Source organism: Saccharibacillus alkalitolerans (genome assembly GCF_011090185.1).
Taxonomy (GTDB): domain Bacteria; phylum Bacillota; class Bacilli; order Paenibacillales; family Paenibacillaceae; genus Saccharibacillus; species Saccharibacillus alkalitolerans.
In genome coordinates this window covers 1-53,739 of sequence record NZ_JAAFGS010000010.1, presented here as the reverse complement: position 1 = coordinate 53,739, position 53,739 = coordinate 1, and the positions used below count along the sequence as shown (strand labels likewise).

Sequence of the window (53,739 nt, the reverse complement as noted above, 5' to 3'; positions counted from 1 at the left end):
TTTTCATAAAACAATCGTTGAGCTGTCTAAATGGAACATGCTGAAATAAACCTACCTTAGAAGGTAGATGAAAAATGGATTCCATATCCAACTTCAGTGCTTAATGAGCTTGAAAGGCCGTTCCGGAGTTCCACATGCCAAAAATAATGCGTAAAAGCTTATGTGAAGCGGCCACAATGGCGACTTTTGCCGGTTTGCCTTCGTCCCGTTTTTGCTGATAAAATTGAAAGAGAGTCGAATTTCTCGGACCGTGAATCTGCTTGGAAATGCCGGCTACGGTCGCTTGATAAAGCGCTGTTCGCAGGTACGAAGAGCCCCGTTTCGATATTCGATTCTTCTTGGATTTGAAGGTTCCCGATTCGTGAACAGCTGAGTCTAGCCCTGCAAAAGCTGTTAGCTGCTTCACGGAAGGGAACCTTTTTATGTCTCCAATTTCAGCAACAAGCATGGCTGCTGTCAAGGGTCCTACCCCTGGAATGGTACGAAGCAGCGCGTAAGTTTCAATCGATTCGGCGAGGGTTTGCATCGATCGTAAAAGGTCATCCATGCAATCCTGATACGTTTGAAGAAGGTGGATATATGACCTGAGGACTGCCTTTTGAGCCTCGATGCCATGAAGATCTGGCAGGCTGTGTCTGGCTATTTCAAGCAGCTGCTGCCGCTTGGTTTCGTTCCAAGCTCGACCTCGGCGGTTGCTTAGCAGGAGGTTCAAAACCTCTTCCGGATCTGCAGCTAGAAGCTCGGCAGGAGTCGGGAAACGAGAGAGCAGCTCCAAAGAAGTGCGGTTGCAGACCTTTTGAAAAGCTTGATCGTAACCCGGAAAAAGGAGATCCAAAACGGCGCGAAAATGAAGCTGCGTCTGGCCGTATAAGGCTGTCCAATGCTGATATTGTCGGCAGAACACACGGAGCTGCTGAACGGTCTCGTCCAACGGTACATGAGGCTGAGGATCTTGCAAGTAAAAAACGTGAGCAATCCGCATCGCATCGATAGGATCGGTTTTCACCTTGCGTACTGCCTTTTGCTTTAGTTGGTGGGTTAATAACGGATTGAGAAGCACGACCGAATATCCGTGAGCAGCAAAGAAGGAAGCCAGAGGTTTCGAATAGTTCCCCGTCGCTTCAAGAACGACTTTAGGCTCTTGACCGGAAACGGATTTCAACTCCTCCAGAACAGCTAGAACCCTTTGAAAATCTTCTTGGGAATGATGAAATGTAAACGGTTTATACAGACAATTGTGGTAGGAAAGAAAAGCAGCCGCCACGCTTTTACCTTTGGCGACGTCAATGCTGAGAACAGGTTGATTCATGAGGACCTCCTTCATGTTCACTGGGGCCAGCACTTTCGTTCTCCACAGGTTGGCACGGTGATGCGGGCTCTGGGCCCAACCAGCTGAATCGGGGTATGAACAAAAGGCGAGGGCTTATAACACTTTACAAAACGGGATCGGTGTCCCAACAAAATATGCGTTATTCTGCCCAGTGTTTTCTCCAGTATAAAGAAAAAATTCATCCTCGAACGAGTCGGGGATGAACTGAGAATACCAACGTAATATTCACGCTGCGGACATTCGTCCTTGGTCCGACATACGTCGAGTCGTGAATACAGGAACGTTATCGGAAATAATTTCTAGAAAAGAAAGGAAATACAAAACATGAGTGATCTTTTCAATCTGCTGCCAAGAGATAAAAATGACTTTGAGAGAGTAAATGATTTAAAAGATCTGGATAAACAAGACCTGATAAAATTAATACCAGAATTATTAGAGTGGTTACAAGATATAAATTGGCCAATTGCTAGAGAAATATCGAAGTTACTATTAACAGTCCCTGAAGAAACAATTCCGTTTGTAATCATTGTTCTAGCAGGTGAAGATGATGTTTGGAAAGAATGGTGTTTGAGATATTTTGTAAAGAAGCTGCCTGCTCAATTAATTAAAAACTTAAAAGAAGAGCTTGAAAGAATTGCATACAGACCAACTAAAGGAGAAGAACTTGAAGAAGTACATGTAACTGCTCAAGAAATATTAATAATGTAGAGTATCTTCATGAAGTGAACTCTAATAATGATAGATACGGCTTTTGCTTTGACTTCGTGTGTTCAAAAGAAGTACCTAAGAAAAATAACAAGTAGGAGGGAATATTATGGGCTTTGAAGATGTCGAAATAAATGTTTCTGAAGAAACCATTAACGGGAATGACATCGATGCAATAATTGAACCGTTATGGTGGAATGTTAATATTTATGATGGAGAAAAGGAATACAAGGATGACTTAAAGAAGTTCACCCTCCCTCAAATATATACATTTGCAATAGAATGGTATCTCGCGGAAGTGAACAATGGCGGACATGATCAATTCTTCTCTAATTCTACAGGCATAGTATGGGAGGAGGCGTTAAACGGTTTTAAGGCTATAGGAATTGAAGATTATTATACGATATTGCTAGAAGCAGTAAATCGGTTAGGCGGAAAACCAAACATGGACAGAGAAAAGAGGCAGGACCAACTAGTGGAGTATAATGCTGATTTTGAAGATTTGGATCATAGAATTTATCAGTCGGAAAGCCATATTGAAGAAAAAATATTAAGCTATATAAGAGAAAATCAAAAGGAGTTTTTATTTAAGGGCATCGTTCATAAGCCTAAATAAGATAAAGAACGATTTGAGTACGCTGCATTAGGGAAGAGGGTTCTTGAATACAGGAACGTTAGCCGAAAGAAGTTTTTGTTTTAGGAGGAGTCTATATGATATTGGAAAAAGTTATAGATCGAGTTGTCATACAAAGTGAATATAAAGATTTTGTTAATAAGTATATCGATCATCTACTTGCCGAATTTAAAGATAAGATTCACAGCATTTATATGTGCGGCTCGATTCCGAAAGGAACGGCTAAACCTTTTCAGTCAGATGCAGACTTTACTATTGTATGCGTAAATCCTAACGATATTGATTACGAAAAATTGTCAGCTATTAAAGATAGGCTGTTGGAAGAATACCCAGTAGTAACTAAGATTGATACGGTCATTTGCTCGATTGACGATGTATTGAATAAACCGAATGAGTGGGGCTTTTGGGTTAAGATCATCTGTGTTTGCGTATACGGTGATGACGTTGGGGAAAAAGTGCCTCCGATCATGATTTCTCCAGATTTCATTTTAGACTTGAATACAGAGACTAAGGAGGAAGTAGATCGTATCATACATCGTTTACTTTCGCATGCTAATGACCGCACAATGACAACTAGACTTATTAAAGGCTATTCGAAGAGATTACTTCGTGCATTATATTCTTTGGTTTTGGAAAATACAGGGGTATGGGAAGATGACATGATCACGATGAAGAATGCCATACTAAAATATTGCGAGATTGACTCCGCTTTAGTGGAATATTTATATGCTTGTTACTTGGATAGCCATGTGCCTGTTGAAGAGTTTCTGGCAATTGCAGACGAAGGATATCGCTGTTTTGAGAACGCCTTAAATAGAATGGCTGCTTCCAGAACTTCTTTCAATTAACGCCATATTGACGCTCCGGATCGCTCTGAGAAACGCGTGACCATAGTCAGCTTCTTGAGCCCGTTGAGGCGTCACTGTATTAGATGGGCTGCAAGCTTCACAATTATAAGCAGTGAGTCCAAAAGGCCAGTACGTCGTCAATACAAGCGGGAGGGTTTCATATGCAATGGATAATCCTGATCGGTGATGAAACATTCAACATCAATTCCATACATAGAATTAAACACTTTGGTGAAAATACGGTTTCAAGCATAGAGAATAATAGATTTGTAGTTGATTACGGGAAAGAACATATCTTTTATGAGTTTTCTGAAAGCCTTATAAATGATTACGAGTTTGAAGAATTACAGAAGATTCCTTTTCAAAGCCCTAATTTCATCATGATGATCTATAAATCTAAAGAGCTAATGAAGAAAGTATTGAGTCAGGATAACTTTATCAAGGGCATTTATATTGATGATGACCACGGTCTGATAATGCCTATAGAAGAATATATTGAAACTTTTTCAAGCGAAAGATAGTCAAAGTTGCTGAGGGCAATAGAGATAACGAGAACCATTCTAGTGTTTTGCGATATTCATTAATCTTAGGTTAGGTGAACCGAAGAAGGGACAAAATCATGAAACTTATTTTAGACAAATGGAACTCCCAAAGGCTTATGATGTCGAATTTAAAAGAAGATGAGATTTCATTGGTACAAGATCTTTATGAAACAAGTAAGTATATGAATCAGTGGGATGGCCAAAGCTGCAATCCCGAGCATATCAAAGATTGTTTCTTTAAAGGCAACCTACCTCCGAGCGGTAAATTGGAAAATTACAGAATTTAAACCATTCGAAATAAAGAAGACCAAAATATAATAGGAATATTGAGTGTATATCACGGTTACCCGTCTACCGATTCTGTATATCTTGAATTTTTGTATATAGACAAGAGGATTCAAAAACAAGGCTTCGGACAAGAAGTCATCAATCAATTTATAGAACTAATAGCATCTTTGGGGTATAAAGAAATTCGGATCAACGTAGCGGTGAAAAATTGGCCGGCTTTAAAATTTTGGATTAAATCCGGGTTCAATCATGCAAGCGGAATTTATGGAGATCATGAATGTTCGGAAACGACTTATGCAAATTTAGAATTAATAAAAATATTGTAAGTGATTCAGGATGGTAGATTTCCTCAGATACCATCTTATTCATGCTGTTGACAGCCTGTCGATCTTCACAACGAATCGAGCCGCTATCAGAGGAGATCATTGATTTTGATAGGAATACCGCTGTTGAAATGGTGAAGAAGAAAGAAAAAATGGTTATTGATCTAGCTTTGAAAGAAAAAGTAACGAAATTGGAGTATGAAGCGCTGGAAAAAACTCTTGCCAAAGAGTTCGGAGATCAGGCCAGCGTTATTTTGTCTATCTTCTTCATTGAAGACTTGGATACCGATCCCGATTCGGAAATGGTGGAACATTGGATTCAGAGGGAATTGTAAATGATACTGAAATACAAAGATATTGGATACGGTGAGTCGTGTGAACGATTTTTGGAATGTGAGCGTCTAAATAAAGGAAGGAACGAGGAGGCAGACCTTTCATGGGAGGAACGAATGTATGGGATGCGGAGTGGGAGGTTAACGAAGAGCAGGCGCGGACGCTGATCGGCAGACAATTCCCTCAGCTGTCATCGAAGCAGGTGAAGCGATTAGGTTGGGGCTGGGACAATACGGTTTTCCTCGTCGGCGACGAGTACGTGTTCCGGTTTCCGAGAAGAACGATTGCAGTCGGCTTCATTCGTATGGAAGGGAAGCTGCTGCCGAAGCTGGAGAGCTATATAACCATCCCTTATCCGAAACCGTTGTTTTATGGCGAAGCAAGTGACGAATACCCGGCGCCGTTTCTTGGTTATGCCTACGTGCCGGGAGATTTCCCCATCGGTTTGACGGAAGAACGCCGGGCTTTATCGGCAGAACCGCTGGCGAAATTTTTGCGGAGATTGCATGAGTTTCCGGTGCAGGCGGCGCTGAAGTGCGGAGTTCAGCAGGATCATCGAAACTTGACGGATATCTTATCGCGCAAAGCGAAATTGGAAAGTTTTCTGTCGAAGGTGGCTGCACACTTGTCGCCGAAGGAGTCCGGTGTAATCGAAGCGTATATGAGCGGGCTGCAAACGGACCGCGTCGAAGAGGTGAATGTGCTGCTGCATGGCGATCTTCATTTCAAAAATATGCTGGTGAATGAGAACGGGATCGTTTCCGGCATCATTGATTGGGGCGATCTGAGCTTAGGGCATCCGGCCTGCGATTTAAGCGCTGCTTACAGCTTTTTACCGGCTTACGCTCGCGGCGTATTTTTCGAAACTTACGGAGGCGCGGACGAGGAAACGAAGCTGCTGGCGCGGCTGATGGCGGTATACATCCCTGTATTGATCTTGATGCAGGCGGTCGATGACGGGAATGAAGCGATTGCGGCAGAGGCGAAATCCAACATCATGCGAGCGCTGTCGGATTAGGCTCATGATTTTGTTGCGGCTTTGGGGGGATCTATGGGCAGGTCGTTTCGTGAATACAGGAACGTGATATGAAAGGGGCGAAGATCGCGAATGCAATTCTAGTTAATTCAAAGGAAGTTGAATACTATACGTTTCTTGGTCCTATTTTTAAAGCGATTAAAAATAAACAACGTGAATACAACTGGCTGATTACAGAACCCGAGTTGAAATGGATGCCTGATCGTTTTCTTGATTATGTGGATCGATACCAACTCAGCAAGAGTTCAGGGGATGGGGGAGATCGATATTGGTTAACCGGGGAATTCAGTTCAACATCCCAAGGCAGAAATAGAAATCATATGTTGGGACTCCACGTTAACTCTTTTAATTAGCAAAGATCAAACCGTAATTAAAGACTTCATGCATTTTTTTAAGGCTGCCCAAGATCTGGATCAATATAATTCAAAAAACTGATTCTTAGTCACGCTAGCTAAAATTCCCGGGAATCTGTTTCTGTGAGGTGTTTCAAGATGAAGGAACGATCTGGAATCATTCACGATTCTTCTAAAGACATTTATACAAAATTAGATGAACGAGTAAATGATTTTTGGGAATGGTCGAAAACTCAAAAACCTGAATATGAATGGGAAACCGAATACGAGAGTTGGGCAATAGTGAATTTCCTATTTTCTGAACTGGTAGAAACTACGGAACACTCGTATTGGTCTCGAAAAACGATCAATAATTTACTATACATGATCGCACGGGATCATGAATGTGGAATTCTAATTAATAAGTTATGCGAACGGCCCAAAAGTCTTCTATTTTTAGCACAGGAGGGGTTATTCCATCCGGACCCCGAGGTGAGATGGCAGTTAGCGCATTACCTCACAAAAATATCTGCGCAGTATTCGGAAGCTGAAGAAATCATCCGTGAATTTTCCGAGGATCATGATGAGTATGTCCGAAGAAGGGCAATATTAGCTCTTGGATACATCAAATCTAAGTATGCCGAAGAAAGAGCCGTGATGGCATGGAATACGAATCTGGAATATCAAAGAATTGCAGCTCTGGAAGTGCTGTACCAAATGAAGTCGAAAGAACTTGAACAATATTTAAAGTTAGCACGGAATAGTGAATTCGAGTATGTGAGATCCAATGCGGAAAGAATAACAAAGCAGCTGGGATAGAAGACCGAAGAAGCCATGAACATCATCTAACTTGGTATTCACGCTGCGGGCACTGCCTATCGGGCGGGAGAACTTTTTGAAGAGCGGATAGAAAACGGAAAAACCATACAAACGTTTGTCAGCTAGTTCAAGAAGACATGCTGCATCCGATAACAAAATAGAAGAAAAATTCTGGCCAAAGAGAGTATAGTTATGGATAAACCGAAAGTCAAAAGGATGGTGCGGATTTGAATTTATTTCCTGTTGCATACTCACTCTTGTCCAAGCAAGCATTAACGTCGCATATTGCAGACAATTATGAATTTCAAGAACCTATTCGTTTAAATTACTTCCTTAGAGGCATGAACGATACCTATATTTTAGAGACGGGGTCAGGTAAATATATCTTTAGAGTTTATCGTGCGGATCGAAGAAATAAATCGGAGATTGCTTTTGAACTGGATTTATTGAATGATTTGCATGGGAATGATGTAAGCGTATCAATACCGATTGCCAAAAAAGACGGGACCTTCATAAACGAGTTTTTTGTCGCTGAGGGTGTAAGATATGGAGTTATGTTTAGTTTTGCGGAAGGTAATGAAAAGCCGATCCATACCGTAGAAGATAGCTATTTGTTTGGGGAATCCGTTGCTGAAATCCATAAAGTTACCGAAAATTTCAGAAGCGAACACGTAAGAGGGGATCTTGATTTGGAATTTCTGATCGAGAAACCGCTTAATCTAATCGAATTACATATGGAACATCGTCCGGAAGATTATCGTTTTATTCGCGAAAAAATCTTAGGATTAAAGGAACGGTTAGCGATGAAGATCGAAAAAGGCTTGGATTGGGGTGTTTGTCATGGGGACTTGCACGGCAACACAAACGCAGCCTTCACGGACGACGGGAAATTAACGCATTATGATTTCGATATTTCCGGTTATGGGTGGAGAGCTTATGATATTGCGGAGTTTAGATTAGCGAGAGAAATTCACAGCGGCCATAACAAGGATGAAGTGGAAAGGCTTTGGGAAGCGTTCCTGAACGGATACAGACACGTAAGAGATCTCGGCGAAAACGATGTCGAAGCGGTTTCTATATTCGTTGTACTCAGGCAGCTGTGGCTCTTTGGCTTATGTTTTAGGGAATCCGAGCTGATAGGGGGAGCTGACTTCGATGACGGATTTATTGATAGCAAGATGGAGTATTTCAGGAACGTGAGGGTTTGATCTTTTGCATCGTTTTTTTTTTTTTTTTCGCGGATCTATTTAAGAATGGAGGACTTCAATGAGCAGCTTGTTACTAACCTGTTGCGGCTTTTATACGGAAGATATTAAAAATCAGTTTCTGAATTTTATCGATAGAGATATCTCTCGACTGAGAGTCGCTATTATTACAACAGGATCCCCTATGAAAGAAAATAATAGATATGCACAAAGGGCGATGCAAGAATTCAAGGACATGGGGTTTCGGCATATCGATTTTGTAGATATAGAATTTGATGACCCGCAAATTCTTATACATAGAGATGTTATATATATCAACGGCGGAAATCCATTTACATTATTGTATTACGCTAAGAAAAGCGGTGCTGATGAAACGATTAAAAAACTGGCCGCACAGAATGTGATTATAGTCGGAGTAAGTGCGGGAGCGTTATTGCTGGGGCCGAACATTAACATTGTCGATTTCTTCACTCCACAGATGAACGCCGTGAATCTAACGGATTTTAAGGCATTAGGCGTAACCGACAAGCTTATTTTTCCTCACTATGATCGAGAAGATATTTTTAAAGATCATACCAATAAAACGATCGAAGAGAGAATAGTAGAATTTGAATCTCATGAGAACTGTAAGGTGACAAGGCTTAAAGATGAAGAATATATTTCAATCTTAATGAATTAAACACATTGGAAGTCGTGAATTCAAGTTCGTTTTTATTCTAAGTGCACGTTAAAGCTTGATGACTCGATTGAAGTTAATCTGTTTTTATCCTGCTCAATTAAAGCGATAGTTATTTTTATCGAATCTTGATCACTTAAATCTATAGCAATTGATCTTCGTTGGAATTCATCGAATACCCCTGTAGTTTTGATGACCGTATCCTGTTCAAACCATTGTCCCTCTTGATTTAAAACAGAAACTTGAAAAACCCGGTCCGGAATTTTTTTGGACGGATCGGATTGATATTCTCTTTTGCTGTACCATAATCCAAACTGAAGTTTTTTCGATTCCGGTAGATAGTAAAGAGGCGTTAAGTATACATGCGGAGTCGATAATGTCTGGGTTCGCGTTGTAAGTCGGATTGGTTCTTCTTGTGTCGAATAAGGCGGAAGCAATCCCTCTTTTTTTCATATAAACCCTCCTCGCTTCCTTTTATCCGTTTATTACACATAAACAAAGAAGGAGTAAGGGAATCGCAGAGACGTACCGGAACCAAGAAGAAATAAAATCGAATAATGGGAGGTTGCAAAGTGGGATTTCCAACACATATCGTATCAGCGGGTGGAATTGTGGAGGACGGGAAGGGAAACATCCTTTTGGTAAAAGCGCATGATGATGGATGGGTATACCCTGGCGGAATTACTGAAGTTGGGGAAAATCTGATTGACGGCGTGATTCGTGAAATCAAGGAAGAAAGCGGAATAGATGCGAGCGTAGGCCACTTGATTAACATTGTATCAAGCACAGGAATACATAAGTGGTATGACGGCGTAACCGATGTTCCAACGAAGGTTATGTTTGATTTTGTATGCAAAGCGGAAGGAGGAGAATTAAGCACCTCGGATGAAACGAGTGACTGCCGTTGGGTTCCAAAGGATAGGGTCTTGGATTTCATTACTCTGCCCGCCATTAGGATTCGTTACGAAGCTTATTTAAATTACTGCGGCTCGGTGAACTATATCGAGTATACGACTCCGACAACGTCAGAATGTAAGGTGAAGATTCAAAGGCATGTATAAGATTCATGAATACACGCAAGGTCAATTTCAGCATTTTAAAAAGAGCGCGCAATTACGGAGAGAATCTATGAACAATATAAATCATGAAAAGATTTTAAAAGCTTTATTTGAAGCGTGGTCGATAGAGTCCAGTTCCAAGTGGACCGTCAGCAACCCGGCCAGCGGGCAGTGCGGAGTAACGGCGATTGTTATTCAGGAGATTTTCGGCGGAGAAATAGTAAGAACGAAGATCTCGGATGGAGCGTGGCATTATTATAACGAAATACATCATAGAAGGTATGACTTCACCGAATCGCAATTTGATGTAGCGCCTCAATACGAAGATATACGATCCACTAGAGAGGAAGCATTTAGCGATACAAATCTGGACCAATATACTTATTTAATAAAAAGCTTTAAAAATGCATTGGGTATGGTGTGAAATACATAAACCGGTAATTATAAAACTCCTTGAGGTGAATTTTATGGGATCCAGAATCATGCATCTGATTATCGGAAATCAGATTGCGGAGAGATTGAATATCGCGGATAAAACTTCGTTTTTGCTGGGCAGTGTTGCTCCGGATGCCGTAGGGACAAAAGACGAATCCCATTTCTATCGAGGAGAGCATCGGGATTTCACAAGACATATCGACTATAAGGAATTTTTGGAAAAATACAAATCGCATTCGGATAACCTATACGTGCTTGGGTACTTTGCGCACTTGATTGCAGACGAGCAGTGGATGAAGGGGTTCTACATGCCTTGGCTAAGGAATCGAATGGTGGCAGACCCGGAAGTGACCCGCCTTTATCATAACGATTTCAGATTGCTGAACGGAAAGCTGCTGGAGCATTACGATATGACGAACGACATGAAGAAAGCCATCAAGGGAAAATCGAATGAAGTCATTGACCTGGAGGAAGTGAAATCCAGTGACGTTTTTGAGTTTGTCCCTCATGTGCTGGGCGATATGGACTATGAGGAACAGGTCGTTGATGAGCCCTTAAATGTCTTTAGCTTTATACAGATTCAGGGGTATATTGAAACGTCGGTGGATGTCGGAATAATGAATTTACAGTCGACGATGGCAAAGAATGTTCATCTGGAGGCAAAAGGTTGAACGAGTGCAAGCGGAATCAAGAAGCACGAAGCTTTATGTCATACAATATTCACGCTGCGGACATTCGTTTTTGGCCCGGCAGCCGCCGGACGCTCAGGATCGGCTGCTACAGCTATCAACGGTTGTACGTTGATCCAACCAAACGATATTGACGTGATTTTGAAGAAACCGGTAGATGTAGAGACGGTCGTATTGATGTTCGAACAATTCTTACCGGAGTCGCAAGCCATGGAAAGCGCGGATATGTCCGATTGGCTCTCTACAAGATTACAGCCCGTTATTCACTTCGAGGATTCTTTTCATCCTATGTGGACTTTTGCTCGATTTCTGATCGAAGACGTTAAGGTAGAAATAGGAAACATTAATCCAGGGTATGATTTTAAGTATGTTCCGGAAACAGGGATATGGGAGAGCGGTCCGGCGATTTGGCCATATATCAAGGAAGTCACGGTTAAGGATACGAGCATGCCCGTGTTATCATTGGAAATCCAATTGGAAACGAATATGAATAGAGAACTAGAACATAGAATTGCAAACATAATCGATGTCTTTAAAAGAGAAGGGTATAATTCTGAGCTGCTGAAGTTCTCGCTCAGCGAAGAGAATTATTTGAGCATAAGAGACAAGCCGTTGAAAAATATCTCGCCTGAAGAAGCCGAATTTTGAAAGAATGGCAAAGGCTTTTTATTGGTATTTGGAGTAGAATAAAAAGGAATGCGAGCGGGTGTCGGGTATAGATCGCTGCTTTATTTCAGCTGTACATTAAAACTCGATGACTTGATTGGGGTTATGAGGGTCCCGTCTTGTTCAATCAAAGAAATCGTTATTTCTATGGAGTCTTGATCACTTAAATCTATGGCAATCGACCTGCGTTGAAATTCATCGAACACTCCCGATGTTTCGATTACGTTATCGTTGTCAAAAATTCGGCCGTTTTTGCCTCGAACGCTAACCTGGAAAATTCGATCGGGAATTTTAGGAGAGAGAGCAGGGTGGTATTTTCTTTTGCTGTACCATAATCCAAACTGAAGTTTTTTTGACTCCGGCAAGTAATAGAGAGGCGTGATCTTTACAGTTGGAGCCGAAAAGCCTTGGTTATGTTGGGTAAGTCGAATCGCTTCCTCTTTTCTGTAGGGATTATCCCACTGCAAAGGTAAAGTCATGCCCGTTTTAAGCGCTATTACAGACCTGTCTGCATATAAGTAAAGCCCGGCCAAAGCAAAAATTGCGATCAGAATCGAAGTGACAGCCTTTCTTTTCATAAAACACCTCCCAATTGCCTTTTGATTCGTTAATTATACATAATGAAAGAATTTAACAACATGTATTAAAAATTATTGAAACTATAAATGTCTAGAGAAATCCCCTTTTTTAAGTCAAAGAAATTCTAGAGGCACCGGTATTGGCTCATGTCGCTCAGAAGGAGAAATACAATGAAAAAGATGATCGTCCTTATATCTCTGCTCGTACTCATCGGCTGTACAAGCAACTACACAAAAAGCGATTTTTCATCAGAAAAGCCTGAACCTGCGTCGGCTCCGGCCGTAGAAATCAGCGAACAGCCGGAGGCGCAATCGGGATTAAGCGAAAACGAAGCGCTTGAATGGGTGAAATCCAAACTAAGCCGGGAAGAGTTAAGAGTGTCGACGCTGTTTCCGGAAGGGATAGACGAGCAGGGGAACTATAAAATCAGACAGTCGAGTAAAGCAACAACCGAGGTCATGGAACGGTATGCTGTGAATCCGGCGACGAAAGAAATCGTTTGCGACTTATTAGGCGGGAACTGCCTGGACGACGGAGACGATTCGGCGGAACCGGAAGACCCGTCTTCGGATTCGGCTCCCGAACAAGAACAAGCTTTGGCGATGGCCAAGAAGTATGCGGCGGAAAACTTGGGCGAATATGGATGCAGTGAAGAATTTACATAGGTTTCTTTTGATCGCATGGAAGAGGGGAAATATGTTTTCCAGATCTATAATCCCGGTTCGGGAGGGACAAATACGTTAGATTGGTTGGCTGTGGATATGAAGCGGAAAACGGTGAGCTCGCTGTTTGACGGACAGGAATGACGCCAGCGCCGAACGGTCGGTTGGTAAAAGAAACGGGGATCGCGTACCTATGGCAAAAAAGAGAAAAACGTTACCGAAAAATTTCGACGAAATCATCAAAGCGGGCGACCCGGCGGCGTTTCAAGACGTATTCGCAAAGTGCGAATGGGACGCGCGCGGCGGTTACGGCAAGTCGACGGCCTTAAGCTTTTACGATATTCCGCCTGAATGGATCCGCTGGCTCGCAGAACAGGGAGCCGATGTGAACGCCGCCGATCAGTACGGCAGAACGGCGCTGCACGCGCATGCAGGCAGACCGGGCGGTCAGGTGCGGCTGCTGCTTGACTTGGGAGCGGACATCGAGGCGGCCGATTATCAAGGGGATACGCCGCTCTTTGCCGCCGCCGCTTTTTTTAAGCCCGATGCCGTTCGTACGCTGGTGGCCGGAGGCGCCGATATTCACGCGAAGAATCGAAGCAGGCAGACCCCGTTGGAAAAGGCGCTGGCCGCATGCCGAAATATCCATATCTTCGACATGGCGGAAGTAGGCGGAATTCTGCTTGACGCCGGAACGCCCGTCACGCCGAAAATGCAGGAATCCGTGAACAAGATCGGAGTCGAGTTCGAGTTCCGCCGAGAAGGATTCAACCCGGATATGCTCCCGCAGATCGACGCAGGTCTCTCTCGACTGTACGAGCTGTTCGGAGTTTCTCCGGTCCCGAGGCGGCAGAGGCATGACGGGACTTCCGAGATTGCCGTAAAGGCGAAGGATTGGCAGACTCAGCACGAAGAACTGTGGAGCCTGCTCGTTCCTGCGAGCGGCCCTGCTCCGACCGCCCAGGGCGAAGCGATTCGGATTACCGGCAAAGTGTCGCATGAAATCCTGGGCAACGGCGGAGGCAACTGGGACCGTGACTTCCGCGAGATGCTCGATCAATTGATCCGCTTTTTCGGGACGGGAACGCCGCTTGCTCCCGAGCTGCTGCAGGAAGCGGCGTCGCTCGCCAAGCGGGTTCGCGGAGGAGACGGAGACGACGAGCCGGCGAGACTGTGCGAATTGGCGGTGCGGTGGGTACTCGATAATCCGGCTCCGATCGCGTGGGAACAGCCGGGGTATAAGCGATAATCCGGTCCGGAGCCGCAGCTTTTTTCTAAAATAAAGGCCGACTTCCGTGATGCACGGTGTCGGCCAAATTCGGCGGTAGAGGATCTCTCCTGTCCGCCCGTTAATTTTCTTCTTTTGCTTCCGTTTCTGCTGCGGCATCTTCGTGTTCCGCGGCATCTTCGTATTCTTCCATGAACCACAACACGTCGTCGCAATCCTCTTCGCCGTTATAATTGATCAGAATCTCTTCGCCGGCTTTGATGTCGGTGTAGGCATAAAAGTCGAAGGTGTGCTTGTCGAAGCGAATCTCGTAAGTGGCGTTCGGCGTATAGGAATGGTTGAGCAGGCTGCCGTAGCCGAGCAGGATCGCCGTATGGTTGGCGCCGTATTGGAACACGTAGTCGGCCAGAATCGTCTTCTCGATATGTTCGTGCTCTTCGTTCTCGTAGGCGACGACCGGCGCTTCGTGGATCAGCTCGCCTTTCTTGATATCGCGTGTCGCGAATACGCCTCGCGTGAATTCTCCGCCGCTGAGCGTGGAATGTTTGATTTCGATCATGGAATCACCTTCGCAGTTCTTGGATTGGGATACATGGGGTTCGGGCATAAAGATCATTGTAGACCAACCGGGAGAGAACGGCAAGGAAGACGGGCACGGAAGACCTGATTCAAGGCAGGAATTCAAAAGGCAGAGGAGGGAAGAAAATGAAATATTCCGCGGCGTATCTGGACCGGTATTTCGATTCGATCGAAGAATACGGCTCAAAGGTGGAACTGCTGACGCTGGCCAATACGGGGATGAAGACGGCGGGAGAACACGGATGGATCTCGGGTCTGAACGAGCTTATGAGCTGGCAGGCGATGTCCGAGCGTTCCGGCGTGTGGACCTATTACGAAGCGGTCGACCCGCAGGACGCCGAAGCGGCTTCGGACTGGCTGCGGGAGCAGGCGGACGGCGAAGTCTTCGCGGTCTATTCGAAGGGATCGGGACATTGCGCGGACGAGCAGCTGATGAACGGGATCGACGAATGGATCGAGCGGAACGGGGAGTCAATCGATCGGCTGATCGAACGGACGCTTCGCGCGCATAAAGCCTGGTTTTATGAAAAGCTGGACGTATAGGAAGATAGGAATCGAGGCAAGGCGGTACGGCAGAAGGACGCGGGCGGCGTGCCGCACAGCGAAAAAGGAGTGCTTAACCATGATCGTATGGATCAACGGGGCGTTCGGCTCCGGCAAAACGACGGCTGCGGAGGAGCTGCATCGGCGCCTTCCGGGGTCGTTTCTCTATGATCCGGAAGAAGCGGGCTATTTTATTCGCAAAAATATTCCGGAACATCTGCATAAGAGCGACTTTCAGGATCATCTCCAGTGGAGGGAGATCAATTTGTCGATGCTGAGCCTTCTTGCGAAGGAGCATTCCGGACCGATTATCGTTCCCATGACGCTCGTCAATCCGGCATATTTCGAAGAGCTGATCGGCGGGCTGCGGCAAAAAGGAATTACGGTGAAACATTTTGCGCTGCTGGCCGAACGGAAGACGCTGCTGGAGCGTTTAGCTTGTAGAGGAGAGAACGAGGATTCCTGGCCCGCGCGGCAGATCGAGCGCTGCCTGACGGCTTTGTCGCGGGAGGAATTCGGAATGCATATTCGAACCGACGGAATGCCCGGCGATCGGGTCGCGGCTTCCATCGCCGAAGCCTGCGGTCTGTCGCTTAAGCCTGCCGGTCCCTAGAGTGGGGAAAAATTGGCTCGACGCCGGAAACTTTCGCGAAAGGAAGAACAATCGATGAATGTACGGTACGAAGAAAAGCAGGGACTTCCGAAAGTGCTGATTCCTCTTGTGGCGGTACCCACGCTGCTCATCTGGGGAATATCTCTGCTGCAGCTGCTGTCGGGCAAGCCGCTCGGCAACCATCCGCTGTCCGATTCGGAGATGCGCGTGATGCTGCTCGTTTTCGGGGTGCTCCTGCCGCTGCTTATATTGATCGTACGGGGAAAGATCGCGGTAACCGAAGAGCGGCTGACGCTGCAGCTCCTTCCTTTTTTTCGAAAAAGCGTACGGTTGGACGAAATCGTGCGGGTCGCGCCGCTGAAGATCGATCCGTTGGAAGATTTCGCAAGCTGGGGAGTCAAATATCGCCGGGGAACCTTGAGGTTCGTGCTGCAGGGCCGGGAAGGGCTTCGAATCGAACTGGCGGACGGACGCAGCATGGTCATAACCTGTCCGAGAAGGGACGAATTGATCGAGGCGCTCGGGAAGGAGCCGGAATGAAAGCCGACAAAATTTTTATCGTAGGCATCGTGGCCAGCGGCAAGACGACGCTCGCGCGCAGGCTTTCGGAAGGAACCGGCATTGCCTGGCACGAGCTGGACGATATTGTGCACCGCCGCCTGCCGACGGACGCGGCCGGCTCCAAGCGGACGCCGGAGGAGCAGCGGGAAGCGATCGGGAGAATCGACCGGGAAGGGTCCTGGATTTTCGAGGGGACGGACCGTGCTTCCTATTCCTATCTCTACGGGATGGCCGACCTCGTCATTTTCCTCGATCCGCCGCTCTGGAAGCGCCGGATCCGGATCATGACGAGATTCCTCAAGCAGAAGACGGGACGCGAAGCAAGCCGCTACACGCCCGACCTGGCCATGCTGAGAAGCATGTTCCGCTGGACGAACGAATTCGAGCGGAATCGACCGAAGTTCGAGGCCGAATTGGAACGATACGGAAACAAAGTGCTGCGCGTAACGGAAAGCCGGGATGCGGAAAAAATGCTTGGCGTTTGAGCGTGAGTCACCAACTTTTTGGAGCGGAGGATGTCGAAGGATGCGTAAAGACGAGAACGTGCTGAAAATGATCGAAGAAAGCGGCCTCGACCGGATTGCCGGCGAACTGAAAGAACTGACTCGGCTCTCGAACCGGATACGGACGGAAGCGGGAGATGATGATAAGCCGGCCCTAGGTCGTTCCAAGATCGGCGGCAGGCCCGACCTGCCCGGCGGAACGGAATGGCCGCTGCAGGGCGGCAGGCCGCTGACGTTTATCGCCCAGATCCGTCTCGAGGACGTGCCGTGGAAAACGGACCTGCTGCCGCAAAAAGGATTATTGAGCTTTTTCTACGATGCCGCCGATCAGCCCTGGGGTTACGATCCGCAGCACGCGGGAGGGTGGAAGGTGCTGTACGCCGCGGACGCCGATCTGCTGCAGCGCCGGTCGGCGCCGGAAGGAACGGAGCATGACGGAGACTTCGAACCGCTGAACGTCGAGTTCTCCGTGCAGACGACGCTGCCCCATTGGAATACGCTTGCCGTTCGGCGGATGGAGCTGACCGGCGACGAAATCGATCTGTACATAAAATTGATGGAGCAAATCACGGACCATAACGCGCCGGGCTTCCCGATCCACCGGTTAATGGGTTGGCCCGATCAGGTGCAGGGCGAGATGCAGCTGGAGTGCCAGCTGGTCACGCACGGCATCTACTGCGGCAATCCGATCGGATACCGGGATCCGAGACGCCAAGAGCTGGAGCCGGGAGCGGAAGGCTGGAAGCTGCTGCTTCAGATCGATTCCGAAGACGACATCGGCATGACCTGGGGCGATTTCGGGATGATTTACTTCTGGATTCGCGAAGACGATTTGGCGAAGGGCGACTTCGATAAAGTCTGGGTCGTGCTGCAATGCGGATAGACGGCGGATCGGACACCGGAGGCCGACGTATGGATCGGAATCCCGGAGATAAAAGAAATAACGCTGCTTTAAGCGTGCTGCTGTTCATGCTTCCGTCGTTCCTGCTGCTGTTTGTGCTGTTCGACTTTTTTCCGAATACCGGGCTGGGACGGATCTTGTCGACACCGGCCACGCTTTTGGTCAATCTGCTGATCACAATGGCGCTGGTACTCCTTCCGTACCGAAAGTTGTGGTTTCGAATCGTAAGGGGCGTGGTCGTGATTGTCTGCACCTGTTGGATCACGATCGCTTTTTACCCGCAGGAATTCAGTCCGCCTATCGAAGAACAAGCGGCGGAGGCCGTCCGGGCCATTCGCGACATCGATACCGTTACCCGGAACGATCTCGTCGACAGGGCACGCTTCGAAGATCCCCGGTACGTGGTCGCCCTGCACAAATATCTGGACGAGATTCCGTTCGACGGTTCGTATCAGCTGTACAGGCATCCCAATACGCATACCGACAATTATACGATCTCCAAGCGGAGCGATATCGTTCGCAAGCTGAAAGGTCATCATAAAGCGATGTGGTGGTACATGAATGTGTTTCACAGATAGCGTAGAGAACAAGGAGAAGTTCTGGATGCCAGGCGGTAACAAATAGCTGCCGCGGCGGAGAATCCGGTTTCCAAGCCGCCGGTCGGCAGTGAGCCTAAGTACGATCAAACGGGAGGTGACATCGATGCGAAAAGTGATATTTCCGCTGCTTCTGACCCTGATTGCATTAAGCGGCTGTTCGGACAGGAATACAGAAGAATCGCAAGCGGAACGCGTTCGGTTGGAATGCTCGAATGCAATCGTCGATTCCTCCTGCAGTGCTTACGATTCGGACGATCCGAAGGTTGTGGCCGCATTCGAAGAGGCTGTCGCGAACGCGAAAAAAATCCGCGGAGTGCTGGATTACGCCGCGGAGTATTCGTTGAACATGACGAGCGGTTCGGTCGTCCGAAGCTATTCGCTGGGATTGGGCTCGGATCGGGACATGCAGGGACTGCTGGTTAAGTCGTCCGACAGCTCGACGGGGTATGCGATTACGGTGGAGGACGCCAATCGGTTGAGGGATATTTTGCATAAGTGACCGGGCGAAGCGCAAATGCGGAAATCAGCGGAGAGTAAGGAGGAGACAACTTGGCAATCATCATCGGCATTATTCTATTGATCGCGAACATTCCGGTATACCGATTCCTGTTCAAAAAATGGTTCCGCGATGAACAAGATTTCGATAAATCCGTTAAGTACTCGTTCACGCCCAATTTAATTTCGTTATTTAGAGGAAAATATATCGAGGATCGGATCGCGTCGGCCAAACTTTCTTTTTATATATTCATGTGTTTCGCGGTTGTGGGGATCGAGTTTTTCATTCTTTACGGGCTGATCAATTGGATTGCCGGATAACGGGTGCGAGCAGCTTCGCGAGAATGCTCGAGCAGCGCGCTTACCGGAGAGGAGAGTGAAACTACCGATGCGAGCGCAGGGGAAAACGATGCAAAAAGTTGCCGTAATCGGTTCGCCGGGTTCCGGGAAATCCGTGCTGTCCCGCAAGCTTGGCGAATCGCTGGGACTTCCGGTCATTCATCTGGACAGCCATTACTGGCAGGCCGGATGGACGCCCACGCCGAGCGAGCAGTGGGACGAATTTCTCAAAGAAACGGTAAACGGGGAAGCTTGGATCGTCGACGGCAACTATACCCGGACGCTGGATGTTCGGATGAGGGCGGCGGACACGATCGTATTTTTGGATATGCCCAGGCTGCTGTGCATGTACCGAATCGTCAAGCGGCGGCTGATGTACCGGGGCAGAAGCCGGCCGGATCTGAACGCGGAGTGCGAAGAGAAGCTGGATGCCGCTTTTGCCCTATGGGTCTGGAACTACAGGAAAAAGGTTCGTCCCAAAGTGCTGGAAGCGATCGATCTGCACGGAGAAGGCAAACGGACGGTCGTATTGACTTCCAGGAAAGAAGTGCGGGATTTTTTGAAAGAGGGAGAATAGGATGGACAAAAAGCTCGAACAGAAGCTGGCGGGACAGATCGGAAGTAAGCTGGCAAAAGCGCTTGGGGAAACGGAATTCGTAAAAACCAAACCTGCCTTCTACACCCGCGTCCGATCGGACCGAATCGAATTCATCCATCTGAACAAGCTGGCTTCGGGTCCTTATTTCCGGGTCCATGTCGGCATCCGCTTCCTATGCGATCCTTTTCCGGCGGTGGCGCTGGAAGGGATCAGCTCGGACGAGGAGCGGGACTGCCGGAGACGGATGTCCTATACCCGAGAAGAAGATTCGCTGGACGCCTGCGCGGAAGCGATATCGGACTACGTGCGCGACCGGGGAGTGCCCTGGCTGGCAAGCTGGTCCGACCGGGATCGACTGCTTCGCGAGGAAGATTCGCCCGCGGCAAGATTCAGGGAAGCGTATAGGAAATACACGGAAAGCGGGAGCGCGGGCTTCGAACAGTCGGCGGCTTTAAGCCGCAGGCTGCTGGGGATCAAAGGGGATTGAAGACACGACCGGTTCGCGTGCCGGATGCATAAGGAGGAAATTCAATGTCTTCGCATAAACAAATCTACCGCAATCAAGCGGACGCCTACGAGTACATGATCGGCAGGCAGCCCGAAGTTCTGCCTTGGATCGAAGAAATCCGGCCCGTCGAAGGGCTGGACATACTGGATCTGGGAGCGGGTTCGGGACGTATAGCCGGCGTCGTCGCCGACCGGGCGAAGTCGCTGGTCTGCACGGACGCTTCCGCCCAAATGCTGGAGCTGCTGAACCGCAAGCTGACCGCAAAAGGAACTGCGCGTACTTGGCGGACGATCGAAGCCGATCACCGGAAGCTTCCTATTCCCGACCGCTCCGTCGATCTAGCCGTGTCCGGCTGGAGCATCTGCTACTTAGCGGATTCGGATCTCGAGGAATGGGAACGCAATCTGAAGACCGTCATGGCGGAACTCGAACGCGTCTTAAGACCGGGCGGCACGATCATCGTATTCGAAACGATGGGCACCGGCACGGAAACGCCCGATCCGCCCGGTTTTTTGACTTCCTATTACGAAGCGCTGGAACGGGATTACGGCTTCGGGCATCGCACGGTTCGCATGGACTACGATTTTGCGGACGTCGAAGAAGCGAAGGCATGCACGGGCTTCTTTTTCGGGGAAGAATTGACGGAGAAGATCGAGCGGAATGGGTGGGCGACGGTGCCGGAATGCGCGGGGATCTGGTGGAAGACGATAGGAGAAGCTTAAAAAGCCCGCGGAAAAAAGGCTGCCGGAAGGAGAAGCGAAGAATGACGATCGAAAACAAGCTGCGGAGGCTGGGCGCTGCGCTGCCGGAACGGGCCGCCGACGCTTTGGAACGCCATGCGCGGCTGCAGCGGGAAAAGGAATTCGCGCTGCGCTTGATGGGGGAAGAAGAAATCCGGGAGATGCTGGACGCGATCGGAGGGATCGACGTTTTCCGTTATCTGCTTCCGCTCTGGACGGACGACAATTCCAACTACGCGGCCGTGTACTTCGGAGGACCGCTTGAAGGCCGGGTCTGCTATTTGAACCACGGAGAAACGGACAATTCGCCGGCCTTCCGGTCGGTGGAATCGTTCGTCGCCCGGCTGGAACAAGACGAGCGGCAGGACTGGGACGATCTGCAAAAAGAATACCCGTACCCCGCAGACGTGCCGCAGTCGGAAGCGGACGCACGGAGCGTGCGGGAGCTTTTTGACCTGCTGGAGCAGGCTGATCTTGACGAAGACGTTCGCACGCAGCAGGCATTCGGCTTGATGGCGCTGACGTCCCGCGATAAGCTGCCGGTTCTGCTTCCTTTCCTGGAAGACGAAGACCCGTACGTGCGGGAGCGGGCGGCGGAGATATTCAAGCATCACGGAGTCAGTCCGGGGAAATTGAAACGGGATCTGACGCTGAACGCGAACGAAAACGAAAATCATAAGGAATGAACGGCAGGAGTGGGACAGAAGATGATGAACAGAAAGAAAACGGAAAAGACGTCAGGAGGGACGCGGCGGCGCGCAGGCGCCAAGCGGCGGCGCGCAGGCGCCAAGCGGGGAGGCCCGCTGCTCCTGCTTGCCGTCATGCTGACGGCCTGCCAATCGGGCGCCGGTTCGGCGCAGGCCGAGAATCCGGCGGGAGCGCCGGATCAGCATCGGGAGACGCAGCAGGAAGCCGGGCAGGGCAGCGGGACGCAGACTTTATCCGCGAACGAAAAAGCCGATAAGCGCAGCGGTTCCGGAACGGACGCGGCTTCGGCCGCTCTTGGCAAAGAGGCATCCCCGCAGAAAGAACGCAAAGCGCAGGAAGCGAAGACCCGGGCCGCGGGGAAAAGCGAAGCGGCGCTGATCCCGGCCGGCTGGCATGCGCTGAAGCAGCCGAACGGCGGGATTGCCCGCGCCGAAGGCGATCTGAACAAAGACGGAATTCCGGACCTTGCGCTCGTGATCCAGCAGGACGGCGAAGAAGGCGAGGCGATGCCGCGCAGGCTGCTGCTGGCTTTCGGCGAGAAGGGAGGCGGATACCGTCTGTCCGCAATCGCCGACCATGTCGTGCTGAGCGCGGACGAAGGCGGCGTATGGGGCGATCCTTTTCACGGGGTGACCGTCGAACAGGGAGCGGTCGTTATCCGGCATGAAGGAGGCAGCAACGATCGCTGGTACAACACGTACCGCTTCCGCTATCAGGGCGGAGACTGGAAGCTGATCGGCGCGACGGTCGGGTCGTACTTCACGGGAGCGCAGACCGCGGAATCGGCCGACGAGGACGATTGCAACCTGGCGACGGGAGATTATGTAAGCCGGCGAACGGACGAGCAGGGCCGTGTGCGGGTGAAGAAAGGCAATCGGGGCAAGCATCCACTGACGACGATCGGAGAGTTCGATATCAATAGGGAGATGGAGAAAGGGCTGAAACCTTAACGATGGAAAACCGGTTAGCGTTCCCATGCCGAGCCTGCGGCAGTCCGGCGGAGATGAAGACGGACGACAGCCGGGAGTTCGAAATCGTCGGCAAAATGGATATCGTGCAGTGGTCGGACTTTGTCCGCGCGGACGAACTGCCGGAGCCCGGAGCCGGCATATGGGCGCGTTCCGTCGTTATGCCGCGAACGGGAGAAATTCGCTTCGTCCAAGCCTCTTATCCGTTCAATCAGCAGATCGGAGACCGGTTTTGGACGCTGTTCATGCCCGCTTTGTCGGCGCTCAACGGCTGGGACGACCATCCGGAAGAAGTCGACGGATCCGGCATGGCGGAATGCAGCTTTCTGGAGGTGGTCAACCGGGGCGAGGATCAAGCATGGATCGCCGTCCGGGTGGAATCTATGATTCCTCTGAGCGAAGCCGCCCGTATCTTCGAGCCGCGGCGGGCCGCGAGGCTGCGAAAAAACTTTGAGCCGTTCGCGCCGCTGAACGCGGAGCGTTTCGGAAAATGGATCTGCATAACGGGAAGTCTGCAGGGGAATATCGGAGTCTGGGCGCTGATCGAGCGGACCGTACAGGGCGGCAGAATGATCCTGTACGGAGAATGGGAAATGCACGCCGATCTGGTATTCTGCGGGCATCTCGAGCTGTCGGATGACGAACTGGCCGAACTGCTGGAACTGGCGGAAACAAACACGGAGGAGGCGTAAGATCATGTCGATGTTGACCGAATTCAGATTGATCCCGATTGCCAGATTGGGCGAGTTGGAGCGCAGAGCCGATCCCGGACGGGAAGACGGAGAGTTTTATGCTTTTCTCGAACGAAATTCCAAAGAATTGACCGAATACAACGGCTCGGGCTACATCTACTCCGCGCTGCTGGAATACTTGATCGAGCGGGAGATCGACCTCGAGGAATCCGAATACGACGGATTGGCCGTGAAGCTGTCGCTGACGAAGTATGCGTTCTGCACGGCGCTGACCGTCTCGCATAAGAGAGCATATCTCGACAAGCTGCTTCCTTCGAACTTCGAGGCGGAAGAGCTGGGGGCATACTACAACGAGTTCAACGGAACGACGGACGACGAAGCCGAAGCGGGCGCGGATATGCTGGAAGCGATTCGCGTGCTGCACGCCAACTTGCAGCACGCGGACGGGGAGTCGGTCGTCCTGCTGCTCGGCGTGTAAGAGGGTTAGGCTGTTAGGACGGCGCGTGGAGTTTATCGATCCATGAACACCCTACATCATCGCATAAAGGAGGCAAACCGTATCAAAAGACTGCTGACCTGCCTGACGGTTGCGGCGATTTTTCTGTCGGGAACCGCTTGTTCAAGCTCCGGAGAACCGGATGGCCCTCCATCGTTGAGCGTCAGCGCTGAGGGGGAAGGCTCAAGCGAGAACATACCCGCCAAGCTCGCCACTTACAATTGGAACGGCGTCATGACTTACGGAGGGCCGTACGAAGCCGCGCGGAAGACCAAAGCGATGAAGGCGGAGCCGAAGTCGGTCATCCGGCTTGCTTTCGATAAGGCCCCCGAAGAGGTGAACGTGCGTCGCCATACAAGCTCTTCCGAGTTCGTCGAAGTGGAATCGGAAGCGGAAGCGGAAGACCATTCCTTCACGCTGCCCGAGCGTCCGGGGGAGTACGTGTACGGAATCGAAGGCGATTGGCCGGAAGGCGCGGCGATCTACGGCATCAAGATCAAAGTGGAATAAGCGGGTCGGGAAGGCACATGGTGTCTTCTCGGCCTTTTTTTGCCTGGGCCGATCTTGCATGAAGCAAAGAAGCCTTGTCATTTCGCTCTTATACGTCTATTATAGATATATAATATCTTTGATAGTCTTGATAAGAATAAGCGAAATCAAGAAAGGGCAGGGTGAACGATAACGATGAAACCTTTTTTCGACCCGTCAGTCTGGGAGCAGGAATGGAAAGCGTACGGAGAGGGCGCGGCAGCTCGGATGCGGAGATCGGGGATCGATCCGGCGACCGCATTCAACGCCAAAGCGGAGCAGTTCAACGAGCAGTCCTTTAACGAAGAAGGCCGCAGACGCAGTGCGAGAATCGTCGGCTGGCTGGAAAGCCGCGGGGTAAAATTCGAAGGAGCGACGGTGCTGGATGTCGGAGCCGCTTCGGGCGTGTTCACGGTGCCTTTCGCCGAACGGGGCGCCCGGGTTACCGCGTTCGAATCTTCGCCGCCGCAGGTCGAACTGCTGCAGCGCAATACGGCGCGTTTTACGGAAAATCCGGTCGAGATCGTGTCGGGCCAGTTCGAGGAAATCGATATCCGGGAAAAAGGCTGGAATCAAGCATTCGATCTGGTATTCGTCTCGATGTGTCCGGTCGTGCACGATTGGGACAGCGTGGAACGGATCTTAAGCTGCGCCCGCAAATTCGCGTATATCAGCATGCCGGTCAGTTCCTCGGAAAACAGCCTGGTGAACGAAGTGACGCCGCTGATCACGGGGAGGCCGTTCGAGCCGAAAGTGACGGAGATGGGCTATCTGCTGCATCTGCTCTGTCTCAAAGGTTATGCCTACGAGATTTTGGTCACGCGCGAGCTGAAAACGACCGAGCATACGCGCGAAGAAGCGTTGGAGGAAGCGATGATGTGGCTGCGCCATCATAACCTGCCCGCGGACGAGGGAAGCCGGAGCAGGGTCGCGGAGCATTTGAAGCAGGCCTATCCGGAAGAAAAAGTCCGGGTGCAGCAGGGCGGCCGCTTCGGTAAAGTGCTGATCCGGCTGCAGGATCAGAACATGTACGCGCAAGAGTAACCGAACGACAACCGCATAGAACAAATGCAAGCCGGCCGAGCGTCCTCCTATAGGACGTGCGGCCGGCTTGTGACTTTTCGTTTGGCCGCAGACTTCGGCGAGGCGTATACTGGAGAAGATGGAAGAGGCTGAGGGGGAGGAATCATGAAGGACAAGAAAATCGCGGATATCCGGCTTTTCGAACAGGAAACGGGTTCCGGCAGGCTGCCCGACAATATCGGAAAATTGTATGCAACCCGCAATCGAGTTAACGACCTTAGCGCGCGCATGGCCCGAATTTTGCGGACAAAAGGATTCCTTACCGGAGACTTCGATCACCTCTACGTCGTGCTGACGCCGGAGCTTCCGCAGGGAGAGGTTCGGGGACCCAAGCCGAGTCCGATGAAACGAATCCGGTTTTACGAGGCGGGACTTCCGCCGGAGCCGTTCAACGGGCGCTCTCGGGAAGAGCAGGAGACCGAACTGCTCGGGCTGCTCGCGGCGGTGCTGAAACGGATCGCGGGCGGCGCCGAGCAGCTTCGAATCGTCGAGGAGACTTATCGGCTGCTGCGTGAACGGGGAAGCGAAGCCGAAATTGATCATTTGAACAAGGAAACGCGGCAGTATCGGGTAAGCGTATCCTATCAAATTCGTCCTCTCGGCCGAAAATCGACGGCGATTATCGAATACATAGACCGGTTGAACGGCGTAACCCGGCGGAACGTTTTTCAAGAGCTGAACAGGTATGAGGATATTTATTTTCTGGCAGGCTCAATGACCGTCAAAAATGGCTTGATCGTCATCAGTCCGAGAACGTCGGATACGGCAAAGTTTCATATCCGTTCTTACCGCACGCCGATCGAGATTGCGCTAAACGACATTCCGATCGCGGATTGAAAATCCCCTTATTTTTCCTCTTGAAGTCCGGGCTGCAGCTGGTAAACTTTCGGAGAAGGCGCTAAAGGGGACAGGAGGCATTTCATGATTATTAAGGCTGCAAGAAGCCGGGCCGCGCTTGAAGAAGTGCAGGCCGTTTTTCTGGATCGGGACGGAACGCTCGGCGGAAACGACCAAATGATTCTCCCCGGAGAATTCGAATGCTTTCCGTCGGTGCCGGAATCGATCGATGCGTTAAAAGCCGCGGGCAAACGTATTTTTTCCTTCACCAATCAACCCGTGATCGCCCGCGGGCAGGCAAAACTCGAAGAGTTCGAGCGCGAGTTGACGGCATTCGGTTTCGACGGCGTATATGTGTGTCCGCACGAACACGGGGAAGGCTGCGCCTGCCGCAAACCCGCTGTAGGCATGCTGGAGCAGGCGGCGGACGAACACGACTTGGATCTGCGGAAATGCGCGGTCGTCGGCGATCGCTGGACGGATATGGTCGCGGCGAAAAAAGCGGGGTGTCTGGGCATATTGGTATTGACCGGAGCCGGACGCGGCGAACTTGAGCGTTATCGCGGCGGAGATTTTTCGGAAGAATGGAGAGCGGCCTATCCGGAGCATACGGCGGAAAATTTGAATGAAGCGATACGCTGGCTGTTGAATGCGAAAGGAGCGCTGACATGACCGACGAACGGCAGAGCGACTGGCCGGTCTGGGCGACGGAAGCGGTAGAAATCAAGGCGGCCGATCCGGCATGGGAAAGACAAGGAGAAGAGGAAGCCGAACGCTTGGGCAAGCTTCTTGCTCCGTACGGCGTTCGCGAGGTCGAGCATATCGGAAGTACTTCCGTACCCGGCCTGCCGGCCAAGCCGATTCTCGATCTGATGGCGAAAATTCCGTCCTACGACGAACTGAATGCCGTGATCGAGCGTTTAAGACAGGAAGACTGGCATTACGTTCCGGCCGAACTGGACGGTCACGGATGGAGGCGCTTCTTCGTCAAGGTGGAGCGCGATCGACGCAAATGCCACTTGCATCTGATGCAAGAACATGAAGAACGCTGGGACGTCCAGCTTCGTTTCCGGGATCTTATGCGGCGTCGGCCAAACGCGGTCGAGCGCTACGGAAAGCTGAAGCGGGAATTGGCGGAACGGTATAACAACGACCGGGAAGCCTATACGCGGGCGAAAAGCGAGTTTATCGAAAGCGTGCTGGCGGACGTCGATTCTTGAATGCCGCGCAGGAGTAAGAGAGGAGGGGTTCGGCGTGCGCTTTTTTGAAAAATGGAACCGAACTTCGAATCGGTACCTGATCGCTTCCGCGATATTCGGAGCGCTGACCGTCGTTTTATTTGCGTTGAGCGGCTTTGCTTCACTGCTGCGCGCCAACTACGCAAACGATCTAAGAGGCATCATGATGACGGTAATCTGCTTTCTTTGCTTCTTGTTCTCGCTGTTGACCGGACTTTCGCTCAAACAAATCCGTCAGGAAACGATCGACGAGGTTCGGCAGTTGGAGAACCGGATCATTCGATTGGAAAAAGAAAAGGAGTGACTCATGCAGACTATCGGCGTCCCGCTGCTGCCTTCTTCCGAACAGGTCGAAGCTGTCGAACGATCGGAGATCGAGTACATGACCGACCGCATGCTGGCGATTCGAAGCAGGGACGGAAATCCCGAAGGCGTGGAAATCGCGACTTTCGGCAGCGCCGTCGCTTTTGCGAGCGAGACGATGCCCTGGCCTGCTTTTAATACGGTAAAGGGCCTTACGGACGCGCATGCCGGCGACTTGGAATCCATTTTGGAATTTTACCGCGGCCGAGGCCGCAAAGCTCAACTGGAAATCGTGCCTTCCCAGGTAGGACCGGGCTTCCTAAGACGAATGGCCGAGCTGGGACTGCATCAGTCGGGATTCCACTGCTCGCTGATCGCGGCTCCTGGGGAATATGTTCCCGGTAACTCGGAAGCCGCCGCTTCCGGCGAGAACAAGATCGCGATCCGCGAAATAGGGCGGGACGAGTTCGAGCTTTATGCCATGCTGCACTGCCGGGGGACGGGACTGCCGGACAGCGGCATTCCGCATGTGAAGCGCAACAACGAAGTGCTGCACGGCCGGCCGGGATGGTCGTTTTACGCCGCCGAACTGGACGGAACGCCCGCCGCGGCAGCGGTGCTGTTCCGCCGGAGTGGCCGGGCTTCGCTCACGTTTGCCGCGACGCTGCCGGAGTTCCGCGGACGGGGACTGCATCGCCGGCTACTGGAACACCGGATCGCGCAGGCTTTTTCCGAGAACGGCGAGCTGGTCGTCGGGCAGTGCTCGTTCCTGTCGCAGAGCCATCGCAACATGGAACATGCCGGGATGAAGCTCGGCTATGTCCGGACCTCATGGACGGAGCTTTAAGCGGCGGCGAACGATGCCGAGAAAAATAACGTGCCGCCCGCCATGCGGCGTTCAAGCCGGCGCGAGAATGGGAGCAAGACAGAATGAACGAATACAGCCCGGACTGGATGAGCAAACTTCCTGCTGTTCGGGAGTCCGAACGAATCTTCAAAGCGGCGGCCATGCTGGATGCGCTGCTGTCTCCCGAGTGGGAATTCCGGTACTATTCCTATAACCGCGAATGGGGCGAAGGAGAAGAAATGGCGTCCATGCGCGACGGAGAGGGCAGTCATTATTTTGCGCTTTTTGCCGGGGAGCGTCTTATGATCAAAGGTTTCGACCATGAACGAGTGGAATCCGGCGAATCGGCTATAGGAATAGGACCCGTGCCGGACGAGATCGAAGAGTTTTTGCGCGAACCCGCCTTTATGGGCGACCTGACGACGTTTTGTCTATGGAATCTGCCGACGAACGGCAAATGGGAGGCGGATAAGTCTTACAGCGCTCCGGACTGCCGGCTGCTGCGGATCTTGACGGAAGAAGCCGCGTACTACCGAGATTGGGCGGCCGAATATTTCGAAGTCGAGTTGGAACCCGAAACGGTACGGCGCTTTTTCGATCTGGAGCCGTTGACGCCGGAACTGATTGCGCTCGTCAATGACGAACTGAGCCTGGAAGACCTCGAAGAAGATCTGCGGGAGATCGGTTATCCGGCAGGCGTGTGATAGAGCTCGCGGCTAGCTGCATGGATTGCGAATAATCGAAGCTTTACAACCTATACCGAAAGGCGGACAAGAAAATGAGCGATTCCCTTTCCAATCAAGTCAGAGGCGTATTTATCCCGGTGCGGGATATCGAACGGGCGAGAGACTGGTACTGCCGCTTGCTGGGACTTCCGGCGGACGGGGAAATCTTATTCGGCCATATTTACGTGCTGCCCATGCAAAGCGGCGTCAATCTGGTGTTGGACAGCAAAATTTATGCGCCGGAGCATGTCCATAAAGTTGCTGCCGTGCAGCTGGCTTCCGGCAATATTCGGCACTCCCGCGACGTCGTGCGTGCACTCGGCATCGAACCGGTTACCGAAATCGAAAACGGGCACTGGTTCAATATTCAAGACCCCGACGGCAATGTATTGATGATCTGCCAATGAAGGTTTCGTAACAGAAAGAGGCGACACGTACGACGCGGCAGGACGAGGAGGAGAGCGTAAAGTGAAGGATTACATCGTATCGCGAAGCCGGAACGAACGTTACGCGGAGATCGAATACGAGCCCGCCGAAGAACTCGATTATTATTTCAGAGGCAAAATGATTCAAAATCGCATTCCCGACCGATTGGCTTGGCTGCTGAACGAGCACGATGAGTTGATTCGCCATTTTGTCATGACGCTGTTGGACGATGTGGAAGAGGAAATCTCGACCTATGATTTGCGTTTGGAGACTTCCGGCGAACGGGTCTTCGATCTGCAGGTGGACGGCGAACGGATGACCTTCTTCACCCGCTACAACACGAGCGACGGCGTGCTGGAACGTTATCCTTGGGATAGCGAGAATGAGAGGGGCGACGCGCAGGACCAAGGGCGGGAACCGAAAGATACATAGAACAAATCGCAGGGCAGGTGAGAAGATGAACGTATCGCGGATCAAGCGCCGATTGGAGTCTAAAGGCGTCAGATTCGAACGGGGACTGACCGCCGGAGAAATCGCTCAGGCCGAACGGGTATACGAGTTCCGCTTTCCGCCGGATTTAAGGGAACTGCTGGAGCATGCGCTGCCGGCGGGCGGGAGCTTTCCGAATTGGCGCGGTTTTTCGGAACAGAATGTCCGAGCCGTTCGCGAGCGGCTGGGCCAGCCGCTCGAAGGCATTTTGTTCGACGTCCGTCATAACGCTTTCTGGCATGAGAGCTGGGGAGAACGGCCGAACGAGCTTCGCGAGGCGCTGAAGACGGCCGAACGGCGCTGCGCCGAATGGCCCCGGCTGATTCCGATCTATTCCCATCGTTACCTTCCCGAGACTCCGAACGAAGCGGGCAATCCCGTATTCTCGGTGTACCAGACGGACGTTATTTATTACGGCGCGAATCTGGAAGAATATCTGGAAGCGGAGTTTGGGCTCAAACCCTACGAGAACATCGCCTGGGAGCCCGTCAAATCGATCGAATTCTGGGGGGAGATGACGTCTTGAGCGAACGCATGACGCTTGTCTTCTATGAGAAGAAAGTCCCCGCTGCGGACAAAGGAGAGAGAATACGATGACCATGACCAAAACGGAATTCGAAGTTTTTTTGAAAAGCGCTTACGAGGAGCTCAATGCCAAGCAGGATCGGCTGATCGAGGAGTCCGGCGTGGCAGCTTATGCGGAATATTGGATCGACATCGAAAAAGAAACGCTGGATTTCCTTAACGGCGACCAGGACAAAATTTCGTTCGACGTCGTCTGCATCGGAACGTGGTCGCCCGCCAACGGAAGCTGGATGTGGGCTTGGGCGCACGAGATTTTCCCGGAAGAGGTCAAACGGCACTCCGCGCGGCTTAAGGAATTGGGAGAGATGACAGGCAGCCCGGTGTTTGCGGAAGAAGTATTCGAATGCAACGAAGGCGGAGCGATGGAGCTTACCGCGCTGGCCGTCCATCATCTGGACGCGATCGGCATGTACCGCATTCCGGGCGAGCAGGCGCATTTGTACGTAGCTTTAACGGGTGAACGCATTTCTTGAACAAAACGAAAAAGACGTCCTCCCGGCCTCCGGCCGGTGAGGGCGTTTTTGCGCCGCAGGACGCTAGGCGTCAGTTCGCCCTTTTTGTTTCAGATTCATTTAAGTTAGCTCTCTTATCATAGCCTCATCACAGAACGCGAAGAGGTGAGCTTCCCCATGAAGAGAGCAAATGCCCCCGTTTCAATCCAATCCAAAAAGAAGCGCAAATGGCCGATGATCGCCTTGATCCTTGCTATGGTGCTCGGGACCGTGTTATACGGCCTGGCTGACCGCTATCTGATTCCTCATGTACAGGTAGCCGTGGTCGACGAGTCCCTGAGCAGCGGAACGAACGCCGCAGCGGCGGACGTCGTCGCGGCCGCGGCGGAAGCGAATGCCGCATCCGATGATTGGAATTACAGCAGTGACGATATCGACATTGCCATCGAGAAAAAGGTAATCGGCTCCGGTTCGGATCAGACCATTTATTACGCCGCCGATGTCGTGCTGCGGGATGCGGCCGATCTCAAATCGGCGCTCGCCGGCAACAGCTTCGGTACCAATATTACCGACACGACGTCGAATATCGCATCGTCTGCCGGCGCGATTCTCGCGATCAACGGCGACTACTACGGTTTCCGCGACGACGGCGTCATTATCCGGGGCGGAACGCTGTATCGCGACGAGCCGGCGCGAGACGGCATGGCGCTGATGAGCGACGGCACGATGCGGACGTACGACGAAACGACGACGTCTGCCTCCGAGCTTCTCGCCTCCGGCGCGCTTAATACGCTGTCGTTCGGCCCGGTCCTGGTCCGGGACGGGGAGATTGCCGGAGATTTCGGCAGCGTCAGCATCGACAAAAATTTCGGCAATCGCTCCATTCAAGACGCGAATCCCCGCACGGCGATCGGCATGATCTCCGCCAACCATTACGTGCTCGTCGTCGTCGACGGCCGTTCGGAAGAGAGCCGCGGCATGACGCTGACGGAACTGGCAAATGCCATGAAGGATCTCGGCGCGACCGAGGCGTACAATCTCGACGGCGGCGGTTCCTCGACCCTGTACTTTATGGGGCGGGTCGTCAACAATCCGCAGGGCGAAAACAAAGAACGCGGCGTCAGCGACATTCTGTACGTCGGCGAGGGGGAATAAGCCATGACCATCCTCATTCCTTCCTACGAACCCGACGTCCGCCTCCTCAATCTGATCGTCAAACTGCAGGAGTTCGGCCTCGGTCCGATCGTGATCGTGGACGACGGCAGCGGTCCGGCTTACCGGGACATTTTCGCGACGGCTCAAGCCTACGGCTGCACGGTGCTGACGCATAAGCATAATCTTGGCAAAGGCTGCGCGCTCAAAACGGGCTTCCGCCATATCCGCGAACGGGCTCTGCGCGATCCCGTTATCTGCGCCGACAGCGACGGCCAGCATCTTCCGCACGATATCAAGCGGGTCGCCGGCGCGGTCGGACTTCTTCCTTCCGCGGGCATGGTGCTCGGCAGCCGCAAGTTTACGGGTAAAGTGCCGCTGCGAAGCCGCTTCGGCAACAGCGTGACCCGCGGCGTGTTCGCGGTATTAACCGGCGGCAAGGTGCACGATACCCAGACGGGACTGCGAGCCTTTTCCGCCGATATGCTGGATTGGTTGTGCGGCGTTCCGGGCGATCGGTTCGAATACGAAATGAACATGCTGCTGGCGGCGCGGCGCGAAGGGTACGCGATCCGCGAGATTTTTATCGAGACCGTTTATTTGGAAGAAAACAAATCTTCGCATTTTCGGCCGCTCGTCGATTCGTTCCGTATCTATCTGCCGATTCTGGCGTTCAGCGCTTCTTCCGCGGCATCGGCCTTGATCGATTTCCTGCTGCTGTTCGTGTTCCAGTATCTCACGCATAATCTGTTCTTGTCCGTCGCGGCCGCACGGCTGTGCAGCTCGGTCTTCAATTATTCGATGAACCGCAGATATGTCTTCGGCGGCAAAAATGCGGCGAAGATCGGCAGATCGATGCCGAAGTATTTTTCGCTGGTTGTGCTGGTGCTGCTGCTGAATTACGGGCTGCTGCATTTCTATAACGAGCAGCTGATTCTGCCTCTGGTCGCGGCCAAGATCCTGACGGAAATTTCGATCTTTCTGTTCAGCTTCTGGGCGCAGCGTCGGTTCGTGTATTGAGCGGGAATGCAGGGAATGCTCCTTCGGTTTGAACCGAAGGGGCTTTTTGCATGGTTCGCCGCTTGAGCCAACTTTTTGGAGGGGAAAGGTGCTTATGGATAGAGGGGGAGAGACGATGAACGAAAAAAGCAAAGTGTGGATATGGCTGTCGATCCCGCTGATCTGCGGAGCGTTATCATTCGTTCTGTTGTGGATCATCCCGCCGCGCGTGGGGGAAGGTCAAAAAGAAACCTCAAGTCAAAAATATTCAGGAGGCGGAAATGAGAAAAAAGATTCAAGTTATGCTCGCAGCAGCCTGCGCCGCCGTGGCGGTAAGCGCCTGCGCCGATAAGCCGGTCGAAACAGAACCTTCAACGGTTTCTTCAGCGGTTCCGAAAACGGACAAGACGGAGACGCGGCCTGATGAAGCACCGGCCGAAAAAAACGATAGCCCAGCCATGACTCCCGGCGTTCATGTCGACTGGGATCAGATCGACAGTCCGCTGTGGAACGAAAAAATGCGAAAAAAGCTGGAACCCGTGCTGCACGCGATCGTCGATAAAGACGCCGAAGCGTTGAATCGCGGATTGGATCTAGACGTGCCCGGAATGTTCGATTATATGCTCCAGAACGAATACGACTTCGAGAAGGTAGGTTCCATCCATGAGGAGTACGGGAGAGTTCTGGTACCGGTGGAAAGCATGCTCGGCTTGACCGGCGAAGCGCCGAAGCCGTATAACTGCACCTTTTACTTCGAGCAGGATAAAGCGGGCGAATGGCGAATCGTTTCCATAGACTGAGCTGAAGCAGCATCCGTATAAAGAGCATGGAATGGAGAGAATAAGATGAAAAATCTGATCGACTACTACAGCGCGTTCGACGAATGGGGCAGACTGGAGCGCGAGCCGCTCGAATTCACGATCAACCTGCATCATATATTGGCCAATCTGCCGGTCGGCGGCCGGGTGCTCGATAACGGCGCGGGACCCGGGCAATACGCGATGACGCTGGCCGGGCGGGGTTATCGAATGACGCTGACCGATCTGACGCCGAGGTTGGTGGAAATCGCCGAAGCCAAAGCGCGGGAGATGGACCTGCAAGACCGCTTTGACGGCTTTTACGCCCGGGATGCCCGGCGGTTGGAGGGGCAGGACGATCGGAGCTTCGACGCGGCGCTCATGCTCGGTCCGATGTATCATCTGCAGGCTGCGGAAGATCGCGAGCGGGCGATAAGCGAGCTGCGCCGCGTGACGAAGCCGGGCGGCACGGTCTTCGTCGCCTTTATGCCGAGAACGGCTTTCCTTGGCAAGTCGCTGGCGCAGCCGGAATCCTGGAAGCCGAACCATACGGCCGAAGGGCTGGACCGCTTGATGGCGACGGGAGCGTTCGACCATGCCGACGAAGGACGGTTTACCGGCGCGTATTATTTCGAGGTCGGCGAGATCGAGCCTTTTATGGAGAGCCGCGGATTCGAGTGTCTCAAGCTGATCGCCTCGAGCAGCATCGCGGGCGCGATGAACGCGCAGCAGTGGGAATATTGGCGGCAGCGAGGAGACGAAGAGTTCGCGGCGGTCATTCGCCGTCTGATCGACGTGTCGGAAGATCGGCATATTTTGGGAATGTCGCCGCATGTGCTGTATATCGGGCGCCGCGGCGTTTAAAAAAGACGGCGAGCGGAGGGGCATGCGCTTCAGCGCATAAGGCAGCGGTAATGATTTTTGGGAGGGCCGGCAGGAATCGGTTCCGCGGGATCGAATGGGTAAGCGTTATCCATCCAAAGAGTTATCCGTGAGGAGGAGAAGCATGATCGCCTATCATCGATTGAGGGAAGCGATACTGCAGGTGGAGCGGCGCCCGAACGATCTGGCCGGGGCCGAGATCACGCCGGAGAAGCTGGCCGAGCTGCGCGCGTCCAAGCGCTTTGAAGGACTGCTGGAAGAAATTCGCAGCGAAGCCGAATCGGGCGTGAACGAGCCGCTGCCGGAGCTGGATTTCGCGTTGTTCCGAACATTCCGCGCGCAGGGTACCCGTCTGGAATACGAACGGCCTTACTTCCAGCGCCGGGGAAGGCTGCTTGCGCTTACGCTGGCTCTGCTGATCGACGGGGAAGAAAGGGTTGTGCCGGCGCTGGAACGGACCGTCTGGGAGATCTGCGGCGAATACAGCTGGGCGATTCCCGCGCATCTGCCGTACTCCACTGCCGAAGCGGAAGAGACGCTGCCGTCCGATCGGATCGTCGACCTGTTCGCCGCGGAGACGGCGCATGCGCTGGCCGAGATGCTGCTGCTGGTCGGAGAACGTCTCCATCCGTGGATCGCGCAGCGGGTACGCAGCGAGGTCGAGCGGCGGATATTCGAACCGGTTTTCCGCAGCGAACAGCCTTTCTTCTGGTTCTCCGCGGAGCATAATTGGTCTGCCGTCTGCGCCGGAGCGGTCGGTATGGCGGCTTTGCTGCTGGTGGAAGACCGGGAGCGGCTGGCTTGGATGCAGGCAAAAATCGTCGATGCCATGGAGAGCTTTCTGTCGGGCTACGGCGACGACGGCTGCTGCATGGAAGGCGCCGGTTATTGGACCTACGGCTTCGGTTATTACGTGTACTGGGCGGAGATGCTCCATGCGTACACCGGAGGCCGGCTGGATCTGCTGCAGGACGGCAAAGTTCGCCGCATTGCCGATTACGCCGGGATTGTCGCCCTGACGGAGCCCGCCTGCATCAACTTTTCGGACTGCTCGCCGGTGAACCGCCTTCATCCCGGCCTGCTCAGCAGGCTCGGGAGCCGGATCGGCGCTTCTTCGCCGCCCGTGCCGCATCCGCCTTCTTTTCATTCCGACCACTGTTACCGCTGGCCGCACCAGGTGCGCAATCTGTTGTGGACCGACGAATCTTCCGGGGAAGGACGCGTCCCTGCGGGCACTACCCGCTTCCCCGATGCGGGCTGGGTAATCGATAAGCGCGAGACCCGGGCCGGATTGTTCGCGTTCGCCGCCAAAGGCGGCAGCAACGACGAACCGCACAATCACAACGACTTGGGGCATTTTATTCTTCATGTCGCGGGAGAGACGCTGCTGGCGGATTTGGGGCCCGGCGTATACACGCAGGACTACTTCGGTCCCGATCGTTACCGCCATCTGCATCCTTCGTCGCTCGGCCACTCGGTGCCGGTTATCAACGGTCAACCGCAAATGGGCGGAACATCCTACCGGGCCGCCATTCTTCGGAGCAAAAGCGACGGAGACCGGCTTTATTTCGATCTGGACCTCACACGCGCTTACGGGGAAGAAGCCCGTTTGACCGCCTACATGCGCCATTTCGTCTGGACCTGCCGGAACGGAGATCCTTCCGCCTCGCTGGAGGTAAGGGACGTCTTTGAATTTCAAGCCGGTTCTCGAAGCGACGAGCGGTCCGCAGCATCGGAAGGCAACCGGATTACGGAGCATCTGATCAGCTTCCATCGTCCCCATGCGGCCGACGGTTCGGTCATCTGGACGGGGGAACGGGGCAGCGTGGAGCTGCTGTACGACCCGTCCGTATTTCGGGCGGAGATCGAAGAACTGGACAGTCGGGCCCACCTGGGCGAAGAACAAAAAGTATACCGGACGGCGCTGACCGCCGACCTGCTGCCGCAGCGATTTGTCGGCGAGTGGACGCTGCGCTGCTCGGCGCATTAAAAGGGCGAGGCAGGCTGGGGCCGAAGTCCGCCTGGAACGGCATTTCTGAGCGTCCGGTCAGTCCGTGCGCCGCGAGGACGCGATTCCGATCGTCGGCATCCGCGGCGAGCGTCAGCTCGTGGACAATCTGAAGGCGCTGGATTCAAAGCTGACGGAAGAGGAACTGCGGTCCGTCGACGCGGTCGTGCCGAGCCCGTACCGCGATCATTCGGAAGACGGAAGCTTTACGCTGACGAAAATTTCGCTCCAGCCTTTTTGAGACCCGGCGCTTCGGATGGTATAATGTCGAAGAAATGTTTTGTGCTGTTCAAGACGAACTTTCAATCCCATTAAAATAGAGAGAGGGATCATGATGCCAAACGGACAACCGGGAGAACAAAAAGCGGATTTTCAGCAGGACGAGCGGCTCGGGCAGCTGCGCGATAACGGGATCGAGTGTACGGTCATTACGGTAAACGGAGCGAGAATCCAGGGGAAAGTGGAAGCGTTCGACCGTTTCGTCATCGTCGTGCGCACGCCTGCGAATAAGCAGAGTCTCATTTACAAGCACGCTGTTTCGACGATTGTCGAAGGAGCGGGCAAATAACGGAGCAGCATATGAAACGGCCTTCGGGGCGGCGGGAACTCGCCGTATCCGAAGGCCGTTTTCTCGTGCGGTATCCGAACGCGGACGATCTTTTGCAGGCGGATGAGGAATGCGGCGAAGTCGGAAGCCGGCGATTCGGGTAATGGATACGGAAGAGATAAGCCAACCAATCGTATACAGAGAGCGGGGAATATCCGATGACAGCATCATCCGAATCCACATTCGACCTGATCGTTCTCGGCACGGGCAGCGCGGGCCAGAGCGTCGCGACCGCATGCCGGGAACAGGGCTGGAGCGTCGCCATTATCGACTCCCGCCCGTTCGGCGGCACCTGTTCGCAGCGAGGCTGCGACCCGAAACGGGTGCTGGCCGGAGCCGCCGAGCTGATCGCCCGCAGCCGAAATCTGAAAGGCAAAGGCCTCGCCGGCGAAAATGCCATCGACTGGGCCGACCTCATGGCGTTCAAGACTACGTTCGTCGAAAACATTCCGCAGTCCACCGAAGAGAAATTCGAAGAAGCGGGCATTCGTTATTTCCACGGATCGGCTTCTTTTACGGGGAAAAACAGCATACGAGTAGGAGAAGAAGAACTGACGGGCGGCAAAATTGTGATCGCGACCGGCGCGAAGCCGGCGACGCTGGGGATCGAAGGCGAAGATCTGCTGGGGAACAGCGAAGGCTTCCTCGATCTGAAGGAGCTGCCGTCCACGCTCGCGTTTATCGGCGGCGGCTATATCTCGTTCGAATTCGCGCATATCGCGGCCGAAGCGGGGGCGAACGTGCATATTATCCACAATAACGACAAGCCGCTCAAAAACTTCGAACCCGATCTGGTCGATGCGCTCGTGCAGCGGATGAGAGAACTCGGCATCGTCTTCCATTTGAACGCGAAAACGGAAAAAATCTCGCGGACGGAATCCGGCGAAGGTTATGTGCTGGAAGGGACGGAAAACGGGCAGCCGTTCCGTCTGGAATGCGGGCTTGCCGTGCACGGCGCGGGGCGGGTTCCGAACGTGGATGAGCTGGATCTGGAAAAAGGCGGCGTCGAAGCGGACAAGAAAGGGGTTACGGTCGACGAGCATCTGCGCAGCGTCAGTAACTCCGACGTGTACGCCGCAGGCGACGTTTCCGGTTCCCCCGGCCTGCCGCTTACGCCGATCGCCGGACTGGAAGCGCGGGCGGTATCGGCCAACCTGCTGGAAGAAGGCAGCGTCAAGCCGAACTATACGGCGACTCCGTCGATCGTGTTTACGTATCCGATGCTCGCGTCGGTCGGGATGACCGAAGAACAGGCCCGAAAAAGCGGGAAAGAGATCAAGGTCAATACCGTGGACATGTCCGGCTGGTATACGTACAAGCGCATGGGCGAGAAGCCGAGCATGGCGAAGGTGATTTTAGACCAATCCAGCGGCTGCATCCTGGGCGCGCACGTGCTGAACGGGGAGGCGGAACATCTGATCAACTACTTCGCCATCGCGATGCGGCACGGCCTTACGGCGGCGCAGCTCTCCGATACGCTGTACGGTTATCCGACGGACGGAAGCGATTTGAAGTATTTGTTGGAGACGTGAAGGGATTAACCGATACCGAAACGACGGATAAGGGTGCGGCCGCGAATGGCGCGTCCGCCGTCGACGGTAGTCAAAAAGAAAAAGCCGAACCCGCCTTTTTGGCGTTCGTTCGGCTTTTTTTCTTATTCTTTGACGACTTTCAACTTTTTGAGATTGTTGAAGATCAGCACATACAGCTGATCTTTATCATAAAATAAAGCGTCGTAATAAGTGCCGGTTTCCGAGTCTTCGTAATCCGGGTCTTGTATGCGCTTGGTCGGATTGCCGAACGATTCCGATAAAGTCAATGTTTTGCGGTCGTACACGTACATATAATTGCTTAAAGGATGCGCCAAGGTCAAAGAATGGACATAGATGCGATCTTTATCGGCTTCCAGCACGTAAGAATAAGAGCCCGGAAGCGGGTCGAGCGGGTCAAGCGGAGAATGATGCAGGGTTTCTCCCTTGGCGTTCAGCGCGAAAAATCCCGCATTGTTCGCGTACATAAGCTTTCCGTCCAAAACGTAAAGACGGTTCGTGGAAGAGTCGATCGAGCGTTTCCATTTGGTTTGCCCTTTTTGATCGATCGCCACGAGGAGCTGTTTGTTGTCGGATTGTTGGATCTGAACCACGTACAGATCTTTGCCGAAAGGCTGAACTCCTCTCAAAAAATTTTTCTCGGGGAGCGTGTAGCGTATTTTGGTTTTCATGTTCCAATCCGTGATTTCCGCAAAGTTATGACGGCCGGAAGAAGTTGCTAAAATAAAGCCGCCGTTATACAAATTTTTGATCGATTTGTATTCGGAGGCACCGTTCTTAGGGATCTCTTTTTTCCATGCGACTTTCCCGTTTTTGTCGATGGCGTAAGCTGCGTCCTGGTTATAGACGAGAAGTTTATCGTTTACGAAACCGTGCATGTACACGAAACCGTCCAGAACGACTTCCCATCTTTGTTTTCCCGCCGAATCGAGCTTATAAAATTTGCTGCCGTTCGCCATTGCCCGCGGATTGAAGCCGACGGCTCCGTAAACTTGATCATCTTTCACGATGAAGGATTTTTCCACCGGAAAACCGAAACTAAATTTGCAGCGCTTGGTCAGATCGGGCTTGGAGACGAAGGCGCTTCTTTCGACTTCCCAGGTCAAAGGCAGATGCTGCTTAAGGCCTTCGGCGCGGCTGCCGACGATGCGAAGATCGGAGTCCTGGGAGGCGAACAGCATGCCGATCACGCTGAATTCAGGAACGAGCCGAATGAGCTTGTGTTTGATCCTATCGTAATGCGCGGCACAGGGAAGGTCCTGACAGAATCCCGGTCCGTCATTGTTGTATACTTCGATGATGCGATCGTTCGCGGATTCGCTGCACATCATGGCCGCATACATCGCCAGATTTCCGCCCTTGGAATGGCCGCCGACCCGATACGAGCGGCCGGGTCGGACGACCGACTCCAAATATTCAAGCGCGTGCAGCTGCGCGGAGACGGTCTGAAAGCTTAACGAAAAGTCTTCCCGCCATCCCAGAATCGAATTGTCGGTTCCCCGGTAAGCGATATAGCAGGTATCGTCGTCAAGCTCGGCCATCAGCGCGGCAAACTGCGTGACCTCTATTTCGTCCATCCGTTCGACGAAGCAGGAGAGCTTGACGTTCTTGAAGCGTTCCGAATCTGCCATTGCCTGCAGCAAAGCTTCGTCGATAATATTCAATCGTCGGAATCGTTCGAGAGTAGGGGCGGCTTCCTTCTCGTGCAGAGCTTCCCAGGCTTCTTGGACCGTCACGCTGCGTTTCTCCGTCGGGTCCGGCAGGATGCCTTCCCAGTCGAAATAAGAAATGGAAGATAAAATCAGATTGTCGACCTCGTTGAACGGCCTTTCTTTTAAACTCAAATCTCCGCGCCACTTTAAGTAAGTAATCATGTCTCCCATGTCTTCGCACCTCGAAATTCAGATATACAGTTTCTCTTCGACAGAAGTATGACAGAACTTGAGAAACTCAATCTAAACTTTCGGGCAAAAAAAAGCACCCCGGATTACCGGAGCGCAAGTTCCTCTTGAGGAACGGAAGTGTATGTCTGCCACGGAATGGATGCCGCGCCGAGTTCGGAGAGAGTAGCCACGCAATCGGAATCTCCGCAGCATTTCGGCACGCCGTCGGCATCCTGGGACATCAGAACGATCGGCATATCCGGGAAAAAGGGTGCGTACTTCGCGGCCGCTTCCTCGCAGGTTCCGCTGTACCCCAGCACGTGAAGCTTCACCGATACCACCGCGAATCTTTTGCCATTCCGTTCGATTACTGCGCCGTCAAAACTCATGTTGTTCGCCTCCATTGGAATTGGTCTACATGTCTATTAAAACAGATTTGAAAGTTAATGTTGTGAACGATATCACAAAGTTGAAGAAAACTTGCAAACGTTTTATTTAAAAACTGAAGTTTCGTCCGTTCATGAAGAAAACATGAGCCGGCTTAACACCTGGTCCTAATACATGCTATACTAAAAGCCATTCACTCCTAAGAGCGGGAACGGCTTTTAGTGTTGGTTTGACGACTACGTTTTTTCACAAAGGAGAAGGATCGGATGAAATACAGCGAATGGGTTGCTCCCGAACGATATAATTTGACTTCCGAAATGGAGCGCTACGCGCCCGGGAAAGTCGCGCTTAAGTGGCTTGGCGAAAATGGAGAAGAAGCGGAAATCTCGTACGGCGATCTGCTGAAGCAGGCGAACCGCTTGGCGGGCGGCTTGGCGAAGCTCGGGTTGGAAAAAGGCGACAAAGTGCTGGTAACGGTGCCGCGCCGCATTATCGCTTACGCCATTTATCTGGCCTGTCTGAAGCTCGGTCTGGTCATTATTCCGTCTTCGGAGATGCTGAGAGCGAAAGATCTGTCGTATCGGCTGCGGCATTCGGAAGCGCGCGCGGTCATTTCCTGGCCGTCGGTGACGGGCGAGGTGGATCGGATCGAGGACGAGCTTCCCGAGCTGAAGCATCGCATCGTGGCCAAGGAAGCGGGCGATCTGTCGGCGGAAGAGGGTTGGCTGAACCTGAACGCTCTCATGGAAGGACAGAGCGATACGTTCGAGACGGCGGACACGTCGCGCGACGACATGGCGATTCTCGCGTACACGTCGGGCACGACGGGCAATCCGAAAGGCGTCGTGCACACGCACGGTTGGGCTTACGCTCATCTGCGCATCACGGCGTCGTGGCTCGATATCCGGGAAAGCGATACGGTCTGGGCGACGGCGGCTCCGGGCTGGCAAAAATGGATTTGGAGCCCGTTCCTGTCCGTACTGGGAAGCGGAGCGACCGGCCTGGTCTACAGCGGAACGTTCGAGCCCAAGCGGTATCTGCATCTGCTGCAGGATTACAAGATCGGCGTGCTGTGCTGCACGCCGACCGAATACCGCCTGATGGCGAAGTCGCACGGCCTGGACGAGTACGATCTGACCAATCTGCGCAGCGCGGTGTCGGCGGGCGAGCCCCTCAACCAGGAAGTGATTAACGAGTTCCGCAAGCATCATAATCTGACGATTCGCGACGGCTACGGCCAGACGGAGAGCACGCTCTTGATCGGGAACCTCGTCGGTTCGCCGGTGCGCCTGGGCGCGATGGGCAAGTCGATGGCCGAAGGGCTCGCGCTCGTCGTCGACGACGAAGGGACTCCGGTTCCTCCGGGCACGGTCGGCAATATCGCCGTTCACGGCGAACTGCCGGCGCTGTTCCGCGAATATTTCAAAGACCCCGACCGCAAACAGCAGTCGATGCGCGGCGAGTTCTTCATTACCGGCGACCGGGCGAAGCTGGACGAAGAAGGCTACTTCTGGTTCGAAGGCCGAGGCGACGATATCATTATCAGCTCGGGCTACACGATCGGTCCGTTCGAAGTCGAGGAGGCGCTGATGAAGCATCCGGCCGTCAAGGAATGCGCGGCCGTCGCCAGTCCCGACGAGATCCGCGGCAGCATCGTCAAAGCTTTCGTCGTGCTGCGCGAAGGCGTCGAAGGAACGCAGGAATTGATCAAGGACATGCAGAGCCGCGTCAAGGAATGGACCGCTCCGTATAAATACCCGCGCAAGATCGAGTTCGTGACCGATCTGCCGAAGACCGCTTCGGGCAAGATCCGCCGCATCGAGCTGCGCGAGCAGGAGAAGCGGAACGCCGCGAAGTAAGCGCGGCCGGAAGCAGGATGACGCAAGACGGGAAAAAGCAGGAAAAGGCCCTCCGAAAACGGAGGGCCTTTTGCCGATGTTTCCGGGAGCGCGAGAGCGGACGATACGGATCGAAAGCGGCCGGGAGACGTCAGTTCTCAAATACATAGATCAGCAGACTATTGTTTTCGTGGAAGGACCAATCCAGGTAGATGCCTTTCAGCTTGCGCTTCAGAATCTCCTCCACGCGGCTTTCCTGAAATACCACTTTCTTTTCCAGATTTCGCTTGACCTTTCTTAGAACCTCGGTGGCTCCCTGCTCGATGAAAGCTTTTTCGAGTTTGATCAGAATGCCTTCCCGGACGATCACGAGCACATGATCCGCGGCCCAGTACGAATAGGTGGCGTCGGGAACTTTTTCGATCTCGTACGTAATTTTGCCGATCTGCTGATGGATGGCGTCTTTGCCCAAATAATAATCTTCCTTGTCGCGGTAGGTCTTGCTGCCGAGCAGGCTGACCAGCACGCAGGACAGATCGTGATCCGCCCAATCGTAATAGAAGGGACCGGCTTCGACTCCCGTCAACTGCTGGATTCTTTCCGTCAAAGAAGGAATCAAGTGCTCGACCATCAGCTCCTGAACGGAGCGCAAAGCGTCGGGATCATGGGACTTGACCAGATTCTCCATCTGCGAGCCCATAAAGTCTTCGAGATGGATGATCAGAGACCGTTCGTCCAGAGAGACCCCGATCTTGCCCGGCTTATTGTTGAAACTGGTTTTGAAAAACTTTTCGACCAGATCGGCGATTTGCGATATTGATTCGTTATTTTCAGGCATAGCTTCACTCCCGAATTCATAAGGTGAGTTCATAAGTCCGCCGTACAAACACAGAAAGGACTTAACCTGTGTCTCTGGCTTTGACTCACAAGGAGAAAAAGAGGGTTGCGCGCTTCTGCCGATCGGCAGCGCGTTCTTGCCGGCCTCGGAAAGCGGCTTCGGATATTCTTTTTCTCGAAAATAGCTGGTATGATAAGTTCCGGCCGGCCTGTGCCGGCAATCGATCAGACTAGAGAAGTCGGGGAGACGGAGAGAAAAATGAAAAAGTCCATTGCCATTCCGCTGACCGTTTCGATCATCGCCATTTCCTTTTCGGCGATCTTCGTCAAATGGTCAAGCGCGCCGGCGCCTATTTTAAGCATGTACCGGATGTGGTTCGCCTGCATTCTGATGCTGCCCATCGTCTGGGCCAAACGGGAGGAGTTCAGGCGCATCGGCCGCAAAGAAGCGCGTCTGCTGATCTTCTCGGGGTTGTTTCTGGCGATGCACTTCGCGCTGTGGTTCGAATCGCTGAAGCTGACCACGGTCGCCAGTTCCACGATCATTCTGGCGCTGCAGCCGCTCGTTTCGCTGATCGCCGGTTTTATTTTTTTCAAGGAGCGTACGACGAGGGCCGCGATCTTCGCGCTGGCGGTCGCCACGTTCGGCGTGATGATGATCGGCTGGGGAGATTTCGGGTTGAGCGCCCAGGCGATCAGAGGGGATCTGCTGTCGTTTCTGTGCGTGATCGCGGTAGTGGGATACTTGTTTATCGGACAAAACGCGGTCAAAAAAGTCTCGCACTGGATCTACAGCTTCTGCGTGTTCCTGTCCGCCGCCGTATTCCTCACGCTGTTCAATCTCGCGACGAGCCAGGAATTTTTCGCTTATCCGGCAAAAGAATGGGGCGTATTCGCGCTGCTGGCCGTCGTGCCGACCATGTCGCATATCATCAATAACTGGCTGCTGAATTACGTCAACGCCACGACCATTTCCATGAGCATTCTCGGCGAACCGGTCGGCGCTTCGCTGCTGGCCGTATGGCTGCTCGGCGAGCATATGACCTGGCTGCAGATCGTGGGCGGCGTGCTCGTGCTGGCGGGAATGTTCCTGTTCCTTATTCGGCAGTCGGCCGCCGCGCGTCCGGCATCGGGAAAATCTTCGGACGCGCCAGCACGGACAGCGGAAACCCCATGAACCGTCCGTAAAGGCGCAAGTATTCGTCCTGCCCGACGGGACCGCCCTGCACGAGCGCTTCGTAAAGCACGCCGAATTCTTTGACGAGGAAGCCCGATCCGGCGTAACCGCTGCGCACGTAAAACTCCCGTCTGCGCCGACGTTCCTCGGCATTGGACGCGCCGGGATCGAAGGCTTCGATATTGAGCACGATCCGGTTGTCCGGATACGTTCTTCGAATCTGCTCCAGAATCCGGCTTCCGTACCCTTTGGAGCGCTGCCAGGGCTCGATCGCCAGATACATGACGAAGACAAGGTCCCGGTACAAGGACAGATAAGAGAACCCGATCAAGTCGTTTTCTTCATAATAGGCGGTAAAATCGACGAAGGGCTTGCGCGCTTTCCTGAAGAGGATCGACAGCGGAGCCCTTTCGTTTTGCGGAAAAGCTTCTTCGTACAGCGCTTTGATCTGCGGGAAATCGGGCGAACGCTTCGTTACCGCTTCGGTTTTCAGGCTCATGCCGACGCTCCTTTTGTTCGATCCGGATCTTTAAGTTAAAGTGTATAGATGTGGAATCCCGCGCGCAAATCCTTTATAGTAAAAATGCTTTACCCGCGTTATACATAAAAGGAGGCGAGGCCGTGAATACCGACGAACGGACGGAAGTGTGGATCGACGAGCGCAGACTCGAAGCGACCGGACTGCGCGAATTCAAGGTCGCGTCGCCGGACGGAACGAAGCGGCGCGTGTTCGCCTTCGACTTCAAGGTGACGCACGAAGACTATCACGAGGTCGCGACGCTGCTTTACAAGGGGGCTTTCCGTCTGCGCATTCCGGCGATCGGGCTCGAGTGCGGGACGGACATTCATAATTATTCGACGTCGCTGGACAATCTGTACGAAAAAGGCGCGGTCGGCGACTATCATCTGGAACTGGCCGAGCGGGACTGAACGCCGGACCGTCCGACTCCAATCGTGCCGAACCCCAAATCGAACGACCGGGAGGAAACTCATGACAAACCGCGAGATTTTGCTGGAGCAGCTTCAAGCCTGCCGCAACAAGAACGGCTGGTTCACGTCGATGGCCGCGTCCGTCAAGGGATTGACCCAGAAGCAGGCCAATTGGAAAAGCAACGAGGAAATGAACAGCGTGCACGAGATCGTGCGTCACTTGGAGTTTTACAACAATCGTTATCTTAAAAGATTTCAGGGAGCCGAATGTTCGCCTGCCGAGGTCGGCAGCAACGACGATACGTTCGAACCCCAGGACGGACAAGACGCCGAATGGAGCGCGGCGCTGAAAGCTTACGACGAGACGATGTCCGGCTGGATCGAAGCCGTCGAGCAGGCGGAAGACGACAAGCTGGATAAGTGGACAGGCGATCTGACCCATCTGACGATTCATAACGCCTACCATATCGGACAGATCGTGCTGATCCGCAAGCAGCAGGGATCATGGGACAAGAAGTACGGCGTCAGTTAAGGCCCGCAATTCGGGCATTATGAATAACCGGTGCGCGTGCGCCGGAAAGCGGGGGGAGCGCAATTGACCTTACAGCAGCTCAGGTATGCGATCGAGGTGGCGGGCTGCGGCTCCATCAACGAGGCGGCCAAGCGCCTGTTCATCTCGCAGCCGAGCCTCTCCAACGCGATCAAGGACCTGGAGCAGGAGCTCGGCATCACCATTTTCGACCGGACCAACCGGGGAATTACGCTGTCAGCGGACGGCGTGGAATTCATGTCCCATGCCCGTCAGATCGTCGAACAGGCGGAACTGCTGGAAGGGCGCTACAAGAACAAGCGGCGCGATACGATGCAGTTCTCCGTCTCGACGCAGCATTACGCGTTCGCTTCCGAAGCGTTCACCGCGCTTATGGAAGGCAACGCCGGAGAAGAATATACGTTTTCGCTGCGCGAAACGCAGACGGCCGACATCATCGAAGACGTACGGACGCTGCGCAGCGATCTGGGCATATTGTACTTATGCGACCGCAACGCCCGGGTAATGAACAAGCTGTTCAGCGACGGCAGCCTCAAGTTCACGCCGCTCTTCAACACGCAGCCGCATGTTCTCGTCGGCGCTTCGCATCCGCTTGCGCGCCGGGCCGCCGTTGCAGTGGAGGATCTGCAGCCGTATCCTTATATCACGTTCGACCAGGGCGAGAACAGCTCGCTGCATTTTGCCGAGGAGCTGCTGCATCTTCCGGAGGCGGCCCGCAGCATTAAGGTGAACGACCGCGCCACGCTGTCCAGCCTGCTCGCCGGAACGAACAGCTACACGATCGGCACCGGCATTTTGGCGCCCGAACTCGACGGCTCGGTGCTGAAATCGGTGCCGGTGGAGACGGCGGAGCTGTTCACGATCGGCTGGATCGCGCACAAAGACCGGCGTCCGAGCCGCGCTGCGGCGGCCTACGTCGATCTGCTGAACGATCTGGTGGCCAGACGCTATTTCGCGGCCAACCAGTTTCTGTTCTAGCGCCTTTCGGGCGTCCGTTTTTCATTCATACATTCGGGAGGGACGTATGCAAAGTCCAGTGATCGGCACAACCAGAACCAAACCGCCTTTTCGCTGCGATCTCGTCGGCAGTTTCCTGCGTCCGCCGGAGCTGATCGAAGCGCGGCGGCTGCACCGGGAAGGGGCGCTTTCGGATGAGGGACTGCACGAACTCGAGACGGCGGAGATCGCCAAGCTCGTGCAGCGTCAAAAAGAACTCGGACTTTCCGTGGTGACCGACGGCGAATTCCGGCGCTCGTGGTGGCATCTCGATTTCTTTTTCGGCGTCCGCGGAACGGAAAAGATCGATTTGAACGCCGAAGCGGGCCGCGTCGATGCCAAGCAGCGCGCGGAGACGTTCCGGGTCAGAGACCGCATTTCCTTCGGCGATCATCCCATGCTGCGCCATTTCGAATCGCTGCGGGATCTGGCGGGGAGCGGCGTCGTCGTCAAAATGACCATCCCTTCGCCGGCGCTGTTCCATTTCGTGCAGCGCTATAACGGCGGGGACGCTTACGGCAGCGACGAGGAACTGTTCGCGGACATCGTGCAGGTATACCGCGATGCCATTCAAGCTTTCTACGACGCGGGATGCCGCTATCTTCAGCTTGACGACACGTCGTGGGGCACGCTGTGCAGCCTGCTGCACCGTACCCAGCTGCGCAGCCAGGGGACCGACCCCGACAAGCTGGCGGAAGATTACGTCCGGCTGATCAACGAATCGATCGCGGAGCGTCCGGACGATATGACGATCGCGCTGCACGTCTGCCGCGGCAATTTTCACTCGACCTGGTTCGCTTCGGGCGGATACGAGCCGGTGGCCGAAGCGCTGTTCGGCGGATGCCGGGTCGACGCCTTTTTCCTGGAGTACGACAACGAGCGCGCCGGCGGCTTCGAGCCGCTGCGCTTCGTCAGGGACCAGTTCGTCGTGCTCGGCCTCGTGACGACCAAGCACGGAGGGCTGGAGAGCAAGGAGGTGCTGAAGGCGCGCATCGCCGAGGCGGCTTCTTTTGTTCCGATCGACCAACTGTGTCTCAGCACCCAGTGCGGTTTCGCTTCGACGGAGGAAGGCAATCTGCTGACCGAAGACGAACAGTGGGACAAAATCCGCCTGGTCGCGGAGACCGCGGCGGAAGTCTGGCCGGATTCAGGCCGCTTGTCGTGACAGAGAAAAGTCAATAAATCCGACGGCTGTACCCCGCTATAAGAAATCGCGATAGCGGGGTATAGCTTTTAAGCGTTATCCCGAGGGGTAGGGCGCATGGTATAGTAAGCCTTAATCTTGCCGCCAGCTCAGCAAGCGGGCTGACCATCGGCGGCAAACGGTTGATCCGGTTCGACACTTGCCAGAACATCGAATTCCGATTCCGCATTCCCAAGGAGGATTTTACTGATGAGCACGATCTTCGAACAAGCGATTCAAAGAGATACGGTTCCGTTCCGGCACGATATCGTCGGCAGCTTTCTGCGTCCGCAGGCGATCAAGGATGCGCGCGTCAAGTTCGCCGCGGGCGAAATCGGCGCGGAAGACCTGCGTAAGGTCGAGGACGAAGAGATCGTCAAGCTGGTCGCCAAACAGAAAGAGGTCGGCCTCAAGGGCGTAACGGACGGCGAATTCCGGCGTTCGTGGTGGCATCTCGACTTCTTCTGGGGGCTTGGCGGCGTCGACAAAAAGGCATCGGAAAGCGGCTATCTGTTCCACGGCGTCCAGTCCCGGGCGGAAACGGCGGTCCTGACGGGCAAAGTCGGCGAAGGCGCGAAACACCCGATGGTGGAAGACTTCAAATTTCTCAAAAGCGCGGCCGGCGACGACGTCGTGGCCCGCCAGACGATCCCGGCTCCGGCCCAGCTTCTGTTCGAACTGTTCCGCGGCGACAACATCAAAACGGTCAACGAGTTCTATCCGAACATCCAGGATCTGTACGGGGATGTGGGCACCGCTTACCGCGACGCGATTCTGGCCTTCTACGAAGCGGGATGCCGCAATATCCAGCTGGACGACTGCACCTGGGGCGCGCTGAGCGACCGACAGTTCCGCGCCATGCAGGAAGAAGCGGGCGTCGACATCGACGAGATGGCGAGAGGCTTCCTGCATGTCAACAACCTGGCGATCGAGAACCTTCCGGCCGACCTCGTCGTCACGACGCACGTCTGCCGCGGCAACTTCAAATCGACGTATGCCGGCGAAGGCGGCGGCTACGATCCGATCGCGGAAATTCTGTTCGGAGGCTCCAACGTGTCCGCGTTCTATCTGGAATACGACAGCGAGCGCGCCGGAGGCTTCGAACCGCTGAAGCACGTCAAGAACCAGCAGGTCGTGCTGGGTCTGTTCAGCTCCAAATTCGGCGAGCTGGAAGACAAAGCGCAGATTCTGGCCCGCATCGAGGAAGCCGCGAAGTACGTGGACATTAATCAGCTGTGCGTCAGCCCGCAGTGCGGATTCGCTTCGACCGAAGAGGGCAATGTTCTGACGGAAGAGCAGCAGTGGGCGAAGCTTCGATTCGTCAAAGAAGTCGCGGACGAAGTCTGGGGCTGAGGCCGCGCCTTCCCGGCGGCGCAGGGCAGGCGCGATTCGCGCTTGAACGTTCGTTCAACGTTCCGTCCGCTTCGATAGGGGTTCCGGTTTCGCAACCGGGACCTTTTTTTGCGTTCGATCGGAGTGCCTTTCTTTCCCGCAACCCTTTTCCTGTTCGATGCGTCTAGAGGAAAAAGGAGGAGATTCTATGCCGGAACGCATATTGACGACAATCTGCGGTCTGCTCGTGCTCATCGGACTGTCGGCTTGTGACAACGGCCGGGAAGCGGCGCTCGAACCGCTGCCGGAGGCAGGGATCGGCAGTTTGACCATAGATCGGCATATTCCGGAAGGCGAACCCCGCCCGCTCGGCGAATTAAGTTCGCCGGACGATCTGAACGCGTTCCGAAAAGCTTATCGACATGCCGAAAAGATTCCCGGCGCGCTGAAAATGACCGCGCCCGATTACGAGATTCGCTTCGCCTCGGGCGGCGAGGAGAAAACGTTTTGGCTTTGGAGTTCGCCGAAGGGCGAAAAAGGAATGCTCATGGATACGTCCGACACCTTGACGGGGTATGCCGTCGATGCCGACTCGAAGGACGATCTTCGCCGGCGCATCGAGAGCATCCCTTACGGCTGGGAGCAGTCGAAGCGGTACGGCGATATTGCCCAAGGTCCCTCCGGCACGCTTCATATCGAAAAATGGCAGGCTTTCCTGAAGCGGATCGATCAGCGGCAGCCGGCTTCGGTCCAAATCGCGCTCTATACGGACGAAGGAGACCCCGTTTTTGAAAATATGAATTACGACGGGCATTCGATTCACTATTTGTACGACAACTCGCTGGATGCGTACGGTTTGCCGGAGAAACGGAGCACGACCTGCGAAAAGATCGTCAACCGGCCCAAATTTCCGCATTCGGACGAACCGATGACCGAATATGTGCTGTACGGCTGCTCCGGTGCCGGCGGCGGGACGTTCAACCTGCTGCTTCGGAACTCCGATCTGGAAGCGAGCCGGAGTGCGGAAGACGGCGTGACCGTTCGGCGAGGCCTGCCCGGCGGAGAATCGGACAACTCCGTTTACGGGCGACTGGAAGACGGAAGCGCGCTGCGGGATTTTCTAGAAGCTTATGCGACGGCGAAAAAAACGAACGCGGAACCGGATCTCGAAGCGCCGGATTACGAAGCAAGCTTCACGGCCGGCAAAGAGCATAAACGCGTGCTGCTGTGGTTCGGGAACGAGGGGAGTTCGGGCATGCTGGCGGACGTCTCGGACTCGGGCCGGACCTATGCCGAACTGACGCCGAGTTCCGCCGAGCGGCTGTATAAGCGGATCATGGAGATTCCGTACGATCCCGAACGGGCATCGGAGAACGGCGATCTGGTCGCGAAGCCGAGCGGCGAACTGATCAACCTGGATAAATGGAAAGATTTCAGAAAGGCGTTAGAAGCGGGAAGTCCGGCATCCGTTCACATCGTGTCTTATACGCCGGAAGGCGATCCGGTCTTCGAGGATTTGCTTGGCGACGGGAACGTCATCCGTTACCGGTACGACAGTACGCATGACGCCTTCGGTACGGCGGAGAAACAATACGACACGTGCGAAAAGATCGTCGATCTGCCGCTTGACGAAGTTCCCGGAAGCCGAGTCATGCTGGACGGCTGCTCCGGCGAGCGGGACCGCCGAAACAAGCGGTTCGAGCTGACGCTACCGGCAGAGCCGGCCGGGCCTTAGCCCGCCGCCCCCGATTCGCGAAAAAAACCGCACGGCGCCTGGTTCAAGCCGCGGCGCGCGGTTCTTCGCGATAAGCGGGAAGAACGTCGGCGTGCGAAGCTTCGGTTCGCCGAAGACGCCGCCGAAACGCGAAAGTCCCGGTTTTGGAGCCGGGACTTTTTTTGTCTTCGGAATAAGAGTACAATAGGGAACCAAAGAAACCGACAGCCCAGAAGCTGCACAGAAAAGGAGAGAAGAGATTCCCATGAATGTTCATGTTCCCGATAATGCCCGGCGCGATCTGGCGCTGGTCGGCTGCCCCGAGTGCGCGTTCCGGTTCGAAACGCCGAACTACCGCCTCGGCATGCGTCATAGATGTCCCGAATGCGAAGCCGCGATCAAGCCGAAATACGTGCGCAGGGCGCAGGATTCCGGATACTCGCTCAGCTTCCATACTTTCCTTCAGCTGTTGACGATGCGTCCGTACCGCGACGATATCGTGCCGCTGATTTCTTCCTGGTTCGGCTACACGGCGGAATATCAGGGTCGTTCGCTCTTCATCCGCAACGCCGCCGGCCGCACGGTCGACGTGGAAAATATGCACGAAATGATTCAAAGCAGCCCCCGCTGGCAGGAGCAGCTGTACCGGAAAGCCGGAAAGTTTTTCAGATGAATTCGGATAAGAATTTTTAGATTTTATAAGCCGGCTTATAAGGGTCGGCTTTTTTGCGCGTTTTTCGGCGGCATACAAATTTTGATCGACCGGATCACGGCGGCTGATGCTTCTCATAACTTTTATTCCGCCTTCCGGATCGGGGCAGCGTCGGGGGAGACCCGGGAACGGGTTATAGGCGGTCTCCGCGTTCCCGGCTTGTCCGGCGGAATGCCGACGGCGAAAGCCCTTTGCGTTTCTTGAACGTGCGGCTGAAATGAAACTCGTCGCCGTAACCGCATGCTCCGGCGATCGCATGCAGCTTCATGTCCGTATGCAGCAGATAGCGTTCCGCATGCCGGAGCCGCAGCGCCGAAATGTACGACTTGGGCGTCTCGCCCGCATACCGCAAAAAAATCTTCCGCAAATGCGATGCTGACACGTTCAGTTCGGAAGCCAGCCGTTCCGCGGTCAGCGGCTCGGCGAAGCGGCGTCCGATCGTTTGAAGCCCCTGCTCGAAC

70 protein-coding genes are annotated in these 53,739 nt (G+C 53.5%); 62 read left to right on the top strand and 8 right to left on the bottom strand.

Features of this window, described 5'->3' with window-relative positions; translation table 11 throughout:
* Positions 1 to 100: 100 nt before the first annotated feature.
* Positions 101 to 1,309 carry an IS110 family RNA-guided transposase gene (locus tag GYN08_RS20690; protein WP_166278617.1) on the bottom strand — a complete coding sequence of 403 codons (1,209 nt, stop codon included), beginning with the start codon at positions 1,307 to 1,309 and terminating at the stop codon, positions 101 to 103.
* 345 nt (positions 1,310 to 1,654) lie between these two features.
* On the opposite strand from GYN08_RS20690, the gene GYN08_RS20685 reads away from it, so the two are divergent.
* The 14 genes from GYN08_RS20685 to GYN08_RS20620 all read left to right on the top strand — a co-directional run bounded on the left by GYN08_RS20685 (position 1,655) and on the right by GYN08_RS20620 (position 11,901).
* Entirely contained in the window at positions 1,655 to 2,038 is a 384-nt protein-coding gene (locus tag GYN08_RS20685; protein ID WP_166278614.1) for a DUF5071 domain-containing protein, read from the top strand.
* 106 nt (positions 2,039 to 2,144) lie between these two features.
* Positions 2,145 to 2,651, top strand: a complete 507-nt coding sequence (locus tag GYN08_RS20680) for a DMP19 family protein (protein ID WP_166278610.1) — start codon at positions 2,145 to 2,147, stop codon at positions 2,649 to 2,651.
* Positions 2,652 to 2,746: 95 nt separating this feature from the next.
* On the top strand, positions 2,747 to 3,517 hold the full coding sequence (locus tag GYN08_RS20675; RefSeq protein ID WP_166278607.1) for a nucleotidyltransferase domain-containing protein: 771 nt from the start codon (positions 2,747 to 2,749) through the stop codon (positions 3,515 to 3,517).
* 161 nt (positions 3,518 to 3,678) lie between these two features.
* Entirely contained in the window at positions 3,679 to 4,038 is a 360-nt protein-coding gene (locus GYN08_RS20670; protein ID WP_166278604.1) for a hypothetical protein, read from the top strand.
* Between the two features lie 311 nt (positions 4,039 to 4,349).
* On the top strand, positions 4,350 to 4,673 hold the full coding sequence (locus tag GYN08_RS23855; protein ID WP_328802990.1) for a GNAT family N-acetyltransferase: 324 nt from the start codon (positions 4,350 to 4,352) through the stop codon (positions 4,671 to 4,673).
* A 41-nt stretch (positions 4,674 to 4,714) separates the two neighbouring features.
* Positions 4,715 to 5,005: a hypothetical protein gene (locus tag GYN08_RS20660; RefSeq protein WP_166278601.1), complete on the top strand. Its 291-nt coding sequence runs from the start codon at positions 4,715 to 4,717 to the stop codon at positions 5,003 to 5,005.
* A gap of 101 nt (positions 5,006 to 5,106) precedes the next feature.
* Entirely contained in the window at positions 5,107 to 6,021 is a 915-nt protein-coding gene (locus GYN08_RS20655) for a phosphotransferase (RefSeq protein WP_166278598.1), read from the top strand.
* Between the two features lie 509 nt (positions 6,022 to 6,530).
* Positions 6,531 to 7,190, top strand: coding sequence for a HEAT repeat domain-containing protein (locus GYN08_RS20650; RefSeq protein WP_166278595.1), 660 nt, complete (start codon positions 6,531 to 6,533; stop codon positions 7,188 to 7,190).
* 227 nt (positions 7,191 to 7,417) lie between these two features.
* A complete protein-coding gene (locus GYN08_RS20645; RefSeq protein WP_166278592.1) occupies positions 7,418 to 8,398 on the top strand; it encodes a phosphotransferase in 981 nt (326 codons plus the stop codon).
* A gap of 58 nt (positions 8,399 to 8,456) precedes the next feature.
* A complete protein-coding gene (locus GYN08_RS20640; RefSeq protein ID WP_166278589.1) occupies positions 8,457 to 9,074 on the top strand; it encodes a Type 1 glutamine amidotransferase-like domain-containing protein in 618 nt (205 codons plus the stop codon).
* A 569-nt stretch (positions 9,075 to 9,643) separates the two neighbouring features.
* On the top strand, positions 9,644 to 10,132 hold the full coding sequence (locus tag GYN08_RS20635; protein WP_166278586.1) for an NUDIX hydrolase: 489 nt from the start codon (positions 9,644 to 9,646) through the stop codon (positions 10,130 to 10,132).
* A gap of 67 nt (positions 10,133 to 10,199) precedes the next feature.
* Positions 10,200 to 10,553, top strand: coding sequence for a YunG family protein (locus tag GYN08_RS20630; RefSeq protein ID WP_166278583.1), 354 nt, complete (start codon positions 10,200 to 10,202; stop codon positions 10,551 to 10,553).
* A 43-nt stretch (positions 10,554 to 10,596) separates the two neighbouring features.
* Positions 10,597 to 11,235, top strand: a complete 639-nt coding sequence (locus GYN08_RS20625; protein ID WP_166278580.1) for a zinc dependent phospholipase C family protein — start codon at positions 10,597 to 10,599, stop codon at positions 11,233 to 11,235.
* 228 nt (positions 11,236 to 11,463) lie between these two features.
* Positions 11,464 to 11,901 (top strand): hypothetical protein, encoded by a 438-nt coding sequence (locus GYN08_RS20620; protein WP_206023859.1) that lies wholly within the window; start codon positions 11,464 to 11,466, stop codon positions 11,899 to 11,901.
* 80 nt (positions 11,902 to 11,981) lie between these two features.
* On the opposite strand, the gene GYN08_RS20615 is transcribed toward GYN08_RS20620, so the two are convergent.
* Entirely contained in the window at positions 11,982 to 12,497 is a 516-nt protein-coding gene (locus GYN08_RS20615; protein WP_166278574.1) for a hypothetical protein, read from the bottom strand.
* A gap of 171 nt (positions 12,498 to 12,668) precedes the next feature.
* Between GYN08_RS20615 and GYN08_RS20610 the strand changes: the two genes are divergently transcribed.
* Together GYN08_RS20610 and GYN08_RS20605 are read left to right on the top strand one after the other, a co-directional pair.
* Entirely contained in the window at positions 12,669 to 13,163 is a 495-nt protein-coding gene (locus GYN08_RS20610; RefSeq protein ID WP_166278571.1) for a hypothetical protein, read from the top strand.
* Positions 13,164 to 13,353: 190 nt separating this feature from the next.
* Positions 13,354 to 14,409, top strand: a complete 1,056-nt coding sequence (locus GYN08_RS20605) for an ankyrin repeat domain-containing protein (protein WP_166278568.1) — start codon at positions 13,354 to 13,356, stop codon at positions 14,407 to 14,409.
* Positions 14,410 to 14,509: 100 nt separating this feature from the next.
* Here the strand turns inward: GYN08_RS20605 and GYN08_RS20600 are convergent, their stop codons facing one another.
* Positions 14,510 to 14,947: an SET domain-containing protein gene (locus GYN08_RS20600; protein ID WP_166278565.1), complete on the bottom strand. Its 438-nt coding sequence runs from the start codon at positions 14,945 to 14,947 to the stop codon at positions 14,510 to 14,512.
* 146 nt (positions 14,948 to 15,093) lie between these two features.
* Here GYN08_RS20600 and GYN08_RS20595 point away from each other — a divergent pair, with 146 nt between their 5' ends.
* The 37 genes from GYN08_RS20595 (at position 15,094) to GYN08_RS20420 (ending at position 39,721) form a co-directional block, all read left to right on the top strand.
* Positions 15,094 to 15,510 carry a hypothetical protein gene (locus tag GYN08_RS20595; protein WP_166278562.1) on the top strand — a complete coding sequence of 139 codons (417 nt, stop codon included), beginning with the start codon at positions 15,094 to 15,096 and terminating at the stop codon, positions 15,508 to 15,510.
* A 79-nt stretch (positions 15,511 to 15,589) separates the two neighbouring features.
* On the top strand, positions 15,590 to 16,123 hold the full coding sequence (locus GYN08_RS20590; protein WP_166278559.1) for an AAA family ATPase: 534 nt from the start codon (positions 15,590 to 15,592) through the stop codon (positions 16,121 to 16,123).
* Between the two features lie 54 nt (positions 16,124 to 16,177).
* Positions 16,178 to 16,663, top strand: coding sequence for a DUF6141 family protein (locus GYN08_RS20585; protein WP_166278556.1), 486 nt, complete (start codon positions 16,178 to 16,180; stop codon positions 16,661 to 16,663).
* Positions 16,660 to 17,169, top strand: a complete 510-nt coding sequence (locus tag GYN08_RS20580) for a P-loop NTPase family protein (protein ID WP_166278553.1) — start codon at positions 16,660 to 16,662, stop codon at positions 17,167 to 17,169. The genes GYN08_RS20585 and GYN08_RS20580 overlap by 4 nt, the downstream gene beginning before the upstream one ends.
* A 40-nt stretch (positions 17,170 to 17,209) precedes the next feature.
* The gene (locus tag GYN08_RS20575; protein WP_166278550.1) at positions 17,210 to 18,070 is read left to right on the top strand and encodes a YwqG family protein; all 861 of its coding nucleotides are present in this window, start codon (positions 17,210 to 17,212) and stop codon (positions 18,068 to 18,070) included.
* A gap of 29 nt (positions 18,071 to 18,099) precedes the next feature.
* Positions 18,100 to 18,666 (top strand): hypothetical protein, encoded by a 567-nt coding sequence (locus GYN08_RS20570; protein ID WP_166278547.1) that lies wholly within the window; start codon positions 18,100 to 18,102, stop codon positions 18,664 to 18,666.
* Positions 18,667 to 18,790: 124 nt separating this feature from the next.
* Positions 18,791 to 19,186 (top strand): hypothetical protein, encoded by a 396-nt coding sequence (locus GYN08_RS20565; RefSeq protein ID WP_166278544.1) that lies wholly within the window; start codon positions 18,791 to 18,793, stop codon positions 19,184 to 19,186.
* 50 nt (positions 19,187 to 19,236) lie between these two features.
* Positions 19,237 to 19,503 carry a hypothetical protein gene (locus tag GYN08_RS20560; RefSeq protein ID WP_166278541.1) on the top strand — a complete coding sequence of 89 codons (267 nt, stop codon included), beginning with the start codon at positions 19,237 to 19,239 and terminating at the stop codon, positions 19,501 to 19,503.
* A gap of 88 nt (positions 19,504 to 19,591) precedes the next feature.
* Positions 19,592 to 20,098, top strand: coding sequence for a DNA topology modulation protein (locus GYN08_RS20555; protein WP_166278874.1), 507 nt, complete (start codon positions 19,592 to 19,594; stop codon positions 20,096 to 20,098).
* 1 nt (position 20,099) lies between these two features.
* Positions 20,100 to 20,606 (top strand): hypothetical protein, encoded by a 507-nt coding sequence (locus GYN08_RS20550; RefSeq protein ID WP_166278538.1) that lies wholly within the window; start codon positions 20,100 to 20,102, stop codon positions 20,604 to 20,606.
* A gap of 44 nt (positions 20,607 to 20,650) precedes the next feature.
* Positions 20,651 to 21,349 (top strand): class I SAM-dependent methyltransferase, encoded by a 699-nt coding sequence (locus GYN08_RS20545; protein WP_166278535.1) that lies wholly within the window; start codon positions 20,651 to 20,653, stop codon positions 21,347 to 21,349.
* Positions 21,350 to 21,390: 41 nt separating this feature from the next.
* Positions 21,391 to 22,053, top strand: a complete 663-nt coding sequence (locus GYN08_RS20540; protein ID WP_166278532.1) for a HEAT repeat domain-containing protein — start codon at positions 21,391 to 21,393, stop codon at positions 22,051 to 22,053.
* A 21-nt stretch (positions 22,054 to 22,074) separates the two neighbouring features.
* Positions 22,075 to 23,025, top strand: coding sequence for a hypothetical protein (locus GYN08_RS20535; RefSeq protein ID WP_166278529.1), 951 nt, complete (start codon positions 22,075 to 22,077; stop codon positions 23,023 to 23,025).
* Positions 23,026 to 23,027: 2 nt separating this feature from the next.
* Complete coding sequence (locus GYN08_RS20530) at positions 23,028 to 23,735, top strand: hypothetical protein (RefSeq protein WP_166278526.1); 708 nt, start codon at positions 23,028 to 23,030, stop codon at positions 23,733 to 23,735.
* 4 nt (positions 23,736 to 23,739) lie between these two features.
* Positions 23,740 to 24,213, top strand: coding sequence for a hypothetical protein (locus GYN08_RS20525; protein ID WP_166278523.1), 474 nt, complete (start codon positions 23,740 to 23,742; stop codon positions 24,211 to 24,213).
* Between the two features lie 174 nt (positions 24,214 to 24,387).
* On the top strand, positions 24,388 to 24,741 hold the full coding sequence (locus tag GYN08_RS20520; protein ID WP_166278520.1) for a hypothetical protein: 354 nt from the start codon (positions 24,388 to 24,390) through the stop codon (positions 24,739 to 24,741).
* Positions 24,742 to 24,915: 174 nt separating this feature from the next.
* Positions 24,916 to 25,803, top strand: a complete 888-nt coding sequence (locus GYN08_RS20515) for a class I SAM-dependent methyltransferase (protein ID WP_166278517.1) — start codon at positions 24,916 to 24,918, stop codon at positions 25,801 to 25,803.
* Between the two features lie 144 nt (positions 25,804 to 25,947).
* Complete coding sequence (locus GYN08_RS20510) at positions 25,948 to 26,679, top strand: hypothetical protein (RefSeq protein WP_166278514.1); 732 nt, start codon at positions 25,948 to 25,950, stop codon at positions 26,677 to 26,679.
* Between the two features lie 84 nt (positions 26,680 to 26,763).
* Positions 26,764 to 27,351 (top strand): HAD-IIIA family hydrolase, encoded by a 588-nt coding sequence (locus tag GYN08_RS20505; RefSeq protein ID WP_166278511.1) that lies wholly within the window; start codon positions 26,764 to 26,766, stop codon positions 27,349 to 27,351.
* Positions 27,348 to 27,899, top strand: coding sequence for a GrpB family protein (locus GYN08_RS20500; protein ID WP_166278508.1), 552 nt, complete (start codon positions 27,348 to 27,350; stop codon positions 27,897 to 27,899). The genes GYN08_RS20505 and GYN08_RS20500 overlap by 4 nt, the downstream gene beginning before the upstream one ends.
* A 34-nt stretch (positions 27,900 to 27,933) precedes the next feature.
* Complete coding sequence (locus GYN08_RS20495; RefSeq protein ID WP_166278505.1) at positions 27,934 to 28,221, top strand: hypothetical protein; 288 nt, start codon at positions 27,934 to 27,936, stop codon at positions 28,219 to 28,221.
* Positions 28,222 to 28,224: 3 nt separating this feature from the next.
* On the top strand, positions 28,225 to 29,067 hold the full coding sequence (locus GYN08_RS20490; protein ID WP_166278502.1) for a GNAT family N-acetyltransferase: 843 nt from the start codon (positions 28,225 to 28,227) through the stop codon (positions 29,065 to 29,067).
* Between the two features lie 83 nt (positions 29,068 to 29,150).
* Positions 29,151 to 29,771 (top strand): hypothetical protein, encoded by a 621-nt coding sequence (locus GYN08_RS20485; protein ID WP_166278499.1) that lies wholly within the window; start codon positions 29,151 to 29,153, stop codon positions 29,769 to 29,771.
* A gap of 74 nt (positions 29,772 to 29,845) precedes the next feature.
* Entirely contained in the window at positions 29,846 to 30,199 is a 354-nt protein-coding gene (locus GYN08_RS20480; RefSeq protein ID WP_166278496.1) for a VOC family protein, read from the top strand.
* A gap of 61 nt (positions 30,200 to 30,260) precedes the next feature.
* Complete coding sequence (locus tag GYN08_RS20475; protein WP_166278493.1) at positions 30,261 to 30,650, top strand: hypothetical protein; 390 nt, start codon at positions 30,261 to 30,263, stop codon at positions 30,648 to 30,650.
* Positions 30,651 to 30,675: 25 nt separating this feature from the next.
* On the top strand, positions 30,676 to 31,233 hold the full coding sequence (locus GYN08_RS20470) for an SMI1/KNR4 family protein (RefSeq protein WP_166278490.1): 558 nt from the start codon (positions 30,676 to 30,678) through the stop codon (positions 31,231 to 31,233).
* 67 nt (positions 31,234 to 31,300) lie between these two features.
* Positions 31,301 to 31,765, top strand: a complete 465-nt coding sequence (locus GYN08_RS20465; RefSeq protein ID WP_166278487.1) for a DUF6882 domain-containing protein — start codon at positions 31,301 to 31,303, stop codon at positions 31,763 to 31,765.
* 156 nt (positions 31,766 to 31,921) lie between these two features.
* Positions 31,922 to 32,899 (top strand): phosphodiester glycosidase family protein, encoded by a 978-nt coding sequence (locus tag GYN08_RS20460; protein ID WP_206023858.1) that lies wholly within the window; start codon positions 31,922 to 31,924, stop codon positions 32,897 to 32,899.
* Positions 32,900 to 32,902: 3 nt separating this feature from the next.
* Positions 32,903 to 33,916: a bifunctional glycosyltransferase family 2/GtrA family protein gene (locus GYN08_RS20455; RefSeq protein WP_166278484.1), complete on the top strand. Its 1,014-nt coding sequence runs from the start codon at positions 32,903 to 32,905 to the stop codon at positions 33,914 to 33,916.
* A 115-nt stretch (positions 33,917 to 34,031) separates the two neighbouring features.
* Positions 34,032 to 34,247 (top strand): hypothetical protein, encoded by a 216-nt coding sequence (locus tag GYN08_RS20450; protein WP_166278481.1) that lies wholly within the window; start codon positions 34,032 to 34,034, stop codon positions 34,245 to 34,247.
* 106 nt (positions 34,248 to 34,353) lie between these two features.
* Entirely contained in the window at positions 34,354 to 34,695 is a 342-nt protein-coding gene (locus GYN08_RS20445) for a hypothetical protein (protein WP_166278478.1), read from the top strand.
* A gap of 45 nt (positions 34,696 to 34,740) precedes the next feature.
* Positions 34,741 to 35,556, top strand: a complete 816-nt coding sequence (locus GYN08_RS20440) for a class I SAM-dependent methyltransferase (protein ID WP_166278475.1) — start codon at positions 34,741 to 34,743, stop codon at positions 35,554 to 35,556.
* A gap of 142 nt (positions 35,557 to 35,698) precedes the next feature.
* On the top strand, positions 35,699 to 37,564 hold the full coding sequence (locus GYN08_RS20435) for a heparinase II/III domain-containing protein (protein ID WP_166278472.1): 1,866 nt from the start codon (positions 35,699 to 35,701) through the stop codon (positions 37,562 to 37,564).
* A 64-nt stretch (positions 37,565 to 37,628) separates the two neighbouring features.
* Complete coding sequence (locus tag GYN08_RS20430; protein ID WP_206023857.1) at positions 37,629 to 37,823, top strand: hypothetical protein; 195 nt, start codon at positions 37,629 to 37,631, stop codon at positions 37,821 to 37,823.
* Positions 37,824 to 37,913: 90 nt separating this feature from the next.
* Positions 37,914 to 38,150, top strand: a complete 237-nt coding sequence (gene hfq, locus GYN08_RS20425) for an RNA chaperone Hfq (protein WP_235946421.1) — start codon at positions 37,914 to 37,916, stop codon at positions 38,148 to 38,150.
* Between the two features lie 11 nt (positions 38,151 to 38,161).
* Positions 38,162 to 38,293, top strand: coding sequence for a hypothetical protein (locus GYN08_RS23995; protein ID WP_268952902.1), 132 nt, complete (start codon positions 38,162 to 38,164; stop codon positions 38,291 to 38,293).
* 54 nt (positions 38,294 to 38,347) lie between these two features.
* Complete coding sequence (locus GYN08_RS20420; RefSeq protein ID WP_166278466.1) at positions 38,348 to 39,721, top strand: dihydrolipoyl dehydrogenase family protein; 1,374 nt, start codon at positions 38,348 to 38,350, stop codon at positions 39,719 to 39,721.
* A 122-nt stretch (positions 39,722 to 39,843) separates the two neighbouring features.
* Here the strand turns inward: GYN08_RS20420 and GYN08_RS20415 are convergent, their stop codons facing one another.
* Both GYN08_RS20415 and GYN08_RS20410 read right to left on the bottom strand, forming a co-directional pair.
* Positions 39,844 to 41,622 (bottom strand): Mbeg1-like protein, encoded by a 1,779-nt coding sequence (locus GYN08_RS20415; RefSeq protein ID WP_166278463.1) that lies wholly within the window; start codon positions 41,620 to 41,622, stop codon positions 39,844 to 39,846.
* Positions 41,623 to 41,726: 104 nt separating this feature from the next.
* Positions 41,727 to 42,011 carry a hypothetical protein gene (locus GYN08_RS20410; protein ID WP_166278460.1) on the bottom strand — a complete coding sequence of 95 codons (285 nt, stop codon included), beginning with the start codon at positions 42,009 to 42,011 and terminating at the stop codon, positions 41,727 to 41,729.
* 264 nt (positions 42,012 to 42,275) lie between these two features.
* Between GYN08_RS20410 and GYN08_RS20405 the strand changes: the two genes are divergently transcribed.
* Entirely contained in the window at positions 42,276 to 43,868 is a 1,593-nt protein-coding gene (locus tag GYN08_RS20405) for an acyl-CoA synthetase (protein WP_166278457.1), read from the top strand.
* A 130-nt stretch (positions 43,869 to 43,998) separates the two neighbouring features.
* Here GYN08_RS20405 and GYN08_RS20400 read toward each other — a convergent pair whose 3' ends face one another.
* On the bottom strand, positions 43,999 to 44,685 hold the full coding sequence (locus tag GYN08_RS20400; protein WP_166278454.1) for a Na-translocating system protein MpsC family protein: 687 nt from the start codon (positions 44,683 to 44,685) through the stop codon (positions 43,999 to 44,001).
* Between the two features lie 258 nt (positions 44,686 to 44,943).
* Between GYN08_RS20400 and GYN08_RS20395 the strand changes: the two genes are divergently transcribed.
* Positions 44,944 to 45,861 carry a DMT family transporter gene (locus GYN08_RS20395; protein ID WP_166278452.1) on the top strand — a complete coding sequence of 306 codons (918 nt, stop codon included), beginning with the start codon at positions 44,944 to 44,946 and terminating at the stop codon, positions 45,859 to 45,861.
* Here the strand turns inward: GYN08_RS20395 and GYN08_RS20390 are convergent.
* Positions 45,782 to 46,360, bottom strand: a complete 579-nt coding sequence (locus tag GYN08_RS20390; RefSeq protein ID WP_166278449.1) for a GNAT family N-acetyltransferase — start codon at positions 46,358 to 46,360, stop codon at positions 45,782 to 45,784. The genes GYN08_RS20395 and GYN08_RS20390 overlap by 80 nt on opposite strands.
* A 122-nt stretch (positions 46,361 to 46,482) precedes the next feature.
* On the opposite strand from GYN08_RS20390, the gene GYN08_RS20385 reads away from it, so the two are divergent.
* The 7 genes from GYN08_RS20385 to GYN08_RS20355 all read left to right on the top strand — a co-directional run bounded on the left by GYN08_RS20385 (position 46,483) and on the right by GYN08_RS20355 (position 53,239).
* Positions 46,483 to 46,791, top strand: a complete 309-nt coding sequence (locus GYN08_RS20385; protein ID WP_328802987.1) for a DUF3219 family protein — start codon at positions 46,483 to 46,485, stop codon at positions 46,789 to 46,791.
* A 61-nt stretch (positions 46,792 to 46,852) separates the two neighbouring features.
* A complete protein-coding gene (locus GYN08_RS20380; RefSeq protein WP_166278446.1) occupies positions 46,853 to 47,323 on the top strand; it encodes a DinB family protein in 471 nt (156 codons plus the stop codon).
* A 63-nt stretch (positions 47,324 to 47,386) separates the two neighbouring features.
* Positions 47,387 to 48,319 carry a LysR family transcriptional regulator gene (locus GYN08_RS20375; protein ID WP_166278443.1) on the top strand — a complete coding sequence of 311 codons (933 nt, stop codon included), beginning with the start codon at positions 47,387 to 47,389 and terminating at the stop codon, positions 48,317 to 48,319.
* A gap of 46 nt (positions 48,320 to 48,365) precedes the next feature.
* A complete protein-coding gene (locus GYN08_RS20370; RefSeq protein ID WP_166278440.1) occupies positions 48,366 to 49,502 on the top strand; it encodes a 5-methyltetrahydropteroyltriglutamate--homocysteine S-methyltransferase in 1,137 nt (378 codons plus the stop codon).
* 228 nt (positions 49,503 to 49,730) lie between these two features.
* Complete coding sequence (locus GYN08_RS20365) at positions 49,731 to 50,873, top strand: 5-methyltetrahydropteroyltriglutamate--homocysteine S-methyltransferase (protein ID WP_166278437.1); 1,143 nt, start codon at positions 49,731 to 49,733, stop codon at positions 50,871 to 50,873.
* A 187-nt stretch (positions 50,874 to 51,060) separates the two neighbouring features.
* Positions 51,061 to 52,587: a DUF4362 domain-containing protein gene (locus tag GYN08_RS20360; protein ID WP_166278434.1), complete on the top strand. Its 1,527-nt coding sequence runs from the start codon at positions 51,061 to 51,063 to the stop codon at positions 52,585 to 52,587.
* Positions 52,588 to 52,831: 244 nt separating this feature from the next.
* The gene (locus GYN08_RS20355; RefSeq protein ID WP_166278431.1) at positions 52,832 to 53,239 is read left to right on the top strand and encodes a hypothetical protein; all 408 of its coding nucleotides are present in this window, start codon (positions 52,832 to 52,834) and stop codon (positions 53,237 to 53,239) included.
* A 172-nt stretch (positions 53,240 to 53,411) separates the two neighbouring features.
* Here the strand turns inward: GYN08_RS20355 and GYN08_RS20350 are convergent.
* Positions 53,412 to 53,739: helix-turn-helix transcriptional regulator (locus GYN08_RS20350; protein WP_166278429.1), on the bottom strand; the 328-nt coding region annotated here is incomplete at its 5' end.

What these genes read in the sequence shown, in the direction of transcription:
- GYN08_RS20615 (WP_166278574.1), bottom strand. Translation starts at nt 12,497, where the DNA reads ATGAAAAGAAAGGCTGTCACTTCGATTCTGATCGCAATTTTTGCTTTG.
- GYN08_RS20410 (WP_166278460.1), bottom strand. Translation starts at nt 42,011, where the DNA reads ATGAGTTTTGACGGCGCAGTAATCGAACGGAATGGCAAAAGATTCGCG.
- GYN08_RS20655 (WP_166278598.1), top strand. Translation starts at nt 5,107, where the DNA reads ATGGGAGGAACGAATGTATGGGATGCGGAGTGGGAGGTTAACGAAGAG.
- hfq (WP_235946421.1), top strand. Translation starts at nt 37,914, where the DNA reads ATGATGCCAAACGGACAACCGGGAGAACAAAAAGCGGATTTTCAGCAG.
- GYN08_RS20480 (WP_166278496.1), top strand. Translation starts at nt 29,846, where the DNA reads ATGAGCGATTCCCTTTCCAATCAAGTCAGAGGCGTATTTATCCCGGTG.
- GYN08_RS20555 (WP_166278874.1), top strand. Translation starts at nt 19,592, where the DNA reads ATGCAAAAAGTTGCCGTAATCGGTTCGCCGGGTTCCGGGAAATCCGTG.
- GYN08_RS20660 (WP_166278601.1), top strand. Translation starts at nt 4,715, where the DNA reads ATGCTGTTGACAGCCTGTCGATCTTCACAACGAATCGAGCCGCTATCA.
- GYN08_RS20415 (WP_166278463.1), bottom strand. Translation starts at nt 41,622, where the DNA reads ATGGGAGACATGATTACTTACTTAAAGTGGCGCGGAGATTTGAGTTTA.
- GYN08_RS20565 (WP_166278544.1), top strand. Translation starts at nt 18,791, where the DNA reads ATGCGAAAAGTGATATTTCCGCTGCTTCTGACCCTGATTGCATTAAGC.
- GYN08_RS23995 (WP_268952902.1), top strand. Translation starts at nt 38,162, where the DNA reads ATGAAACGGCCTTCGGGGCGGCGGGAACTCGCCGTATCCGAAGGCCGT.
- GYN08_RS20390 (WP_166278449.1), bottom strand. Translation starts at nt 46,360, where the DNA reads ATGAGCCTGAAAACCGAAGCGGTAACGAAGCGTTCGCCCGATTTCCCG.
- GYN08_RS20600 (WP_166278565.1), bottom strand. Translation starts at nt 14,947, where the DNA reads ATGATCGAAATCAAACATTCCACGCTCAGCGGCGGAGAATTCACGCGA.
- GYN08_RS20610 (WP_166278571.1), top strand. Translation starts at nt 12,669, where the DNA reads ATGAAAAAGATGATCGTCCTTATATCTCTGCTCGTACTCATCGGCTGT.
- GYN08_RS20630 (WP_166278583.1), top strand. Translation starts at nt 10,200, where the DNA reads ATGAACAATATAAATCATGAAAAGATTTTAAAAGCTTTATTTGAAGCG.
- GYN08_RS20675 (WP_166278607.1), top strand. Translation starts at nt 2,747, where the DNA reads ATGATATTGGAAAAAGTTATAGATCGAGTTGTCATACAAAGTGAATAT.
- GYN08_RS20515 (WP_166278517.1), top strand. Translation starts at nt 24,916, where the DNA reads ATGAAACCTTTTTTCGACCCGTCAGTCTGGGAGCAGGAATGGAAAGCG.
- GYN08_RS20570 (WP_166278547.1), top strand. Translation starts at nt 18,100, where the DNA reads ATGGATCGGAATCCCGGAGATAAAAGAAATAACGCTGCTTTAAGCGTG.
- GYN08_RS20685 (WP_166278614.1), top strand. Translation starts at nt 1,655, where the DNA reads ATGAGTGATCTTTTCAATCTGCTGCCAAGAGATAAAAATGACTTTGAG.
- GYN08_RS20535 (WP_166278529.1), top strand. Translation starts at nt 22,075, where the DNA reads ATGATGAACAGAAAGAAAACGGAAAAGACGTCAGGAGGGACGCGGCGG.
- GYN08_RS20650 (WP_166278595.1), top strand. Translation starts at nt 6,531, where the DNA reads ATGAAGGAACGATCTGGAATCATTCACGATTCTTCTAAAGACATTTAT.
- GYN08_RS20435 (WP_166278472.1), top strand. Translation starts at nt 35,699, where the DNA reads ATGATCGCCTATCATCGATTGAGGGAAGCGATACTGCAGGTGGAGCGG.
- GYN08_RS20620 (WP_206023859.1), top strand. Translation starts at nt 11,464, where the DNA reads ATGGAAAGCGCGGATATGTCCGATTGGCTCTCTACAAGATTACAGCCC.
- GYN08_RS20405 (WP_166278457.1), top strand. Translation starts at nt 42,276, where the DNA reads ATGAAATACAGCGAATGGGTTGCTCCCGAACGATATAATTTGACTTCC.
- GYN08_RS20470 (WP_166278490.1), top strand. Translation starts at nt 30,676, where the DNA reads ATGAACGTATCGCGGATCAAGCGCCGATTGGAGTCTAAAGGCGTCAGA.
- GYN08_RS20590 (WP_166278559.1), top strand. Translation starts at nt 15,590, where the DNA reads ATGATCGTATGGATCAACGGGGCGTTCGGCTCCGGCAAAACGACGGCT.
- GYN08_RS20625 (WP_166278580.1), top strand. Translation starts at nt 10,597, where the DNA reads ATGGGATCCAGAATCATGCATCTGATTATCGGAAATCAGATTGCGGAG.
- GYN08_RS20585 (WP_166278556.1), top strand. Translation starts at nt 16,178, where the DNA reads ATGAATGTACGGTACGAAGAAAAGCAGGGACTTCCGAAAGTGCTGATT.
- GYN08_RS20595 (WP_166278562.1), top strand. Translation starts at nt 15,094, where the DNA reads ATGAAATATTCCGCGGCGTATCTGGACCGGTATTTCGATTCGATCGAA.
- GYN08_RS20355 (WP_166278431.1), top strand. Translation starts at nt 52,832, where the DNA reads ATGAATGTTCATGTTCCCGATAATGCCCGGCGCGATCTGGCGCTGGTC.
- GYN08_RS20500 (WP_166278508.1), top strand. Translation starts at nt 27,348, where the DNA reads ATGACCGACGAACGGCAGAGCGACTGGCCGGTCTGGGCGACGGAAGCG.
- GYN08_RS20460 (WP_206023858.1), top strand. Translation starts at nt 31,922, where the DNA reads ATGAAGAGAGCAAATGCCCCCGTTTCAATCCAATCCAAAAAGAAGCGC.
- GYN08_RS20400 (WP_166278454.1), bottom strand. Translation starts at nt 44,685, where the DNA reads ATGCCTGAAAATAACGAATCAATATCGCAAATCGCCGATCTGGTCGAA.
- GYN08_RS20465 (WP_166278487.1), top strand. Translation starts at nt 31,301, where the DNA reads ATGACCATGACCAAAACGGAATTCGAAGTTTTTTTGAAAAGCGCTTAC.
- GYN08_RS20490 (WP_166278502.1), top strand. Translation starts at nt 28,225, where the DNA reads ATGCAGACTATCGGCGTCCCGCTGCTGCCTTCTTCCGAACAGGTCGAA.
- GYN08_RS20525 (WP_166278523.1), top strand. Translation starts at nt 23,740, where the DNA reads ATGTCGATGTTGACCGAATTCAGATTGATCCCGATTGCCAGATTGGGC.
- GYN08_RS20530 (WP_166278526.1), top strand. Translation starts at nt 23,028, where the DNA reads ATGGAAAACCGGTTAGCGTTCCCATGCCGAGCCTGCGGCAGTCCGGCG.
- GYN08_RS20550 (WP_166278538.1), top strand. Translation starts at nt 20,100, where the DNA reads ATGGACAAAAAGCTCGAACAGAAGCTGGCGGGACAGATCGGAAGTAAG.
- GYN08_RS20640 (WP_166278589.1), top strand. Translation starts at nt 8,457, where the DNA reads ATGAGCAGCTTGTTACTAACCTGTTGCGGCTTTTATACGGAAGATATT.
- GYN08_RS20605 (WP_166278568.1), top strand. Translation starts at nt 13,354, where the DNA reads ATGGCAAAAAAGAGAAAAACGTTACCGAAAAATTTCGACGAAATCATC.
- GYN08_RS20575 (WP_166278550.1), top strand. Translation starts at nt 17,210, where the DNA reads ATGCGTAAAGACGAGAACGTGCTGAAAATGATCGAAGAAAGCGGCCTC.
- GYN08_RS20420 (WP_166278466.1), top strand. Translation starts at nt 38,348, where the DNA reads ATGACAGCATCATCCGAATCCACATTCGACCTGATCGTTCTCGGCACG.
- GYN08_RS20395 (WP_166278452.1), top strand. Translation starts at nt 44,944, where the DNA reads ATGAAAAAGTCCATTGCCATTCCGCTGACCGTTTCGATCATCGCCATT.
- GYN08_RS20380 (WP_166278446.1), top strand. Translation starts at nt 46,853, where the DNA reads ATGACAAACCGCGAGATTTTGCTGGAGCAGCTTCAAGCCTGCCGCAAC.
- GYN08_RS20485 (WP_166278499.1), top strand. Translation starts at nt 29,151, where the DNA reads ATGAACGAATACAGCCCGGACTGGATGAGCAAACTTCCTGCTGTTCGG.
- GYN08_RS20440 (WP_166278475.1), top strand. Translation starts at nt 34,741, where the DNA reads ATGAAAAATCTGATCGACTACTACAGCGCGTTCGACGAATGGGGCAGA.
- GYN08_RS20365 (WP_166278437.1), top strand. Translation starts at nt 49,731, where the DNA reads ATGAGCACGATCTTCGAACAAGCGATTCAAAGAGATACGGTTCCGTTC.
- GYN08_RS20445 (WP_166278478.1), top strand. Translation starts at nt 34,354, where the DNA reads ATGACTCCCGGCGTTCATGTCGACTGGGATCAGATCGACAGTCCGCTG.
- GYN08_RS20505 (WP_166278511.1), top strand. Translation starts at nt 26,764, where the DNA reads ATGATTATTAAGGCTGCAAGAAGCCGGGCCGCGCTTGAAGAAGTGCAG.
- GYN08_RS20510 (WP_166278514.1), top strand. Translation starts at nt 25,948, where the DNA reads ATGAAGGACAAGAAAATCGCGGATATCCGGCTTTTCGAACAGGAAACG.
- GYN08_RS20360 (WP_166278434.1), top strand. Translation starts at nt 51,061, where the DNA reads ATGCCGGAACGCATATTGACGACAATCTGCGGTCTGCTCGTGCTCATC.
- GYN08_RS20670 (WP_166278604.1), top strand. Translation starts at nt 3,679, where the DNA reads ATGCAATGGATAATCCTGATCGGTGATGAAACATTCAACATCAATTCC.
- GYN08_RS20580 (WP_166278553.1), top strand. Translation starts at nt 16,660, where the DNA reads ATGAAAGCCGACAAAATTTTTATCGTAGGCATCGTGGCCAGCGGCAAG.
- GYN08_RS20540 (WP_166278532.1), top strand. Translation starts at nt 21,391, where the DNA reads ATGACGATCGAAAACAAGCTGCGGAGGCTGGGCGCTGCGCTGCCGGAA.
- GYN08_RS20545 (WP_166278535.1), top strand. Translation starts at nt 20,651, where the DNA reads ATGTCTTCGCATAAACAAATCTACCGCAATCAAGCGGACGCCTACGAG.
- GYN08_RS20690 (WP_166278617.1), bottom strand. Translation starts at nt 1,309, where the DNA reads ATGAATCAACCTGTTCTCAGCATTGACGTCGCCAAAGGTAAAAGCGTG.
- GYN08_RS20455 (WP_166278484.1), top strand. Translation starts at nt 32,903, where the DNA reads ATGACCATCCTCATTCCTTCCTACGAACCCGACGTCCGCCTCCTCAAT.
- GYN08_RS20680 (WP_166278610.1), top strand. Translation starts at nt 2,145, where the DNA reads ATGGGCTTTGAAGATGTCGAAATAAATGTTTCTGAAGAAACCATTAAC.
- GYN08_RS20370 (WP_166278440.1), top strand. Translation starts at nt 48,366, where the DNA reads ATGCAAAGTCCAGTGATCGGCACAACCAGAACCAAACCGCCTTTTCGC.
- GYN08_RS20450 (WP_166278481.1), top strand. Translation starts at nt 34,032, where the DNA reads ATGAACGAAAAAAGCAAAGTGTGGATATGGCTGTCGATCCCGCTGATC.